The following is a 56,431-nucleotide window of genomic DNA, read 5'->3' as shown; positions in this document are numbered from 1 at the left end:
TGGATCAGCTCCGCCACCTTGATCTCGCCGCCGTCGGGGCGGGCCATGTAGTCGCTGACGAATCCGAACACAGGCGTGTCCACGCCCATCTGCTTCATCTTCGCGAACGAGGTCAGGCCGGCCTTGAGGCCTGCGGTGCGATGGCCGCGCGCCTCCTTGCGCCAGCGGATCTCGTCCTGGATCGCGTAGGCGTCGTCCCAGTCCATGTCCGGGTGTTCGTCGGTGATCTTGGTGACGTCGCGGGCGTTCAGCTCGGCGGACTCGAGGTGCTCGGCGAGGCCGGCGATGGTGTGCGGAGTGAGTTTCATCGGGGGGTGTCCTGTGCCGAAGGTTCAGACGAAGCGGACGCTGGTGCTGCCCAGCCCGCCGACGCTGCAGTGCAGGCTGTCGCCGGGCTTCACCGGCACCAGCGGCGACTGCGACCCGGACAGGATCACCTCGCCGGCCTTCAGCGGAATGCCCAGCCGCCCCAGCGTGTTGGCGAGCCAGGCCACCGCGTTGACCGGCGAACCCTGCACCGCCGCGCCGGTGGAGGTGCTGACCACCTCGCCGTTCTTCTCGAGCACCATGCCGGCCAGGGCCAGGTCGACCTCGCGCGGGTCGCGGCGCGTGCCGCCGAGCACCAGCACGCCGCAGGAGGCGTTGTCGGCGACCGTGTCCTGGATCCTGATCTTCCAGTCCCTGATGCGCGAGTCGACGATCTCGAAGCAGGGCATCACGAAGGCAGTGGCGCGCAGCACGTCGGCGGCGGTCACGCCCGGGCCCTGAAGGTCGCTCTTCAGCACGAAGGCGACCTCGGCCTCGGCCTTGGGCGCGATCATCGTGTCGACGCGGATCGCCTCGCCCTCGTGCACCACCATGCCCGACAGCAGCTGGCCGAAATCTGGTTGGTCGACCTTCAGCATGTCCATCACGACCTGGCTGGTCACGCCGATCTTCTTGCCGACCACCGTCTCGCCGGCATCGATGCGCCGCTGGATGAAGCGCAGCTGGATGCGGTAGGCGTCGTCGAGCGTGATCGTCGGCTCGCGGTCGGTCAGCGCAGCGACCGGCTGGCGCTCGAGCAGCGCCCGGTAGAGCTCATCACCGTACTGCTGGATCTGTCTGTCGTTCATCTCGGGGTCCTCACAGTTTCACCATCACGTTGCGCAGTTCCGTGTAGAACTCGAGCGAATGCACTCCGCCCTCGCGGCCGATGCCCGAGGCCTTGCTGCCGCCGAAAGCCGTGCGCAGGTCGCGCAGGAACCAGCTGTTGATCCAGCACAGGCCAACCTCGACCTCGCGCGCCATGCGGTGCGCGGTCGCCAGATCCTGCGTCCACACCGTGGTCGCCAGGCCGTAGTCGGTGTCGTTGGCGAGCGCGATCGCGTCGTCGAGGCTGTCGAACGGGGCGATGTGGCAGCAGGGGCCGAAGATCTCCTCGCGCACGATCGCCGAGCTCTCGGGCAGGCCGGTCCAGATCGTCGGCTGCACCCAGTGGCCTTCGGCGAGCGCGCCCTTCATCGCCGGTACGCCGCCACCGGTGACCAGCGTCGCGCCCTCGGCACGGGCGCGCTCGTAGTAGGACAAGACCTTCTGCTGGTGCTCGCGCGAGATCAGCGGCCCCAGTCCCACGCCCGGCTCCTCCGGCGGGCCGATCTTCAGTGCCTCGGCCCTGTCCTTGAGCGCCGCGACGAACTTGTCGAAGATCGGCCGCTGCACGTAGACCCGCTCGGTGCCCAGGCACACCTGGCCGCAGTTCTCGAACGCACTGCGTGCGATGCCGGCGACAGCCTTGTCGAAGTCGGCGTCGGCGAACACGATGCCGGCGTTCTTGCCGCCGAGCTCGAAGCTGACCGGGCGAACGCCCTTGGCCGCGGCGGCCATGATCGCCTCGCCGGTGCGTGTCTCGCCGGTGAAGGTGATCGCGTCGACGTCCGGATGCTGGGTCAGGAAGGCGCCGGCCGAGTTCGGACCGAAGCCATGCACGACGTTGTAGACGCCGTCGGGGATACCGACCGCCTTCATCACCTCGCCGAGCAGCGTCGCAGTGGCCGGTGTCTCCTCCGACGGCTTGACGATCACCGTGTTGCCGCAGGCCAGTGCCGGACCGACCTTCCAGGTCATCAGCAGCAGCGGCAGGTTCCAGGGGCAGACCACGCCGACCACGCCGACCGGCGAGCGCAAGGCGTAGCTCAGCGCCGTGCCGCCGTCGGGGGTGGTCATCTCGAAGCTCTCGGTCGGCACGTTCTTGACGATGTCGGCGAAGACCTTGAAGTTGGCCGCGCCGCGCGGGATGTCGATGTGCGAGGCCAGCGACTTCGGCTTGCCGGTGTCGGCCATCTCGGCGGCGAGAAAATCGTCGAAGCGGCGGTTGATCTCGTCGGCCACCGCGTACAGCAGTTCGATGCGCTTCGCCACGCTCATGCGCCCCCAGTCGCCCTTCAGCGCGGTGCGTGCGGCGCGCACCGCGGCGTCGACCTCGGGCTGGCCGGCCTCGTGCACCAGACCCAGCACGCGGTTGTCCACCGGTGCGCGGTTCTCGAAGGTCCTGCCGGTGGCGACGTACTGGCCGTCGATGAAGTTGAGAAACTGTTTCATGGTCATTTGTCGTTGTCTGCTTCGGCAAAGAAGTCACCGACCAGCCGGTTGAAGCGCGCCGCATGCTCGATCTGCGTCCAGTGGCCGCAATGGCCGAAGACGTGCAGCTGGCTGTTCGGAATCCATTGCGCCAGCGTCAGTGAATTGGCCAGCGGGATCACGCGGTCCTCGCGGCCATGCAGCACCAGCGTCTCGTGGGGCAGCGCGCGGATGTCAGCCTCGGCGCTGCACATCGCGTCGACCCAGCGTTGGCGCGGCGCCGGGAACATCGCCGCGAAGGACTCGTGGAATCCGGGGCGGATGCTGGCTTCGTAGCGCAGCTTCGCCAGCTCGTCGGTAGCGAGCTTGGTGTCGTAGGCGAAGATGTCGAGCAGCGAGCGCATCGTCGCCAGCGACGGCTCGTAACCCCACACCGCATCCAGCCCCGGCGTGATGGCAAACGGCACGCCGACCGATCCCATCAGCACCAGCCGTCGCACCCGCTGCGGGTGGCGGATCGCGAGGGCGAGGGCCAGCGCACCGCCGAAGGAGTTGCCGACGAGGTCGGCACGTTCGATGTCCAGCGCGTCGAGCACGCCGACCGCCTGCGCGACCCAGGCGTCCATCGTGTAGTGCTGGCCGGCGGGCCGGTCGCTGTAGCCGAAGCCGACCAGGTCGGGCGCGATCACCCGCGCACGCTGCGCCAGCACCGGAATGCTCAGCCGCCAGTTGGCCCAGGCCGAGACGCCCGGGCCCGAGCCATGGATCATCAGCACCGGCGAGCCGGCGCCGACATCGTGCAGATTGGTGCGGATGCCGGCCGCGCTCACGCTGCGGCCGAGTTCGGGGTTGTCCATCGTGTGCCCTTCTTCGTCTATCAGCTCGGCAGTCCGATTGCCGCGGCGCCTGCCACCGCGATCGCCGTGTCCTCGTCTTCGCTCGCGCCCGAGACGCCGATCGCGCCGATCAGCGCATCCGCGTCGCGCAGCGGCAACCCGCCGCCGAAGGCGACGAAGCGCGGCCGCTGCAGCAGTCCCTCGCGCACCGCGGGCGAGTGACCGGCGAGCACCTCGGTCCAGCGGGCGGTCGGCAGGCCGAAGCTGGCCGCGGTGTAGGCCTTGTCGATCGCGATCTCGACCGAATGCAGCGGCGCGCCCGGCATGCGCAGGAAGGCAGCGAGCGTGCCGGACGCATCGACGACCGCGACGTTGACGCGCCGGCCGAGCGCCTCGGCGTGCTCCACAGCCGCCTCGGCCGCGGCCGCGGCGGCGCGCCAGTCGATGCAGCGCGCGGCCACGCTGCAGGGAGAGTCGAACGCCATGTGCGTCTCCCGCCTCAAACCGACTCGATGCCGGGCAGGCGGCGGCCGCCGGCTGGGGCGGCCGGCAAAGCGCGGCCCATCACCGCGGCGCAGGCCGCGGGCATCAGCGTGTTCATGGCTGCCCTTCTTCGCTGCGGCCGCGTCAGGTGTAGACCTCGGTGAACGAAGGCACCAGATCGCCGGTGTGGAAGAAGATGCCGCTGCCCAGCCGCTCCTCGCTCCAGGTCGTCACCGGGCGGTCGCGCTGCGCCAGGTAGCCCAGGCCGGCGAAAGTCTCGTTGCGGTTGCCGCTCGGGTCGAAGAAATAGATCGTCTCGCCGCGCGTGATGCCGTGGCGGGTGGGCGCGACGTCGATGCGCGTCTTCGTCTTCGCCATCACGTCCGCGGCCTTCAACACGTCGTGCCACGAGTCGAGGAAGAAGGCGATGTGGTGCAGGCCGCTGGTCGGCCCGCCGACGAAGGCGATGTCGTGCGGCGTGGTCGTGCGGCTCATCCAGGTGGCGGCCTGGATGTTGCCCTCGGGCCCGACCATCACCTGCTCGGTGAGGAAGAAGTCCAGCGCCTCGGTCATGAAGCGGGTGTTGTCGGCGACCGTGTTGATGCCCTCGGCGGGGTTCATCGCGCACATCAGCAGGAGGTGGTCGAGCCAGTGCGCGCCGGCGCCCTTGATGTTGTCGGGCCAGGGGTCGGGGCTTTGCGTGCCGACCTCGGTGCCGATGTACTCCTTCATCGCGTAGAGGCGCATCTCGTGGCCGCTCGGCAGGTTGAACTGCAGCATGCGGCCGGTGGCGGGCAGCGTGCCCTCGGGCAGCATCGTCGTCCTGACGCCCCAGGCCTCGATGCTCTTCTGCAGCTGGTCCAGGTCGGCGTCCTTCTCGACCTTGTAGGCCACGTGGTTCAGGCCGGCGCGGTCCGACGGCGTCAGGACCAGCGAGTACTTGTCCCACTCGTCCCAGCACTTCAGGTAGACGTTGCCGGCCTTGTCGACCATCGTCGTCTTCAGCCCCAGCACGTTTTCGTAGTGCTTCACCGCCGCGGCGACGTCCATCACCCGCAGGCTGGCATGCCCGATTCGCATCACACCCATCATCTGTCTCCTGGTTGAATTACCGCGTGGATTGCGGACCCGCCGAGGCGGCGGGCCCTCTTGAAAAGGGTCGTTCCAGCTTGCCGGCGACCTCCAGCGTCACCGCGCAGGCCGGCGCAACGCGGCAGGCCAGCGTCATGCCGGCGTCTTCCTCGTCGGCGCTGACATGGGCGCGGCTCACCGGTCCGAGCACGGCGACCCGGCCTTCGACGATGCGCACCTTGCACACGCCGCAGCCACCGTTGACGCAGCCGACCGGGATGCCCCTGCGGCCCAGGCGCAACATGCCGCGCAACAGGCTCTCGTCGGTGGCACAGGCGTAGGTCTCGCCGGTCTGCGCGACGCAGACGATCACCTTGGGTCTCGTGTCGAAGATCATGGCCGGGCGTTGCTCACAGGCGCTGGAACAGCGGGCTGCGCGCGTCGTGCGCGTCGGCCGCAGAGAGGAACTTCTCGGTGAAGATGTCGCGCTCGAACAGGCGGCCCTGCATCAGCGTGGCGATGCAGGCCTCGACCATCGGAGGCGGACCGCACAGATAGGCCTGCTGGCCCGCGAACGTGCCGTCGAAGTGAGCCTTCGCCGCCTCGTGCACGAAGCCGCGCGCGCCGGCCCAGTCACTGTCTGCCGACTCGCCCGACAGCGCCGGCACGTAGGTGAAGTTGGCGTGCTTCCCGGCGAGTGCGCGGAACTCGGCGTCGTAATACAGCTCCTCGCGCACACGCTGGCCGTAGACCAGCGTGATCGGGCGCGTGCAGCCGCCGTCGAGCAAGTCGAGAATCATCGAACGCGGGCTCGACAGCCCCGATCCGCCGGCCATGAAGACCATCGGCCGCTGCGCAGAGCTGCGCACGAAGAAGCGGCCGTAGGGACCGACCAGGCGCAGCCTGTCGCCCTGCGCCAGGCGCTGGTGCAGGTAGCCGGTGCCCTTGCCGCCGGGAACGATGCGAACGTTCAGCTCGATCTCGCCGCTGCGCTCGACCTGTGCCGGTGAATTGGCGATCGAGAACGCGCGGCTCTCGCCCAGCCCCGGGATCTCGATCTGCACATACTGGCCGGCCTGGAAGCCGATCGGCTTGTCGATGGCGATGAAGATGGCCTTGATCGTCGGCGTCAGGTCGACGATGCGGCGCACCGCGCCGGCGAAGTCGCGCACCGGGATCACCTGCGCGTCGGGCTCGTCGTCGATGTCGGCCTCGATCGTCGCGTCGCAGTTCAGCGTCGCGCAGCAGGCCAGCGTCTTGCCCTCGTCGCGCTCGACCTCCATCAGGGCGAAGGGGTTGGCGTGACCATGGTCCACCTCGCCGTCGCAGACCTGCACCTTGCACGTGCCGCACAGGCCGTGGCCGCAGGCATGCGGGATGTAGATGCCCTGGCGCAGCGCGGCGTCGAGCATGGTCTGGCCTTCGGCCACCTCGATGGTGGCGCCCAGCGGTTCGATGGTGAGTTGGTGGCTCATGGCACACGCCCTGGCTTCAGCTGAACGAGCCCCGGATGCCGATCAGGCCCGGCGTGCGGAAGCGGATCACGTCCTTGTGCGTCAGGCCGTTGTCGGCCAGCGACTTCGCCGGGTCCGGCGTCCACGGCCGGCCGGACTTGAGCCACTGCACCTGCGCCCAGTCGATCTTCGCGAAGTCGGGGTGCTCGCCATAGATGCCGGGCAGCACCGCAGTGGCCAACGCGCCGAAGGGCATGTCGGGCGGCAGCGGCAGGCAGAACGGCGCGCAGAACATCAGGTGGTCCTCCCAGCCGATGTAGAGCAGCGGGGCGGGGAAGTTCTCGCGCAGGTCCCGCGCGGGAATGTCGTAAGGCGCGAGGGCGACGACGCTCATGGCTGATCTCCTTGGGGGGCATTGCCGCGCCAGGCGGCGAAGTTCTTCTGGTCTTCCGAGCCTTCGAAGTCGAAGTTGTCGCGTCCGATGTCCAGCCGGTAGTGCTGCAGCACCGCGAGCAGCGGATCGAAGCCCTTGGCCGTCGGGTCGGTGCCGGGGTCGAAGCAGTGACCCTGGTAGATCTGGTGCACCGGCAGCCAGCTCTGCGCGAACTTCTCGGGCTCGCGGTCGAAGATGTCCTTGCAGTGGTCGCTGCAGAAGTGGTGCTTGTTGCCGCGCCAGTCGCTCTCGCGGTAGCAGATCTTGCTGGCGTCGCCGGGCTCGGTGAACACCATCGGGATCTGGCAGGTGTTGCAAAGCATCGGCAGCGTCTTGTTGTAGAAGCGCTTGCCGGCCTGCTGCTGCTCCCGATAGAACTCGAGCCGCGGGCGGTAGAGCTGGTTGAAGGTGGTCGGGTACTTCTCGGCCAGCCAGTCCATCTCCTCGTCGGTCGGCACCCAGGTGTGGAAGGGCGCGGCCGCGTTGTAGTTGTAGAAGGTGTTCCAGGCCTGGTGGCTGATGTGGTCCTTGCCCTCGCAGGCGTCCTTCCAGCCCTTGGGCTCGCGGATGCCGTAGCGCGCCAGGTCCTTGAACAGTGCGCCGCCGTTGCCCTCGGCGTACATCTCCCAGGCTTCCTTCCAGCTCATCACGCGCTTGGGCAGCATGTAGTCCTGCATCATCGCGACCAGCGTCAGCAGCCGGTAGCCGCGCCAGAACCACTTGTCGATCCATCCCTGCACGATCGGCACGTTGGCCGGGTCCTGCTCGAGCAGGAACTTGATGCACTCGATGCCCAGCGTCATGTGGCGCGACTCGTCGCTCTGTGCGCTGAAGCCGAAGGTCACGGTCGACATGTCGCCGTTGTGCGCCGCACCGCTCATGAAGGGGACGAACAGCAGGTTGGTCAGCACGTATTCGAACGAGAAGCTGACCGCGACGAGGAACTCGAACGGCCCGCCGGTGATCGCGTCCTCGAAGAAGGACTTCGGCACCGACAGGTACCACACGCGGTCGAACCAGTGGTTCGAGTGGTGCATGCCGTTGAAGTACTTGTTGTAGTGCGAGATCGCGTGCGTCTCGGTCTGGTAATGGCGCAGTTCGTCGATCGACTGCATCTGCGCCGCCACGCGCGCGCCCTCGCCGGTGAACTGGCGGCCCACGTGTGCGAAGCCTCGATGTGCGTAGTACTCGAGCGGCGTCACGCCCTGGATGAACAGCTTCAGCGCGTTGACGTAGCGCGCATCGCTGACGCCGAGCTGGCCGTTGTTCTGCGCGAACGCCTCGATCACCGCATAAAGCTTCTTCTCCTTCTCGCCCTGGTACTTCCAGTAGGCGTCCATGGTCAGGCGGAACGGGTCCTGCCACTGGTCCCAGTCGTGGATCTGGATGCCCTCGTACTTGTCGTACGGGTAGACCTTGTCCATCGGCTGATAGCTGGTTTCCCAGCCGAGGCCGCGGGTCATCGCGGCATAGCGGTCCTTCAGACCGAGCTTCTTCTTGACGACACGGGTGTCCATGCGTTTGTCTCCTCGGGTTTGGATGGCAGTCAGTGCTTCCAGCTCAGGGTGAGCTGGTCGTCGTCCTCGTCGATGTGGCCCGACAACGTCACGAGGTTGACGTGCAGCTGCTGCAGGTCGTAGGGGCGGCCGGTCTGTTCCTCGATCGTGGAGCGGCGGATCTGCAGGGAGTTCGGTGCGTCGATCTTCACGAGGCCGGGCGAGTGCACGGCCACGGCCAGCGGGTTGTCGGCCAGGATCGCGTCGACGAGCGGGCGCGACTCCTCGTTGTGCTGGAAGGCGATGAATACGTTGGACATGAAGGGGTCTCCTGGTTCGTTCGAGGGCTCAGCCGCGCACGCCGGCCTTGCGGCAGCGGTCGTCCAGCAGCGCGGCGGCGTCGGCCAGCGCATCGCTGCCGGCTTCGCCCAGCGCCAGGCGGGCGATCGGCGCGAGCGCCTCCTGCGCACGTTCGCTCCAGGCCTGCACCCAGGCAGCGATCTGCACGCGATTGGCCTCTGATTCGGCGGCCGCGGTCTTGACCACCGCGTCGATCCAGCGCGCGCTCTCGTCGTGCCACTCGGGCATGAAGGCGGTCAGCATCGCCACCGCGGTGCCGCCCTGCAGCGCGACGTGGTCGTCGACGAAGCTGCCGTAGACCAGCGGATACAGCAGGCCGTCGATCGCGAGGTTCTGCGCGACGAACAGCTCGAACGGGTCGCCCACGACCAGCGTGTCCTCGACGAGGCGGCGCAGCGGCTGCCAGTGGGCATCGTCCAGCCAGGCGGTCTTGCCGTCGTCGAGTACCGCCGGGTCATCGAGCGCGAGACCCAGGCGCGTCAGGTACTGCGCCACACCCAGGTTGTCCATCGCGTGGAACATCGCCGGCGCGGTGAACGCGGTGCCGTAGCCGTAGGCGCAGATCGCCGCGTTGTTCATGTTCGCGCCCCAGGCCGCATGGCGCAGCGGCAGCAGCACCTGCAGCGACTTACGGCGCAGCGCGTCGGGGATCTTGTCGACCATGGCGCGCGACTCGACGAACTGGAAGTTCGCCTCCATCGTGTCCTGCTGGCGGGCACGCGCCATCGTCCAGCTCGCGTAGTAGAACTGGCGCGGATCCTTCAGCACGTACCAGTCGGCGAGCACGATCCGGCTGCGCGACGCGTCGAAGATCTGGTGCGCCGGGTCCCAGGTCGGGCGGTAGTGGAAGTTGGTCGACGGCTGCGCGCCGAAGGTCGCCTCCTGGTAGCGCGACGCGGGCTTGTCGTCGCCGACGTACCGGGCCACGTGCGCGTAAGTGTGGCGCAGCGGCTTGATCTCGCGCGCCTGCAGGTCGATGTTCATGGGGCGGGTCTCCTGTCGTTGTCGTGCGGGGGATGGGATCAGGCGTCGAGCCGCTGCACCCTGTTGGCGGTGCAGAAGGCGGCGAAGGCCGGCGCCGGCAGCAGCAGCTCGACCGCCAGCTCGGGCCAGCCGATCGCGAACTCGAAGGCGACCAGCCCGTCGGCGCGCTGCTCGAGCACACGCACGAAGCGCAGCGAGGTGTCGACCGCGGGCAGCGCGGGCGTGTGCGGCGGCGGGGCGAGTCGGGAGCGGCGTTCGGTGTGCATGGCCGCCACATCGCAGGCGGCGTGCCAGCAGAAGGTCGATTTCGCAAAACTATCGATAATCTTCGGGAAAACACCGAGACCGATCGCCGGGCTAGCGCCATCCCGGCCGGTCGTTGCCGATCTCGGAACCCGGCCAGAGCCCTCTTGTTGCCCTGCAGCATGACGTTTTCATCATTGCACCGGCTGGCGAATTGATGATTTGATGAACAACGCGCCGCCCTCCTGCGAAGGTCTCGATCGACAGATTCGACCTTGTTATCGATAATCTACCCATGCCCGGCCAAGCACCGCCGCCCCTGCCCCCCGACGCCGACCTGCGTCGCATGGTCCACTTCTCGGCAAGCGACGGCCGCATCTGGCTGGCCGGGCAGCGCATGCTGCTGGTCCACGCGGCCGCGTTCGGCGCGCTGCGCCGCGAACTGATGGGCACGATCGGCCGCGAACAGACGCGCCGGCTGCTGATGCGCGCCGGCTACGCATCGGGCGAACGCGACGCCGCGCTGGCGCGCCAGGTGCGTGGCGACGCATCAGTGCTCGACATGTTCGCGGTCGGCCCGCAGCTGCACATGCTGGAGGGCGCCGTCCAGGTCACGCCCGAGGAATGCGTGATCGACATGCCCGCCGGCCGCTTCCACGGCCGGTTCCGCTGGGACCATTCGTGGGAGGTCGAGACCCATGTGCGCGACTTCGGCCCGCAGGACGAACCGGTCTGCTGGATGCTGCTCGGCTACGCGTCGGGCTATACCAGCGCCTTCATGGGCCGGCCGACCCTGTTCAAGGAGGTCGCCTGCGCCGCCTGTGGGCAGCCGCATTGCCGCATCGAGGGCCGGGTGCTGAGCGAATGGCCGGACGCCGATGCGCTGGCGCGCGACTACGCCGCCGATTCGCTGATCGTGCGTCTCGAGGACCTGCAGTCGCAGGTCGACACCTTGCGCTCGACGCTGCAGCCGGCCGACGAGCTCGGCCCGCTGATCGGCCGGTCGAAGGCCTTCGACGCCGCCGCCCGCCTGCTGCGCAAGGCCGCCTCGACCCAGGTGACCGTGCTGCTGACCGGCGAGACCGGCGTCGGCAAGGAACGTTTCGCACGGGCGTTGCACGCGATGAGCCCGCGCGCCGGCAAGCCTTTCGTGGCGGTGAACTGCGCGGCGCTGCCGGCCGAGCTGATCGAGAGCGAGCTGTTCGGCGCCGAGAAGGGCGCGTTCACCGGCGCCGGATCGGCACGGCCCGGGCGCTTCGAGCGCGCCGACGGCGGCACGCTGCTGCTCGACGAACTGGGCGAGCTGCCGCTGACCGCGCAGGCCAAGCTGCTGCGCGTGCTGCAGCAGGGCGAGATCGAGCGCCTGGGTGGCACGCAGGTGCGCAAGGTCGACGTGCGCGTCGTCGCGGCGACCAACGTCGACCTGCAGGCCGCGGTCGCCAGCGGCCGCTTCCGCAGTGACCTGATGTACCGGCTCAACGTCTATCCGATCCGCATCCCGCCGCTGCGCGAACGCGTCGACGACATCGAGCCGCTCGCCGCCCATTTGCTGACCCGCTTCTGCGCGCTGCACGGCAAGCGCGTGCCGGGCTTCACCGACCGGGCGCTCGACGCGATGCGGGGCTACCCCTGGCCCGGCAACGTGCGCGAGCTCGAGAACCTGATCGAGCGCGGCGTGATCCTCGCGAGCCCCGACGAGCCGGTCGACGTGCACGAGCTGTTCCCGACCCTGCCCGGCCAGCCGTCGGTGACGGTCAATGCTGCCGGCCAGCTCGAGCGCGGTGCGCCCAGCGGCGGCCCGGCTCTGTACGACGAGCTCGTCGCGCGTGGCCTGAGCCTCGACGGGCTCGAGGACGCGCTGATCCAAGAGGCCGTGCACCGCGCCGGCGGCAACCTCGCCGCGGCGGCGCGGGCGCTTGGCCTGACGCGCCCCCAGCTCAGCTACCGGCTGCAGCGCGTGCGCGAGCGCGCGAAGGACTGAGCCGATGGCCAAGCGTGCCTTCCTCGCCCCGGCGGCCGGCGACGCCGCCGCCGGAGAGCCCGGCGGCAACGGCTCGCGCACGCTGATCGAGCGCAGCTACGAGCGTCTGCGCGACGACATCATCGAGGGACGCATCGGGCCCGGAGAGAAGCTGCGCGTCGAGCACCTGAAGGATCGCTACGAGGTCGGCGCCGGCACGCTGCGCGAGGCGATCACGCGGCTGGTCAGCGACGCGCTGGTGGTCGCCGAAGGCCAGCGCGGCTTCCGGGTCGCGCCGATGGCGCTGGCCGACCTGGAAGACCTGACGAGGCTGAGGCTGCACATCGAGATCGACGCGCTGCGCCAATCGATCCGCCGTGGCGATGCCGCCTGGCGGGCCCAGCTGCTGCAGGCGTACAACGAACTGACGGCCTTCGAGCAGCCGGTGCGGCCCGAGCAGCGCGTCAGCTGGGAACAGCGCAACACACGCTTCCACGAGGCGCTGATCGCCGCGTGTGACTCACCGTGGACCATGAAGGTGCTGCGCCTGCTCGGCCGGCACAGCGAACGTTACCGGCGCTGCGCGATAGGCCTGGCCGACGGCAGCCGCGACGTGCATGCCGAGCATCGCCAGATCTTCGAGATGGCCATGTCCGGGCAGGAGGCCCGCGCGGCCCTGGCGCTCGAGGCGCACATTCGCGCCACGCCCGATCTGCTCGCTCGTGTCGGCGTTGCCGGAGCCGGCGGCCTCTAGCGGGGGAGCAGGCGGCGCGCCCGTCGACGAACGCCGGCTTGCGTGCAGGAAAAGAATGAACTAGGCTTCATACCATCAGTGAACCAAAGTTCATTTCTTCGTGGCCTACCGTCAGACCCCCGCGGTCGAAGCCCGTCTCCAGGACAACCGCAGCCGCATCCTCCAAGCCGCCCGTGCGCTCGTCAGCGAGGGAGGCTGGGCCGAGGCGCAGGTCGCCAGCGTCGCGGCGGCTGCCGGAATGGCCACCGGCACGGTCTACCGCTACTTCCCGTCCAAGGCCGAGCTGTTCGCAGAAGTGTTGTCGGCCGTCTCCCAGCGTGAAGTCGACGTCCTGACCGACATCGGCAACGCGGGGGGGCCGGCGCTGGGTCGGCTGCACTCGGCGGTTGCGACATTCGTGCGGCGCGCCATGCGCAATCCGCGCCTCGCGTACGCGTTGATCGCCGAGCCCTGCGACAAGGAGATCGACGAGGCGCGACTGACCTACCGGGCGGCGATCAGCGAGGTCATCCGGTCGATCATCGAGTCGGGTCAGGCGACCCAGGAGGTCCGGCCCGACGTTCGCCCCGACATCGCGGCAACCGTGATCGTGGGCGGCTTCATGGAAGGCCTGATCGGCCCGCTGTCGCCGCTGAGCCGACAGCAGTACCCGGACACCGAGGCCTACCGGCGCCAGGTGGCCCAACTGGCCGACCAGATCGCCGCCCTGGCCTGCACCAGCGTGGCCGCCCCGACCGCCACGATCCGACAACTCAACCGGCGAGCGTCATGAACAAACCTCTGTCCGCAGGCCTCCTGGAAGGCGCTGCCGACCGCTACCGCACCCACCAGGTGCTCAACCAGGCCCAGCCGGCCAGCCACTTCAACGCATTCAGCGGTGACGTGGTGCTGCGAGCCGCCATCGAACGCGAAGCGCCATGGGCAGCCGACCGCTGCGCGGCGCTGGGCGCGCTCGCCGGCGACGAACAGGTGCAGGAACTCGCGCGACTGGCCAACCGCTACACCCCCGAACTGAAGACCCACGACCGGTTCGGCAACCGCATCGACTGGGTCGAATTCCATCCGAGCTGGCACGAACTGATGTCGCTGGCATGGCAGCACGAGGTCCCGAACCTGAACTGGCGCACGAGCGAGGCTGGGGGCCACTGCGCGCGCGCCGTGCTGTCGTACCTGTGGAACCAGGTCGAGCAAGGGACGGCGTGCCCCACGGGCATGGCCTACGCCTCACATGCCGGCTTCGAGGCTGAGCCGGCCTTGGCGATCTGGGCCGAGAAGAGCAAGGGGACGATCTACGAGTTCAGCCGCCGCGAGGTGGGTCACAAACCGTCCGTCGTCGTCGGCTATGCGATGACTGAGAAGCAAGGCGGCTCGGACCTGCGCGAGACGCAGACCACCGCGCGCTACGCGCAGTCGAGCGACTACCACGGCGCCACGGCGCATTGGTACGAGCTGACCGGCCACAAGTGGTTCTGCTCGGTGCCGCAGTCGGACGGCTTCTTCACCCTGGCCAAGGTCGATGGCGGCGTCACCTGCTTCTTCCTGCCTCGCACCTTGCCCGACGGCAGCTTCAATCGCTTCTTCGTGCAGCGCCTGAAGGACAAGGCCGGCAACAAGTCCAACGCGTCGAGCGAAGTCGAGTACGCCGGCACGCTGGCCATCCGCGTCGGCGAGGAGGGCCGCGGCATCCGCGAGATCCTGTCCCACGCGCACCTGACGCGTCTGGACTTCGCCGTCGGCTCGGCCGGACTGATGCGCCAGGCACTGACCCTGGCGCTGCGCCACACGACCACCCGCGAGGCCTTCGGCGCCTCGATCGCCGAGCGGCCGATGATGGCCAATGTGCTCGCCGACATGGCCGTGGAGGTGGAGGCTGCCACGCTGATGTCCCTGCGCGTGGCCAGGGCCACCGACCGCATGAGGACCGACGAGCACGAGCGCCTGCTCGCACGTGTCGCCACGCCGGCCGCGAAGTACTTCAACTGCTCGCGTGCGCCGGCCATCGCCAACGAGGCGCTGCAGTGCCACGGGGGCAACGGCTTCATCGAGGAGAACCCGATGGCGCGGGTGTACCGCGAAGCACCACTCAACAGCGTCTGGGAAGGCACGGCCAACATGATGTGCATGGACGTGCGTCGCGCCATGATCCGGGACCCGCGCACGATCGACGCCGTGTTTGACGAGGTGCGACCGCTGTCGAAGCAGGACGGCCGGTTCGATGCGCTGGTCAGGGCCACCGAGCGGCTGGTGAAGGAAGCGTTGAATGACGAGTTCCTGGCCCGCCCGATGACGGAATGTGTCGCGCGCGTGCTGCAGGCCGCGGAGCTGATGCGGTACAGCACCCCGGAAGTGGTGAGCACGTTCCTCGGCACGCGGTGCCCGGGCGTCACCGGCGTCTGGGGCACGATGTTCGGCACCATGGGCACGACCCTCGTCAAGCCGACAGCCGATCGCATCGTCGAACGAGCGAACGTGGCCGCGTGACCTCGGGGATGGCGGGATCGCGCGGCGTCGCGGCACGCACCCCGTCACACCCGTTGTGCCGCAGCGAGGGATGCGGCTACGCTCGCCAGACTCGTCAGCCGCCGCTCCGCATCCGCGCGGCGTGCAGGGGGCGACCGCCGCAACGGGGATCATCAGACGTGGCGATGGCAGAAGTCTTCCGCTTTGCAGCGGTCGAGGTCCGCGCGGACCAGCGGTAGGTGCTGGTCGACGGCCGCCCGGCGGCGATCGGCGCCCGGGCCTTCGACGTGCTGCTGGTGCTGCTGGAGCATCGCGACCGCGTGGTGTCCAAGGACGAGCTGATCGGCAAGGTCTGGGAAGGCCTAGTCGTCGAGGCGAACAACCTCCAGGTCCAGATCAGCGCGCTGCGCAAGCTGCTCGGCGTCGGCGCGATCGCCACCATCGCGGGGCGCGGGTACCGCTTCGTCGCGCCATCGGACCGGACCCCCTCGACGCCAACCGCATTGGCCGCGGCGGAGGCCGTGCGCGAGCCAGCCTCCTCCCTGCCGAAACCCCGCACGCCCTTCTTCGGGCGCTGGCGCTCGCCGCCGCGCAGGACGTGGCGGCGCTGCGCGACTGCGATGCCGTCAGGCTGTTCGCGGACCAGGCGCGCCTGGTGGCGCCCGACTTCGAGGTCGATCAGCGCAACGCGGCAGCGGTCCACGAGGTCTGCCGGCGCCTCGACGGCATCCCCCTGGCTCTCGAGCTGGCCGCCGCGCGGCTCAGCGTGCTGTCGGTGGACCAGCTGCGGGCGCGGCTCGACGACCGCTTCCGGCTGCTGACCGGAGGGCGCCGCGCGCTGCCTCGGCAGCAGACGCTCGATGCGGTGGTGCGCTGGAGCTACGAGCATCTGTCCGCCGACGAGCAGCGGCTGCTGCAGCGGCTCGCCGTGTTCAGCGGCGGCTCGACGATCGAGGCGGCGGTCTTCGTCTCGGCGGCTGATGCGCCGGAGCACCAGGTCATCGAACAACTCTCGAGCCTGGCCGCGAAGTCGCTGATCGGTCTGGACTCGACCGGACCGGAGCCGCGCCATCGGTTGCTGGAGACAGTGCGCCTCTTCGCGCTGGAGCGGCTGGACGACGGTGGCCGGGCCGGCGACGCGCGCGATCGGCACCTGGCGTTCTTCGAGAAGCGGGCCGCCGAGTTGACCCACCATCCCGACCCGGGGATCCGTTCTCGCTCGTCAGCGCTTCTCGATGCAGACCGCGAAAACCTGATCGCGGCCCTTCGTCATGGCGGCGGTTCGGAGACTGCCTGGCGCCTGGCGCGCTCGCTGGGAAGGTACTGGGAAGGGCGCGGCATGCTCGAGGTCGGCTACTCGCTGCTCGAAGCGATGTTCTCGGCGACCGGGCCCGGCATTCAGGGCGCGACGCGGATCATGGCGCTTCAGGACTTGCGCATCGTCGCGAGCGCGACCGGCCGTTTCCGACGCAGCCTGGAACTGGCGGAAGAGCAGTTGCGGCTCTCGCGGGTCCTGGGCGATCAGGAGGGCGAGTTCAGCGCGCTGCTGGGCATGGCGGCCCCGGCCCTGGCGCTGGACGACGCGCCGCAGGCTTGGCGGCATCTCGAGTCGATGGAGGCGCTGGCCGCGCAGCGGCCGGACAGTGCTCTGCAACTTCGGCATTACAGGGCGGAGACCTTGCGCGCGCTGGGTCGCCTCGACGAGGCCGAGGACCTTTACCGGCATAACCTGGATGAAGCCGCCACGCACGCCTGGGCCAGCCAGGTCATCAACGAAGCCATCAACCTGGCGCTGCTCTCGCTCGCAAGGCCGGATCTCGATGCCGCCCGCGCGTGGATCGAGCGCGTCATCGAGGCTCGCGGGCAAGGTGATCAGGGGTCTACGGCGTTTCCCACCTCCTGCTCGTCGCCGCGGCCCTGCATGCCGCGAACCAGGACGGCGAGGCGGCAGCGCGCCTGCACGGAGCGGCCGAGGCGCACCTGCAGCGCACCGGCCAGAGACTCGAGCCGGTCGACATGGCGCCCCTGGCGCCCTTCCTGTCGCAGGCGCGCTCGGCCATTCCCGCCGACGCGTACGCGAAGGCCTTCGACGAAGGCCGCGCGCTCGATCCACGGTCGGTCTTGTCGCTGGCGGCCGACTGTCTTCCTCGCCGGGTGGATCGAGCGGCTGGGTCCTGACCCTGGACGACTCCGACAGCCGGCTTCCGGGCTCCCGCGAGGCACGTTCAAGTCGCGACGTCAGGCATCGACTGCCGCCACGACGCTGCCGACGGCCATCTCGTGCCACAGCCGGCGCGCGCGCTCGGACCAGCACGCGACCGGCTCGACGGTTGCCAAGGCCTCGCAGCTGCGAGCCAACTCCACCCGCAGGCCCTGGGCCTCGGCGTCGCAAACGGCTTGCCGCAGCCAGCGGCTGGCATCGGCCGTGCGGCCGGCCGCGTGCGCCGCCTGGCCGCCGATTGCAGCCCCCGGCGTGCCAGCCCGGCGTGGCCAGTGCTGAGCATCCCTTAGGCCGACATGACCCAAGTCGCCTGGCACTCTTGCTGGCGGCCGTGCCTCAGCAGCCATGCGCTCGTCAGAAGATTGGCATGGATCGACCGGTCCAGCGACACCGGGTCGGCCACGGCTTCCAGGTTGTCCGGCACGAGCAGCAGCGCGCCCGGCCCGGCCGACGAGTCGCAGCGCCACGGCGGCCGTTACCTCAGCGCCTGCGAGCGCAGCAAGGCCGAGGCGCACCAGCGAGCGCTGCAATGGCCTGCGCGCGGGTTGCCGCTGGTCATCGCGATGCCCAGCGCCGAGGTCGGCGCGAACGACCACTCGCTGTTCGGCTACTTCCTGCGGCTGCATCTGCTGGGCCGTCTGCCGCCCATGGCGTGGGGCCGAACCATGGTGTGCGCGATGGTCGACGTGCAGGCGCTTGCCGAGGGCATCGCGCTGGCGGCCGAGCGGGCGCCGGTCGGCGAGGACTGCCTGTTCTGCGGGCTGCCGCAGACGATCGGCGCCATGTTCGGCCATTGGGGGCGCCACACCGCGGGGGCATGGCACCGCGGCTGCGGTTGCCGCGCTGGTTGATGCGCGCGCAGTTCATGTTCGTCGCGCCGATCCTGCGCGCACTGGGACTGCCGGCCTTCATGTCGCCCGACGTGGCGGACGTGACGCGGGTGGATCTCAACTATTCATCGGCCAAGGCGCGGCGGGACCTCGGCTGGCGACACCCGGACGCGGCCACGATGTGGGGCCGCATCCTCGCGGAGGAACGTGCATTGGTGGAACAGAGGCACGGCCTGCGGGCACGACGGCGACACCTGGCTGTCCTGCCCTGAGCCAGTGCTCTCGGGGCAGCGGCTCACGGTCTCCACGGTCTGCGCCGCGTCGAGTCGGGACGGCGGGCTGCGCAGGACCTCTGCCGTCGGTCGCGCGAGCAGACCGCACCCGCTCCTATTCCAGCACGCCGAGGTCCACCACCTCGAAGGCCCAGAAGCCCAGCAGCACGTGCGACACCGAGACTCCCGCCAAGCCGCGCTGGCGTGCGTACAGCCAGCCCCAGAACAGGCCCGCCGCGAAGGCCGTCACCGCCAGCCCGACGGAGACGTACAAGTGGGCGGCCGAGAAGATGATGTTGGCGCCGACGATGGCGAGCGTGTCGCGCCGGCGGCCGGTGAGGAAGTGCGACAGTGAACCCTGCACGCCACCGCGGTAGATCAGCTCCTGGAACGGCGCAAAGACGACGTAGGCCAGCGCCAGCCAAGGGTTGAAGCCACCTGCAGGCGCGTTCGCCGGTGCCGGCGCGAACATCTGGAACAGTGACAGCCCCTCCATGCCGGGCACCCACTTCAACAGCGCCAGCTTCAGCAGCACGGTCAGGGCCATCAACGGCAACGTCAGCAGCACCGCCTCGCGGATGTGGCGGCCGGCGTTCTGCCATGTCAACCCGAAGAAGCTCGCCGGATAGCCCGACACGCGCACGAACGCGATCAGGATGGCGACGCAGACGATGATCGCGGGCACGGTGATGAACTCGCTGTGGCCCAGCGCCACCTTCATCTGCGCGGCCGTGCCCAGCACCCACGTGTAGAGCGTGTAGGCCATGATCAGCAGCAGCGTGAAGCGTCCCATCACGGCGCGCATCCGCTCTTCGGCGAGCGCCCGGTCGGCAGCAGCCACGGCGCTGTTGCTCGACGCGCGCAGCCGCTCGGCCACCAGCGCGCCGATGTCCACCAGCACCGGCACCAGCGTCGGCCGCGCCTCGGCCAACGCGACGATCGCCTGCAGCGGCAGCACCAGCGTGCGCACCGGCCCGGCGGCACGCACCGTGGCCGAACGCGGCACGCGGTCGAACAACGCCATCTCGCCGAAAGAGTCGCCGGCGACGAGGCGGTTGATCGTGTGCTCCTGTCCCGAGTCGCCGCGCTTGAGCACCAGGGCCTCGCCGCTTTCGATGAGCATCAAGTCGTGCGCCGGGTCGCCTTCGCACACGATGTCGGTGCCGGCTGCATGGTCGACGTGGCGTGCGCTGCCGGCCAGCGCGGCCAGGTCTTCGTTGCTGCAGCGCTGGAAGAGCGTGCTGCGCCCGAGCATCGCCATCACGGTGGCGAGATCGCTAGGCGCTGCGCGCGGTGCCTCACATTCGGCTTCGGTCATGCTGGGTTGGTGGCAGGACAACGGCGCTCCGTGTGCTGTGCAAAAGCGACGAGCTTAGCCGCTCTCAGGTCGCCGCCGAAGCCGTGCGGTGTCTTGGCAAGGTGAGCGCCGCCAGGAACGCGACGGCCATCAGAGCGCAGGCGGTCAGCAGCGCCTGCACCGTGGCGGCAACCGCCGTGCCGGCTTGACCGCGTGCGGCCAGCGCGCCCAGCAGCACGCTTCCGCCGAGCACGCCGAGGTTGGTCAGCCAGGCCACCGCGCCCTGCGCCAGCCCTTGTTCACCGAGCGGCAACGCGCGCGCCGCGGCATAGCGCAGCGGGCCACCGCACAGGCCGGTGACACCGAGCCCGAGCGCGGCGGCGCCGGCCATGAAGGCAGCGGGAGACGGTGGCGCCCCCGCAGCCAGCAGCACGCCCGCGACGCTGAGCGCGGCGCCGCCGAGCACCAGGGGCCGTGCGCCGACGCGGTCGAGCAGCGCGATCACCAGTCCGGTGGCAATCAGCCCGCCGGCCACCAGCGGCAGCATCAGCAGCGAGGTCTCGGTCATGGCCGCGCCCAGTCGCGCCACAGCCAGGCTGGGCAGCCACAACAGCACCGCCTGCCCGATGCCGGTGCCCACCGCCAGCAGCGCGACCGCAGGCATCGGTCGCACCCACAGCGCGCGCCAGGTGCGTGTCGGCGTCGCGGCCACCACCGGCGATCCGGCGCCCCTGGCCTGTCCGGCCGGCGTCAGCGTCAGCGCCAGAAGGGCCAGCCCCGCCGACAGCGCGAAGCCGCTGCGCCAGCCGAACTGCAGCAGCCAGGGCGTGCCGACCATCGCCACCAGGAAGGCCAGGCCGTAGCCGAGCGAGATCACCCCCATCAGCCGGCCCTGCACCTGCACGGGCCAGTGCACCACGACGATGGCCGCACCCAGCGGCAGCAGCGGTCCGTGCGCCAGCCCCTGCAGCGCGCGCGCGGCGAGCACGGCACCGGTGGCGGGCGCCAGCGCCGCCAGCGCGGCGGCCAGCGCCGCCAGTGCCAGGCAGGCTTGCAGCAGGCGTGGCGCGCCGAAGCGCCGCACCGCGAAGGCGCAGGCCGGCACCGCCACCAGCGTGGCGGCGACGAACACCGACAGCAGCCATGAGGCCGTCTGCGCGTCGGCCCCGGTGGCGCCGCGCATCGCCGGCAGCACGAAGCCGATCGCGCCGGCGTCGAAGCCGGCCAGCACGGCGGCAGCGACGAGCGCGAGCGCGCGGCGGCTGCCGCCGCCGCTACTGGAAGTCGCGGAAGACAAGGTCGTAGAGCCGGCGCGCGCGATGCCCGGCCAGCCATTGCCGCGCCGCCGCCAGCGTCAGTGGCTCGGCCGAGGCGACGCCGGTGTCGAAGAAGTCGGACAGGCGTTCGGCCAGCGCCGGTGCGTCGACGACGAGGTTGTTTTCGCAGACGAAGCGCGGCGAGTAGTAGTCCAGGTTGTGGCTGCCGAAGCTGATCCAGCGTCGGTCGACGAGCACGTACTTGCAGTGCAGGGTGCGGCCGGCACCGGGACGCAGGTGCACCTCGCAGCCGGCCTCGAGCAGCCGGCGCGCGCCTTCGTAGGCCGTCCACACCGCATAGGGCAGGTCGTTCGAAGCCGCCGAGTTGGTGAGAAGGCGCACGCGCACGCCGCGGCGCGCGGCATCGGCCAGTGCGGTGCACAGCGTGTCGTGCGCGACGAAGTAGGCCAGCTCGAGATCCACCGACTCACGCGCCGCGCCCACCGCGGCGAGCACGAAGCCCATCACCGGGTCGGTCAGGATGTCGGCCGGCACGTGGTCGACCCAGGGCCGCGCCGGCGGCAGCGGCCGATGCAGGCCTGACCACCAGGCCTCGAAGCTGGTCGCCAGCGGCGCCACCGACGGGCCTTCGAGAACGAGGTCGAGGTCGCGCCAGGCGGTGCCGCGGTAGTGGTCGGCGAAGTTGCGTCCGCCAACCAGCGCCGTGCGGCCGTCGACGACGATCGCCTTGCGGTGCGTGCTGTCGTGCGGTCGCTCGGGGTCGTGCCATTCACGCAGCTGCACGCCGGCCTGTGCCAGTGCGGCATGCAGCGCCTCCATGCCGGCGACCTCGATGGACTTTTTCGCCATGGCGTAGCGGTCGACCAGCAGTCGCACGCGCACGCCGCGCGCGACGCAGTCGGCCCAGGCCCGGATCGTCGCCAGGCCCGTCTCGTCGGGCTGGATGTAGTAGGTGGCGACGTCGATGCTGCGGCTGGCGCCGGCGTACAGCGCGGCGCGGCGCTCGAAGCCGGCCGGACCGTCGGCGATGAGTTCGAAGCGGTCGTCGGCGTGCAGCGTGCCGGCGAGACGGTCGCGCAGCGCGGTGTCGCCGACGGCGCGGGCCCAGCGTGCCTGGATCGCCGGCCACGAGGGCTCACCGCGCCGGTGCTTCCAGGCCGTGGCCTTCAGCATGTAGTCGAAGGCCAGCGCGTAGCCGCGCAGTTCGCCGGCGTCGATGCGCGCCAGCGCTGCGGGCCAGCCGCGGCGTTGCAGAGCCGCCAGCCCGCGCGCCAGGCCGCGATAGACCGGTCCGCCGGGCGGCGCCGCGGCGGCCGGGCCGTGCGCTGCCTCGGCGATGGGGGGGGCGGGCACCTCAGGGGGCATGTTCGGGGGCTCGGGAAGTGGCCGGTGCAGTGTACGGGCCGAAGGCCATGCGCAGCGCTTATGCTTGCCTCCATGCCGGTCACGATCTTCGACACTCCGCTGCTCGTGCCGCTGCTGCGCACCGTGTCAAGGCTCGGGCTGAGGCTCGCCGGTTGGCGCGTCGAAGGCGCGCCGGCGCCGCACGCGCCGCGCTGCGTCGTCATCGCCGCTCCGCACACCAGCAACTGGGACCTGCCGTTCACGCTCATGGGTGCCTTCGCGCTGGGCATGAACATCCGCTGGCTCGGCAAGGCCTCGCTCTTCCGGCCGCCGTTCGGAACGCTGATGCGCTGGCTGGGGGGCATCCCGGTGCAGCGGGACCGCGCGAACCAGCTCGTGGCCTCCTCGATCACGGCGCTGAAGGCCGCGCCGGGGCCGTTGCAGCTGGTGCTGTCCCCGGAAGGCACGCGCAGCCGACGTTCACAGTGGAAGACCGGCTTCCACCATATCGCGCGCGGTGCCGGTCTGCCGATCCAGCTCGCCTACCTCGACTACGGCCAGCGCCGCCTCGGCCTCGGGCCGCTCATCGAGCCGGGCGACGACCTCGATGCCGACCTGGTGCGCATCCGTGCCTTCTACGCGCCGATGCGCGGCCTGAACGCGGGCCAGTTCGACGCTGGCTGAAGCCAATCCGCCTGCCATGCCGGATGCATTGAGCGGCTGCGGCCGGCGCACCGGCTCATTACACTCCATCAGCAACCTGTCGCGCCGCCACGCGACCGCCGCATCCGTGACCGCATACGCCAGCAACGGTCCCCCTGCGCCCGACGACGCTGGCGTCGGTGCGGTGCCCCATCGGCACGTGGTGACCCTGCTGTTCGCGGACCTGTCGCGCTCCACCGAGCTGGCCGGCGCGATGGAAGGTGAGCATTACGCCGCCCTGCTGGCCGAACTGCGCGCCGCCTACAACGACGAGATCGTGCGGCACGGCGGCCTGGTGGTGCGCGTGCAGGGTGACGGCCTGCTGGCCATGTTCGGCTATCCCGACACCCGCGAGGACGATGCGCGACGCGCCGTGGGGGCGGCGCTGGCGCTGCACGCGCGGGTGCGCTCGCTGCGCGTCCGGCTGCCGCCGGGGCATGCGCTCACGCTGCACTCCGGCATCCACGGCGGGCTTGTGCTCGTCGGTCAGGGCGACATCGAACGCGGCCGCTTCGAGCTGATGGGCCCCGTGCCCAACATCGCCGCGCGTCTGGCCGAAGCGGCGCGTGCCGACGAAGTGCTGGTCAGTGTCGCCACGCTGGGGCGCTGGGCGCGCCACTTCTCATGCAACGGCGAGCGCGAGCTGCGCGTCAGGGGCCACGACGAGCCGGTGCGCGTGCTGCAGGTGCTGGCTGCGCGCCATCCCGGCCGGACGGACAGCGCCGCCGCGAGCGCTGGGCCGCGCGATGCGCAGGGCGAGGCGGGCTGGGTGGGCCGCACCGGCGAGCTCGTGCGGCTGCAGGAGGACCTGCTGCGGGCACGTGCCGGCCATGCACGGGTGGCTGCGCTGGCAGGGCCGCCGGGCATGGGCAAGACGGCGCTCGCCCAGGTGCTCGCGCAGCAGGCGGCCCAGCGCGGCTGGCGCGTGCTGCACGCCTACTGCGACGACCACCTCGGCGCCGAGCCGATGCAGCCCTTTGCGCAGGTGCTGCGCGAGCTGGGGCAGGCCGTGCCCGACAGGGCCGGCGCCGTGCTCGCCGCGGTGCGCGCCGCGCTGTCGCCCTGGCTGCTGCAGGGCCCGGTGCTGCTGTTCATCGACGATTGGCAGTGGGCCGACGACGCCTCGCACCAGGTCCTGCAGGCGCTGCGCCGGCAGGTCGAGATGCCGCTGATGGTGCTGCTCACGACTCGCGCGGTCGATCATCCCCGGGGACTGGAGCTGGCCGACACCACACTGGTGCTGGCGCCGCTGTCCGAGGACGAGGCGATGCAGCTGGCGCGGGGGCGGCTGCCCGCCGTGGACCCCTTCGTGCTCGGCGAGGTGTGCCGGCACGCCGGCGGCAACCCGCTGTTCCTCGGCGAGCTGTGCCACTCGGTGCAGCGCGCCAGCCGGCGCGACGTGCTGCTCAGCCAGGGGTCGGACCAGGCCGGCCTGGCCGGACTGAACCGCCTGCAGGGTGCGGCGGGCTGGCTGGCACACCTGGTGGAGTCGCGCCTGCGCGCGCTGCCTGCGGTGCAGGCCGAGCTGTTGCGCGCCGCGGCCGTGATCGGCAACGTGGTGCCGGCATGGCTGCTGCAGCATTTGTACGGCCGCGGCGCCGACGACCCCGACGTGCGCGCACTGGCCGAACAGGACTTCCTCTATCCGGCCGAGCGCAGCGGCACGCTGCGTTTCAAGCACGGCCTCACGCGCGATGTGGTGTACGAGCGCGTCGGCCTGCACCAGCGACAGTGGCTGCACCTGCGCGTGGCCTCGGCGCTGCTGCAGCGCTGCGCCGACCAGCCCGAGACCGATGTGCTGGAGGCCCTCGCCTACCACTTCGATGCCGGCGGCGAGCCGACGCTGGCCGCGCGCTACGCCGAACGGGCCGGCGACCGCGCCCTGGGCGCGTCCGCGCTGGACCGCGCGCGGGCCCACTACCGCGTGGCACTGGCCGCGCTGGATCGGCTCGGGCTGGACGAAGAGCGCTCGCTGCGCTGGATCGCCATCGTGCAGCGGCTGGGCCTGGTGTCGCTGTACGACCCGACGCGAGCCGACCTGGCCCTGGTGCAGCGGGCGCTGGCCCTGGCCGAGCGCCAGTCCGACCTGGCCGTGCGCGCCCGCGCCCGCTACTGGCTGAGCTACATCCACTACGGCCTGGGCGATGCGCTCGAGGCTGTGCGGCACGGCGAGCAAGCCCTGCAGCTGGCGCGCCAGGCCACCGACGACCCACTGGCGGTGCAGGTGGTGGCCACGCTGGGCGAGGCCCACACGGCCGCCGGCCAGTATGCGCAGGCCTTGGCGCTGCTCGACGAGGCCATCGCGGTGAAGCGGCGTCACCGCAGCGGGCGCCGCACCAACGTCGGCCTGGCCTTCTCGCTGGTCTGCCGAGCCTGCGTGCTGGGCGACCGTGGCCGGTTTGCCGACGCCGAGGAGAGCTTCGCCGAGGCGCTCACCTGCGTGATGGGCGAGGAACACGAGATCGGCGCGACCATCCACGGCTGGCGCGCGGCCGTGCTGCTGTGGCAGGGCGCGTGGGAGCAGGCCATCCCGGCAGCCGCGGAGTCGGCGCGCATCGCACGCGCCACGCGCAGCCTGGCGCAGTACTCCATCGCCTGCGCCATCGAGCACTACGCGCACTGGATGCTGCACGGGCAGCCACAGTCGATGCTGGCCATCCAGGAGGCCACTGCGTGGCTGGCGCCGCGCGAGACCGGCATCTTTCGCTCGCTCAACCACGGCTGGCTGACCGAGGGACTGCTGGCGCTGGGCCAGCGCGAGACGGCGCGCCGGCATGCTGCGCTGGCCCTGCGGCGGGCGCGCCACAGCGATCGTCTCGGCCTGGCGATGAGCCAGCGCGCGCTGGCGCTGGATGCCGCCGCGTGCGGCAAGGCGACCCGGGCGGCCCGCCACCTGGCGCGCGCCTACGACACGGCGCGGCGGCGCGAGTCGGACCATGAGCGGGCTGCCACGCAGTTGTGCGAAGCGCGCATCGAGGCGGCGCAGGGGCGCGTCGCGGCGGCGCAGGCGCTGGCTGCGCGCGCCGGCCAGGCTTTCGAGCGCATGGCGATGCCCTGGCACCTGGCGCAGGCGCGCCTGCTCGCCGACGGTGGCCGCCAGCTGTCTCCGGCGGTGCTTCTGTGCCCCCGGCCGCTGCCGGCCGCGCTCACGGGCGACGCGGCCGCGGCGTGAGCATCAGCTGTACCGGCGAGCCGGTGGGCTGTAGCGTCCCGGCCGACAGCAGCCCCGCCAGCAATGCCAGCAGCACGCCCACGCCCAGCTTGTAGCCGGGGCAGGCATGCACGCCGTGCAGGGGCGAGCGCGCGCTGCGGCTGCCGCCGAACATGAGTTCGTTAAAGTCGTCGGGGTCGAGCACGGCGTCGGCTTCCACCTCTGCCAGCGCGGAGCGCACGCCCACGATCACGCGCTTGTCCGGGTCCAGCGTGTCCACGTCACCGCCAGTCACGACCGGGCTGCGCCACAGCGTTTCGGGCACGGGACGGCGGCGCATGGTGGCCATGAGGCGCCTGCGCAGCACCGGCTCGACCGCCCGGAACACCGCGCCGGCGTCGACGTCGTCCAGCGCGATGTGCTTGAACGCCTCGGCAATCGCTTGCTGGTGCTGCCACAGCGTGCCTTCTTCGATCCAGTACTTCATGACCTGCAGGAAGTTGCCCTGCACCGTGGGCGGGAAGCCGAGCAGCATGCCGGCCAGATTGCGCTCGAAGACGTCCTGCAGGTGGGGGTGGTCCCCGCCCAGCGTCCCGATCAACGCCTCCTCGATGGCGACGGCCAGTGACGGACGTGGCGCTGCCGACCGCAGGTAGCCGGCCACCGCGGTCTGCACGTTCCTGCCCTCGACCCTGGCCCGGTTCACCACGGCCCGGGGCGGATGAGGCGCGAAGATGGTGCGCGAGGAGCTGAACAGGTCGCCCGGGCAACGCGGCGTGGCACCGATCTCGGGAGCCTCCGGGCGGCGGCCGCCGACGACCATCCGGGTGCCGTCCGGCAGCCCGAACCACAGCTTGCACAGCCCCGCCAGCACCCGCTCGCCCAAGGTGACGAGGTCCACCGGCCGCCGCACCCGCGGGTCGCCGGGCGGCAGGCCGGGGGGCCGGTCGAGCAGCGCGAAGCCTGCGATGGTCGCCTGAACCATCGGCCACGCAGCTTCGAAGGCCTGCTGCTCGTCGACGCCGTCGATGACACCGTTCACCGCATCGGCCTGCGCCTGGCGCTGCGGGTCGTTGGCGTCCAGGCCGAGCAGGTTCACGCCGATGGTCTGGCCCATGCGCGTGGCGTAGCCCGCCACCGAATACCGCGAGCCGTCGTCGCGCAGCACCTGCAGCACGGCGTCCAGGCTGCCGAACAGTTCGCCGTAGCCGTCGGCATGCGCGCAGCCGCCGGACTGCCGGCGGACTTCGGCCCACGTGGCCGGTGACGGCTCGGGCGACTCCAGCCTCATCCGCCAGCTCTCCAGGTTGCCCGAGGGGTCCCAGGAAGGCACGGGGCCCGGTGTGCGCGAAGTCGTTGCCGGCTCCGGCGCGGCGGCCAGGGCGCGCAGGCCGTCGAGGCTCGGGACGAACAGGTACAGCCCCCACTGCAGCTCGACCAGCGGCTGATCGCCCAGCTCGACGTGCTGCATCTCGCCCTTCGAATCGACGTAGCGGAAGACGCGTCGCTCGCCCGCCTGCGGCACGCCCAGAAACGGATCCGACTGCGGCGATGACAGCCCCGAGCTGTTGCCGCCGGCCACCCAGTGCTGCAGCACTTCGAACTGCTCCGCGATGCTGGCGCAGTAGGCCATGAACATCAGGCCGCGATCGGTCTGCAGGTCGGCCTGGTCCATCGCGGGACCATAGGACATGCCTCGGCGCAGGATGCGCGGCATGTGGCTGCGGCCATCGCGCGGGTTGGTGCGCCGCACATGCGACTGCAATGGGCAGTGGCGACCCTGCGCATCCATGCCATAGGAGAAGTCGTTGGAAGCCGGGTCCGCGGGCAGGGTCGGGTGCAGCAGCGGCCGTCCGTCTTGCCAGCGGCCCATCATCTTGGCGCGGGCCTCGTCGGACAGTTTCGCCGCTTCCAGCCGGTCGACACGCTGGCGCAGCTTGCGCACGACGAGGAAGCTGCCGTCGCGCAGCAGCGGGTCGTCGCGGTGGATGGACCAGGGCTCGTCGCCGCGGTCGTTGGCATGGCCCAGCAGCAGTTCGCCCGCGCGCAACTGGTCGGGCGGGCGCGGCGCAGCCGGCGGCTCGGCGAAGCTGGGCTGGCTGATGCCGTCGGCGAAGCCGAAGTGCCCCGTCGAGGCACCCCCGTCCGAGCGGCGCCAGCTGCGCGTGGGCTCCACCGCGAGCACCCGCCAGCCGTTGTCCGCGCCGGTGACGCCGGCCACCTCGGCCGCGAGGTCGGGGTGCAGGTCGGACGACGCATCGCGCGGATCCACCTTGCGCAGCACCAGCACGGCATGCACCGCGCTCAGGTCGATGCGGTCGTCCCATTCGGGTGGCGCGCCCAGGCGCAGGGGGCGGCGCCAGCGGCTGGGGTGGTTGGCGCGCAGGTCGCCGAGGATGCCGCAACGGGCCTCCATGCCCTGTGCGAACTCGGCGGGCAGGTGGTCCAGCGTCGTCGCCGACGCGCCCAGCACCCGCAGTCCGGCGTGGGTGAAGCCGATGTGCCAGCGCACCGCGGCCGCATCGGCGGGCGGACCGCAGCGCTTCAGCCAGGCGGCCAGGGCCGCGCGCGCATCGGCCGCTCCCGTCACGCCCAGCAGCACCAGGCAGCCATGCGTGACCGGGTCGGTGCGCTGCAGGATGCTGTCCTGCAGTCGTGTCGGGTCATAGGGGTACGGTGAACGGTCCACGCCCGGCACCGCCGGCGCCTCGGCAGGCTCCGCCTCGCACAGCCACTGCAGTTCGTCCTCGAACGCCATCAGGAACGGGCGCAGCCGGTCCGCCAGCGCTTTCGCCTCCGGCGGCGGTAGGTGGGGATGGTGATCGCCGGACAGCAGCGTCCTGACCAAGGCGCGGAACTCCTTCAGCACCAGTTGGGCGAAGCGCCTGAGCACCAGGTCCTCGCGCTCGAGGGTGAGCCCCTGCCGGCCGAAGAAGGGCACCAGCCGGTACAGACCCTTCAGCGTGCGCAGCGGCAGCGCCAGGGCGCGGCCGGGGTCGGCCTTGACCTGCGCGATCGCCTCCTGCTGCTGTCGGGCCAGCGAAGGCAGTGCGAAGCCGGCCGCCTTCGACTGCGCCGCCACCGGGTCGCGTTCTTCGCGCTGGATGCGCTCCAGTCCGGACAGATAGCGCGCGTCCGCCGCCGTGGCCGGACTGTCGGTGTAGAAGATGCCAGCGTCCATCTCGTGATCGCGCACCCAGCGGCAATAGGCGTCGAAGGTCGCTTGGCGCGAGCCGGGATAGCCCGGGCAATGGCACAACAGCGCGTCCAGCAGCTCGCCGATGTCACGCTGGATCACGCGCATGTAGGGTTCCCAGCCCCCATCGAAGCTGACGTTCAGCGTGAGGTAGCTGGTGCGCTGGCCCGAGCCGTCCGCCGGGGCGGTCCAGATCGCATAGCGGAACTGCTGGATGATGTCGAAGCGACCGATGCTGTCCGGGAACACGGGGGCATCCAGCTCGGCCTCGCGCAGGTTGCGGCGCGAGGCATGCAGGGCATCCAGCAGCCGTCGCAGGCGCTCCAGGTAGGTGATGGTCTCCTCGCCCGGCACCATGTGCTCGTGCACGGGCGCCATCAGGGCGAGGTTGGTGGCACCGGCCAGCGACTGGCCCTTGACCATCGAACGCATGTGCTTGTCCTCCCCTTGCCGCTGCGACGCTCCGCGAGCGTGCGTCAGCCGGCCAGGAGGGCCACCTTAGCCGCCTGCCCGGGCGCGGGCATCCGGAAATGTGGGGAGCGGCCGGTTGCACGGCGGACACCCCCGGCGGCGCGTGCCGGGGTCCGCGCTCACGCTGCGGCGCCCGTGCCCCAGCGGAACACGGCCCGGGCGCGCGGCCGCGTTGCCTCGATGCGCCGTGCGTTCGCTTCATCGATGCGCCCCACCCAGTCGGTGGCGGCCTCGGCGCTGCGGCCGAACTGCATGTGCCGTGCGACCAGGCGCCCGTGGCGCAGGGCCGGCTCGATGTGCACGTACCAGCTGTCGTCGAGCAGCGCGGCGACCTCCGCCCACGGCCCCTCGTCCAGCAGCAGGTAGTTGCCCTCGGTGATGACCAGCCGCGTGCTCGGCCGCACGGCGATGGCGCCGGCGATCGGTTCCTCGATCTCGCGGCGGAACTCGGGCGCGTAGACCGTCTCGTCGCCGCGTTGCGCGCGCAGGCGGCGCAGCAGCGCGACATAGCCGGCGGCGTCGAAGGTGTCGGGCGCGCCCTTGCGGCCGCGCCGGCCGAGGCGGTCGAGCTCGGCGTTGGCCAGGTGGAAGCCGTCCATCGGCACCACCTGCACCGTCGCGGGGAAGGCCTCGAGCAGAGTCTGCGCGAGCGTGGACTTGCCCGCGCCCGGCGGCCCCACCAGGCCGAGCAGGCGGCGGCCGCCGGCCGACAGCAAGGCGTCGACGCGGTCGATGAATTCGGCAGGAATGCGGGACATCACGGCCCGCACTGTAGGGCCTCACAATGGTCGATCCATCGCACGGCGCCGTGACCATGAACGCAGCATCGCTCCTCGAGACCCTGGAAGGCCAAACCGGCGAGCATCCGAACGCCGCGATCATCGTGCTGCACGGCCTCGGCGCCGACGGCGGCGACTTCGTGCCGGTGTGCGAGGAGCTTGACCTGGACGCCGTCGGTGCGGTGCGCTTCGTCTTCCCGCATGCGCCAGTGCGTCCGGTGACGATCAATGGCGGCTACCGCATGCGCGCCTGGTACGACATCCTCGGCGCCGACCTGCAGCGCCGCGAGGACGAAGCCGGCCTGCGCGCCTCGCAGGCGGCGATCGCTGCGTTGATCGAGCGCGAGCGCGAGCGCGGCATCCCGGCGCACCGCATCGTGCTCGCCGGCTTCTCGCAGGGCTGCGCGATGACGCTGATGACGGGGCTGCGATACCCCGAGCGGCTCGCCGGGCTGGCCGGCATGTCGGGCTACCTGCCGCTGGCGGCGACGACCGCTGCCGAACGCAGCGACGCCAACCGCGAGGTGCCGGTCTTTCTCGCCCACGGCACGCAGGACCCGGTGGTGGCCGTCGAGCGCGGCCGTGCGTCGCGCGATGCGCTGGGTGCGCTCGGCCAGGCCGTGGAGTGGCACGAATACCCGATGGAGCATGCGGTGTGCGGCGAGGAGATCGCCGATCTCAACCGCTGGCTGCTGCACGTGCTGGCCGACGGCTGAGCGCTTCGGCGCCGTGCGCCGCCGCGCGCTTGCCATCGCCGCCATCCGGGCCCTACGGCGCTCGCGCCTTCGCGGGCTGTCCGAGCGACAACGCGACGAAGTCGACGAAGGCGCGCACGCGGGCAGCGAGCTGGTGTCGCTGCGGATAGACCGCATGGATGTCGGCGTCGGGCGTGTGGAACTGCGGCAGTACCTGCACCAGCCGCCCGTTCTTCAAGTAGCGCTCGATGTCCCATTCGGCGCGCATCAGGATGCCGTGGCCGTCGAGAGCCCAGTTGACGGCGATTTCGCCATCGTTCGTGGCCAGGTTCCCACGGGTCTTGACGGCCTCGGTCGTCGCGCTCCTGCCGCGACCGCTGGTCAATCGCCAGACCCCGTAGGCCTCTTCACCCTGACGAATGCCGATGCAGTTGTGCTTGGTCAGGTCGTTCGGCACCTTCGGCATGCCGTGCTTGGCGAGATAGGCCGGCGCCGCGCACAGCAGGCGGCGATTCGGCGCGATGTACCTGGCGATGACCCGGGCGTCCGGCGGTGCGCCGAAGCGGATGCACACGTCAAAGGAGTCGTCGGTCAGCGGCGGCGGGTTCACCGACAGCTGCAGCTGCACCTCCACCTGCGGGTGCTTGCGCACGAAGCGCGAGATCAGCGGCGCGACATGGCTGCGTCCGAAGCCCAGCGTCGCGTTGACCCGCAACAGGCCCTTCGGCGTCGCCTTCGACACGCCGAGCAACTGCTCCATGTCGTCGATCTCGCCGAGGATGCGGCGTGCGTGCTCCAGATACAGCTCACCCTCGGGCGGCAGGCTCATGCGCCGCGTGGTGCGGTTCACCAGCGACAGGCCCACTCTCGACTCCATCAATGCCAGGTGCTTGCTGACCGCAGGCGTGGTGACGCCGAGCTCGCGCGCCGCGGCGCTCAGGCTGCCGGCGCTGGCCAGCACGGAGAAGAAGCCCAGGTCGGCCGGCTGAATGCCACTGGTCATGGAGGCTGCCTTCGGGATCGATTGTTAGATGCAGGTAAACAATGGATTCACTCTAGCCGCGAGCGCGGGGCCCGTCCAATTCCTACAGTCGCCCCAACGCCTGCCCATAGCCACGGAGACCCGCCATGAAGACCTATTCCATCGCCACCATTGCCGGTGACGGCATCGGCAAGGAAGTGGTTCCCGCCGGCCAGCAGGTGCTGGAGGCGCTCGCCAGGACGAGCAGCGCCTTCCGCTTCGAGTTCGAGGACTTCGACTGGGGCGGCGACCACTACCGCCGGCACGGCGTCATGATGCCGGCCGACGGCCTCGATGCGATCCGCCACAAGGACGCGATCCTGTTCGGCTCGGCCGGCGACCCGCACATTGCCGACCACATCACGCTGTGGGGCCTGCGCCTGAAGATCTGCCAGGGCTTCGACCAGTATGCGAACGTGCGCCCGACGCGCATCCTGCCCGGCATCGACGCGCCGCTGAAGCGCTGCAAGCCCGAGGACCTGAACTGGGTCATCGTGCGCGAGAACTCGGAAGGCGAGTACGCCGGCGTCGGCGGCCGCGTGCACCAGGGCCACCCGATCGAGGCCGCCACCGACGTGTCGATGATGACCCGCGCCGGCGTCGAGCGCATCATGCGCTTCGCCTTCAGGCTGGCTCGGTCGCGCCCGCGCAAGCTGCTGACCGTCATCACGAAGAGCAACGCGCAGCGCCACGCGATGGTGATGTGGGACGAGATCGCGCTGCAGATCTCCAAGGAGTTTCCCGACGTCACCTGGGACAAGGAACTGGTCGACGCGTCGACGGCGCGCATGATCAACCGCCCGGCCTCGCTGGACACGATCGTCGCGACCAACCTGCATGCCGACATCCTCAGCGACCTGGCGGCCGCGCTGGCCGGCAGCCTGGGCATCGCGCCGACCGGCAACATCGACCCGGAGCGCCGCTACCCGTCGATGTTCGAGCCCATTCACGGCTCGGCCTTCGACATCATGGGCAAGGGGCTGGCCAACCCGGTCGGCACCTTCTGGTCCGTCGTGATGCTGCTGGAACACCTGGGCGAGTTCGAGGCTGCCCAGCAGGTCATGAGCGCCATCGAGCAGGTCACTGCGGACCCCAGGCTGCACACTGGCGACCTCGGCGGCAAGGCCACGACGGCCCAGGTCACGCAAGCGGTGTGCGAACGGTTGAGCGCCGGCACGCGGCGCATGGCCACGTGACCCCGCGCTGACGGCCAGCCACTTGGCCGGGCGACCCGCGCCGCCGGACGCGCTCGCTCGCGACCCCGACGGCCTGGACGGCCAGGAAGAGATTGCCGGCGTCACGCTCCGGGCCGACACTGGCCGACGTGAACGAATTTCGGGACATCGTCGTCCACGTCTGTGCCGCCGGAGCCCACTCATGAACCGTCCTTGCAACGCCAAGATCGTCGCCACGCTGGGGCCCGCGAGCGCCGACCGCGCCACCATCGAGGCGCTGGTGAAAGCCGGCGCCGACGTGTTCCGGCTGAACTTCAGCCACGGCACGCATGCCGACCACCAGCTGCGTCTGGGCCTGATCCGCTCGATCGAGGCAGACATCGGCCGACCGATCGGCGTGCTGCTCGACCTGCAGGGGCCCAAGCTGCGCGTCGGCACGTTCGCGCATGGACCGGTGAAGCTCGTCGAGGGCGCCGCGTTCGGGCTCGACCTGGACGCAAGCAAGCCCGGTGATGCAAGCAGGGCGCCGCTGCTGCATCCGGAGATCTTCGCGGCGCTGAAGCCCGGTGCCGACCTGCTGCTCGACGACGGGCGGCTGCGTCTGAGGGTCGAGGCGTCGGGCGCGGACTTCGCCAAGACGCGGGTCGTCAACGGCGGCATGCTGTCGGATCGCAAGGGCGTGAACGTGCCCGGCGTCGTGCTGCCGCTGTCGGCGATGACGGACAAGGATCGCGCCGACCTGGAGTTCGGCCTGTCGCTGGGCATCGACTGGGTAGCGCTGTCGTTCGTGCAACGCGCTGCCGACATCGTCGAGGCCCGCGCCGTGATCCAGGGCCGCGCCGGCATCGTCGCCAAGCTGGAGAAGCCGGCGGCGATCGACTGCCTGGACGAGATCCTCGCCGTGACCGATGCGGTGATGGTGGCGCGGGGTGACCTGGGTGTGGAGATGCCAGCCGAGCAGGTGCCCGCGATCCAGAAGCGCATCGTCCGCGCGTGCCGCCGGCTCGGCAAGCCGGTGATCGTGGCGACGCAGATGCTGGAGTCGATGGTCGGCGCACCCGTGCCGACGCGTGCCGAGGCCTCCGACGTCGCGACCGCGATCTACGACGGGGCCGATGCGGTGATGCTGTCGGCCGAGTCGGCCTCGGGCAGGTTCCCGGTCGAGGCGGTGACGATGATGGACCGCATCATTGCGCAGACCGAGGCCGATCCGCAGTACCGCGACGCAATCGACGCTTCGCACACGCAACCGACCGCCAACACGGCCGACGCGATCGGCTGGGCGGCACGGTCGGTGGCCGGGCTGCTCGACGTGGCGGCCATGGTGGCTTACACGAGCTCGGGCTCGTCGGCACTTCGGATGGCCCGCGAACGCCCACGGGCGCCCATCATCGGGATGACGCCGATGCGCGAAACGGCAAGGCGCCTCTCGCTCGTGTGGGGCGTCAATCCCTTCGTCTGTGACGACGTGCTCAACGTGGACGACATGACCGCCCGCGCGGTCGAGACCGCCAGGACGCTGCGCTTCGCGCAGCCGGGCCAGACCATCGTCATTGCCGCTGGCATGCCCTTCGGGACACCCGGCTCCACCAACCTGCTGCGCATCGCGCAGATCGACTGAGGCCTGCCTGGCACGCATGTGTCGCGCCATTGGCGCCGACGCCGCGCCACAGGTCGGCATCGAGGACGGCATGGCCGGGGCGCCGTCAGGGCACTTCAAGTATTGATTTCAGGTTAATGCCGGATTCACTTTGGCGGTGATTCAGCGCCACGCGTGATTCGTAGAGTCGAAACACTGAAGCTCAATCAAGCCCTGCTGGAGACAAGCATGCACCCCTCGCACCCGCTCTATCGCCGTCCTCTGATCCGGGCCGTCGCGTTCGCCGCAGCGATGGCCGGCGGCAGCGCCATGGCTCAGGCGTGGCCGAGCAAGCCGGTCAGCCTGATCGTGCCGTTTCCGGCCGGCGGCACGACCGACGTGCTGGCGCGCGCGCTCGCGGAGAAGCTGACGCTGAGCCTCGGCCAGACCGTGATCGTCGAGAGCAAGCCCGGCGCTGGCGCGACGCTGGGCGCGGACCACGTGGCCAAGGCCAAGCCGGACGGCTACACGCTGCTGGTGGGCGCGGTTCACCACACCATCGCCACGAGCGTGTACCGAAAGCTCCCCTACGACTTCCAGAAGGACCTGGCGCCGGTCACGACGATCGCCATGGTGCCCAACGTGCTGGTCGTCAACGCGGCCATCACGCCGGCGAAGAGCGTGACGGAGCTGGTCGCGATGCTCAAGGCCAAGCCGGGGGGCTACAACTACGGCTCCAACGGCAACGGCACGGCTCAGCACCTGATCGGCACGCAGTTCCAGAATCTCACGGGCACCGACGTGGTCCATATCCCGTACAAGGGCAGTGGTCTGCTGGCCACCGACCTGCTCGGCGGACAGGTGACGATGTCGTTCGACACCGTGACGCCGGTGCTGCAGCACATCAGGGCCGGCAAGCTCAGGGCCCTCGCCGTCACCACGGCCAGGCGTTCGTCCGCGATGCCGGACGTGCCGACGCTCGACGAAGCCGGCTTGAAAGGATTCAACATCGGCACCTGGTTCGGCGTGCTCGCGCCGGCCGCGACGCCGAGGGACATCGTGGCTCGGCTGAACGCCGAGATGGTGAAGGTCATCCAGTCGCCCGAATTCCGCAAGCGCATGGACGAGATCGGCGCCGAGCCGATCGGCGACGGCGCCGATCAGATGGCGCAGCAGATCAGGAGCGAAACCGAGAAGTTCGCCAAGCTGGTCAAGGATGCGAAGGTGACGATCGAATAAGAGCTGCCGCGCAAGACGCGGCGTTGCCGACACGGTCGGCACCTGCGCCTGAGATCCGACGGGATGTTCCTGCCGCGCGCCCAGTTCGCCGAGCAGGGGCGGGAGCAGTTCCTGGCAGTGGCGCTTCGACCGGCGAGGGGCTGCGTCGGCGGCTTTCCCCTCTGCCGTTGCGCGGTTCGGGCTTCTCCGTCTCGACGCCTGGCCCCAGTTCGGGGTACACCGCCGCAAGCCGACTGCGGAGCTTCAGGCCGCGGCGCCACCGCCCACCCAGTTGTACGGGAGCTCCCGCATGCAGCGACGCCGTTCGCTCGTCCTGGCCGCAGGCGCTGCGGTCGTGTGGCCCCCGCTGGCGGCGGCTGCCGACGACGCCCCTGCGGGCGAGCGAGTGCTCCGCCTGGCCATCACCGACATCGAGCGCAGCCTCGACCCGACGCAGATCACCGGCAGTTCGCGCGACATCACCGCGCTCATCTTCGAGGCGCTCTACACCTACGACCACCTCGCCCGACCACCGCGGATCGTGCCGCTGGTGGCCGACGGCATGCCGCAGCACAGCGACGACTTCACCGTCTGGACCTTCAAGCTTCGCCACGGCATCCACTTCGCAGACGATCCTGCGTTCCAGGGCCGCCGGCGCGAGCTGGTGGCGGCAGACTTCGTCTTCGCCATCAGCCGCTTCGCGGACCCGGCGCTGCGCGCCCCGGCATGGGCCTTCTTCGAGGACTGGAACATCCTCGGCCTCTCGGCCCTGCGCCAGGCCGCGATCGAGCGCAAGGGCGCGCTCGACTACGAGCACCCGATCGAGGGCCTGCGGCTGCTGGACAGCCACCGCTTCCAGGTCCGCCTGGGCAGGCCCAACCCGCGCTTCATCGAGGCGATGGCCAGTTCCGACCTGGTGGGCGCCGTGGCGCGCGAGGTGGTCGACGCCTACGGCGAGCGCATCGGCGAGCACCCGGTGGGCACGGGGCCGTTCCGGTTGAAGCAATGGCGCCGGTCATCGGCCGTCGTGCTGGAGCGCAACCCGGGCTACCGCGAGCGGCCATGGTCCGCCGAGCCCGCGGCCGACGACGCCGAGGGCCAGTCCATCGCCGAGCGCCTGCGCGGTCGGCGCGTCCCCCTGGTCGACCGCGTGGAGCTGTCGATCATCGACGCGGCACAGCCGCGCTGGCTGGCGTTCCTCGGTGGCGCGCAGGACCTGATCCAGGACGTCCCGGCGGAGTTCCTCGCGGTCGCGATGCCGGCCGGCAAGGTGGCGCCCTACCTGTCACGGCAGGGCATCACCGGCGCGATGGCGCTGCAACCGACCATGGCGCTGACGATGTTCAACATGGAGGATCCGGTGGTCGGGGGCTACGCGCCGCACCAGGTGGCCCTGCGCCGCGCCATCGGCCTGGCGCTGGACGTGCCGCGCGAGATCAGTGTCCAGCGGCACGGGCTGGCCATCCCCGCGCAGAGCCCGATCGTGCCGCACACCTCGGGATTCGAGGCCACGTTCAAGAGCGAGATGGGCGACTTCAGCCCGATCCGGGCGCGGGCGCTGCTGGACACGTACGGGTATGTCGACCAGGACGGCGACGGCTGGCGCGAGGGACGCGATGGACAGCCGCTGCAGCTGACGGTGGCCGAGGCGCCCGACCAGCGCGGTCGACTGCGCGGCGAACTGTGGCAGGAGAGCATGAAGGCCGTCGGCCTCCGCGTCGGGATCAAGGTGCAGGAGCAGTACGAGAACCAGAGGTTGGCGCGCGCCGGAAAGCTGCAGATCTGGAGCTTCAGCAGCGGCGCCGCCAGCGGGGACGGGCAGCCGTTGCTGTCGTATTACGCGGGCGGGCAGGTGGGCGGCTGGAACCTGTCGCGCTTTCGCCTGCCGGCGCTGGACGCGATCTACGACCGCCTGGCCGTGATGCCGGACGGCCCGGAGCGCGGCATGCTGTTCGAGCAGGCCAAGAAGCTGGCGGTGGCCTACATGCCCTACAAAGTGCGCTGGCATGGGGTGGCGGTCGACCTGATCCGCCGCCAGGTGACGGGATACCGGCGCCCGGCCTTCTGGCCCGACCAGTGGCACATGGTGGACGTGGCGCCGGGTCCGCCGCCTGCGTGAACCGTGCCGACGTGAGCGGGGCGGGACCTCAGAGCTTGAAGTCGTAGTCGATCACCAGCGGCGCGTGGTCCGAGAAGCGCTGCTCGAGGTAGATGTGCTCGTGCCGAGCCTTCTTCGCGATTGCCGGCGTGGCCAGGTGGTAGTCGAGCCGCCAGCCCACGTTCTTGGCCCAGGCCTGGCCGCGGTTGCTCCACCATGTGTACTGCTCGGGGTGCGGGTTGAGCGTGCGGAACACGTCGACCAGGCCGATGGTGTCGAGCAACTCGGTCATCCAGGCGCGCTCCTCGGGCAGGAAGCCGCTGTTCTTCTGGTTGCTCTTCCAGTTCTTGAGGTCGATCTCCTTGTGGGCGATGTTGACGTCGCCCACAAGGATGAACTCGCGCTCGGCCTTGAGCCTCGTGAGGTGCGGCGCCATCAGCGCCAGGAAGCGGAACTTGGCCTGCTGGCGCTCCTCGCCGCTGGAACCGCTGGGAAAGTAGCAGCTGATGACGGAGAGCCTGCGCTTCGGAGTGTCGAAACGCGCCTCGACATAGCGCCCCTCGGCGTCGAACTCCGGGTGGCCGATGCCGGTGATCACCGCGCTGGGCGTCTGGCGGGTGTACAGGCCAACGCCGGAGTAGCCCTTCTTGTCGGCGAAGTGGAAGTGTCCCTTCAGTCCTGCCACGACATCGAAGCGACCCCTCACATCGACCTCCTGGGCCTTGATTTCCTGCACCCCCATACAATCGGCCGCCACGCCTTCGGCCCAGGCCTCGAAGCCCTTGGTCGCCGCCGAGCGGATGCCGTTCAGATTGAGCGTGACGAGACGGAACACGAGAGAGCCTCCGATGACGACGAGCCCCGCCACCGACCCCCTGGCCCAGGACTTCGTGAGGTTTGCGGTCGACGCCGGCGTGTTGCGCTTCGGCGAGTTCAAGACCAAGGCGGGCCGACTGTCACCCTACTTCTTCAATGCCGGCCTGTTCGACGACGGCGCCAAGCTCGGCCGCCTGGCGGAATTCTATGCACGCCGCCTGATGGCGTCCGGACTTCAGTTCGACATGCTCTTCGGCCCTGCTTACAAGGGCATCACCCTGGCGGCCGCGGTGGCCATCGAGCTGGCGCGGCTGGGGCGCAACGTGCCCTTCGCCTACAACCGCAAGGAAGCAAAAGATCACGGCGAGGGTGGTACGCTGGTCGGCGCGAAGGTGGTCGGCCGCGTTCTCATCATCGACGACGTGATTTCCGCAGGAACCTCGGTGCGCGAATCCATCTCCATCATCCAGGCCGTGGGGGCGGTGCCCTGCGGCGTGGCCATCGCGCTGGATCGGCAGGAAAAGGCCACCGAGGGAGGCGTCGACGCATCCTGGTCGGCTGTGCAGTATGTCCAGCAACAGCTCGGTCTGGAAGTGGCGGCGATTGCGACGCTTTCAGACTTGCTGCAATACTTGAAGTCGACGGCCGACACTGGCTTGGCAGCCCATTTCGGCGCCGTGGCGGCCTACCGCGAACGATACGGAGTCTGAATGCAACCCTCGGCCATGGCCCGTCTGATCACCACCGCCGGCGTGCTGGCGGCGGCGGCCATGTCGGCCCCTGCCGCGGGGCTGCCGCCTTCGGGCAAAGCGGGGGCGATCTACAGCTGCATCGACGCGAACGGCAAGCGGCTCACCTCGGACCGACCGATTGCCGAATGTGCCAGCCGCAACCAGCGCCTGCTCAATGCCGACGGTTCGGTGCGCCAGATCGTGCCGCCGGTGCCGACCGCCGACGAGCGCGCCGCGATCGAGGCGCGCCAGCAGGAAGAGGCACTGGCACGCGCGATGCAGCGCGAGGCCAGCCGGCGTGACCGCAACCTGCTGCAGCGCTTCCCGAACGAAGCGGCGCACAACAAGGCGCGCCAAGCCGCGCTGGAAGACACGCGCAAGGGCCTGCGCGTCTCTGAGTCGCGACTCGAGACGCTGGAGAAGGAGCGCAAGCCGCTGATGGACGAGCAGGAGTTCTACATCGGCAAGCAACTGCCGCTCAAGCTCAGACAGGCGATCGACGCCAACGATGCAGCCACCGAAGCGCAGAGCAGCCTGATCCAGAACCAGAAGGCCGAGATCGTTCGCATCAACAAGCTCTATGACGACGAGCTCGAGCGGCTGCGCAAGCTCTGGGGCGGTGCTCAGCCCGGCTCGATGGGCGTGATCGCCTCCAGCGAGGCGGCCTCGGCGCCGGGCAAGACCGCCAGGCCTTGATCGCCTGCCGGCTCAGGACAACTTCTTCTTCAGCAGCTCGTTGACCTGGGCCGGGTTGGCCTTGCCCTTGGTCGCCTTCATCGCCTGGCCGACCAGCGCGTTGAAGGCCTTGTCCTTGCCGGCACGGTATTCCTCCACCGATCTGGTGTTTGCCGCCAGCACCTCGTCGAGAATGCGCTCGAGTTCGCCGCTGTCGGACATCTGCTTCAGTCCCTTGGCCTCGATGATCGCGTCGACCTCGCTGCCGGCACCGGTCCACAGCGCGTCGAACACCTGCCGGGCGCCGTTGTTGGAGATCGTGCCGTCGACGATGCGGCCGACCATCGCCGCGAGCTGCACCGCAGTCACCGGGCTGGATTCGATGCCGCGGTCCTCGGCATTGAGCCGCCGCGACACCTCGCCCATCAGCCAGTTGGCCACCAGCTTGGGCTGGCCGCAGGCCTTCGCGGCGGTCTCGAAGAAGGCCCCCATCGCCTTGCCCTGCGTCATCATCGCTGCGTCGTAGGCGGGCAGGCCGTAGTCGCTCTGGAAACGCTGCGCCATCAGACGCGGCAGTTCGGGCATCTCCGACTTCACGCGCTCGATCCACTGCGGCGCGATCACCAGCGGCGGCAGGTCGGGGTCGGGGAAGTAGCGGTAGTCATGCGCGTCTTCCTTGGTGCGCATCGCCCGCGTCTCGCCGCTGTCGGGGTCGAACAGCACGGTAGCCTGCTGCACCTGGCCGCCGTCCTCGATCAGGTCGATCTGCCACTGCACCTCGAAGTCGATGGCCTGCTGCAGGAATTTGAAGCTGTTCAGGTTCTTGATCTCGCGGCGCGTGCCGAAGGGCGCGCCGGGCCGGCGCACCGAGACGTTGGCATCGCAGCGGAACGAGCCCTCCTGCATGTTGCCGTCGCAGATGTCGAGCCACACCACGAGGGCATGCAGCGCGCGCGCGTAGGCAGCGGCCTCGGCGCTGCTGCGCATATCGGGCTCGGTGACGATCTCCAGCAGCGGCGTGCCGGCGCGGTTCAGGTCGATGCCGGTCTGCCCGTGGTAGTCCTCGTGCAGCGACTTGCCGGCGTCCTCCTCGAGGTGGGCGCGCGTCAGGTGCACGACATGGCGGGTCTCGCCGATGAAGAACTCGACCTCGCCGCCCTGCACGACCGGAATCTCGTACTGGCTGATCTGGTAACCCTTGGGCAGGTCGGGATAGAAGTAGTTCTTGCGCGCGAAGATCGACAGCGGTGCCACCTTGGCGCCGACGGCCAGGCCGAAGCGGATGGCGCGCTCGACCGCGCCGCGGTTCATCACTGGCAGCGTGCCGGGCAGCGCCAGGTCGACGGGTGAGGCCTGCGTGTTCGGCGCGGCGCCGAACTGCGTGCTCGAGCCGCTGAAGATCTTCGAGCGCGTGGACAGCTGGGCGTGGGTCTCCAGTCCGATGACGACCTCGTAGCCGCGGATGAGTTTGGAGCTGCTCATGGGGTTCAGAATCCGCTGGGCACGCGCGCGTGCCAGTCGGTCGCCTGCTGGAAGGCGTGCGCGGCGTGCAGCAGCGTGCCTTCCTGGAAGTAGTTGCCGATCAGTTGCAGGCCGACAGGCATGCCGGCTTCGCCGAATCCCGCGGGCACGCTCATGCCCGGCAGGCCGGCCAGGCTGGCCGGCAGCGTGAAGATGTCGGCGAGGTAGGCCGCCACCGGGTCGTCGCCCTGCGCGCCGATCTTCCAGGCCACGCTGGGCGCCACCGGTCCGGCAATCACGTCGCATTGCGTGAAGCAGCGCTGGAAGTCGTCGGCGATCATGCGGCGCAGCTTCTGCGCCTGCAGGTAGTAGGCGTCGTAGTAGCCATGGCTGAGCACGTAGGTGCCGATCATGATGCGGCGCTTCACCTCGGGGCCGAAGCCTTCGCTGCGGCTCTTCTTGTACATGTCCAGCAGGTCGGTGTACTTCGCGGCGCGATGACCGTAGCGCACGCCGTCGAAGCGCGACAGGTTCGAGCTGGCCTCGGCCGGCGCGATGATGTAGTAGACGGGGATCGAGAGCTCGGTGCGCGGCAGGCTGACGTCGACCAGCGTCCCTCCGAGCTGCTCGAGTTCGGCCAGTGCGGCACGCACCGCGCCGTTCACGTCGGCAGCCAGCGCGGCAGGGAAGAACTCCTTCGGCAGGCCGATGCGAAGCCCGGCCAGCGGCTTGGCCGCGCTCGCGCCCTCGCGCGAGGCGAGCATCTGGGCGTGGAAGTCCTGTGGCGGGCGCGGCGCGCTGGTCGAGTCGCGCTCGTCGAAGCCGCTCATCGCCGCGAGCAGCAGTGCGCAGTCGGCCGCCGAGCGCGCCATCGGCCCGGCCTGGTCGAGGCTGGAGGCGAAGGCCACCATGCCGTAGCGCGAGCACACGCCGTAGGTCGGCTTGATGCCGGTGATGCCGGAGAAGCTTGCAGGCTGGCGGATCGAGCCGCCAGTGTCGGTGCCGGTGGCGGCGGGCAGCAGGCGCGCCGCCACCGCCGCGGCCGAGCCGCCCGAAGAGCCGCCCGGCACGCGGCTCGTGTCCCAGGGATTGCGCACCGGACCGAAGGCCGAGTTCTCGTTGGCCGAGCCCATCGCGAATTCGTCGCAGTTGAGCTTGGCCAGCGTCACCGCACCGGCCTGTGCCAGGCGAGCCACGACCGTGGCATCGAAGGGGCTGCGGTAGCCCTCCAGCATCTTCGAGCCGGCCGTGGTGGGCAGCTCGGCGCTGACGAAGATGTCCTTGTGCGCGATCGGCACGCCCAGCAGCGGGCCTGATTCGCCCGCGGCGCGGCGCGCGTCGGCCGTTGCAGCTTGTTTCAACGCACCGTCGCTGTCGCTGGCGAGCACGGCGCCCAGCGACGCGTGGGCCGCCATGCGCTCGAGCAACGCGGTGCAGGCCTCGACGCTGGAGACCTCGCGCGACGCCAGCGCTTGGCCCAGTTCGGCCACGCCCATCTCGTGCAGGGCCTTCATTCGATCACCTTCGGCACGAGGAACAGGCCGTCCTCCACTGCGGGCGCGCTGCGCTGGTTGAGTGCGCGCTGGTCCGTCTCGGTGACGATATCGTCGCGCAGCCGCAGGATGACTTCCTGCACCGCCGACAGCGGCGTGTACAGCGGCTCGACGCCGGTGGTGTCGACCGCGCTCATCTGCTCGACGATGGAGAAGAAGCCATTCAGCTGGGTGAGCAGCGATGCCTGCTCGCCGGCGGAGAGTTCCAGTCGGGCGAGGTGGGCGATGCGGCTCACGTCTTGCGGGGTGAGGGCCATGGACGCTCAGGCGGAAACAGGGTGAAAACACGCGGCCTGCACCCCGGTGGAGGCAGGCCGATCAGTTATTATCCCCGGTTATCCACAAGCCCTTGCGCAGCCCATCCCGCCTTGGTTTGCGGGGACTTCAGGAACGACACCGACAACCCCAATCGACCGCAGCGCCGCGCCCAGACCCAATGGTCGGGCGGTATGCCGGCCGAGATCTCCCCATACCATGTTCGGATCTTTTCGTCGCTACTTCTCGACGGACCTGGCCATCGACCTGGGCACGGCCAACACGCTGATCTATGTGCGTGGCAAGGGCATCGTGCTCGACGAGCCGTCCGTTGTCGCCATCCGCCACGAAGGCGGGCCCAACGGCAAGAAGACCATCCAGGCGGTCGGCGCCGAGGCCAAGGCCATGCTCGGCAAGGTGCCCGGCAACATCGAGGCGATTCGCCCGATGAAGGACGGCGTGATCGCCGACTTCACCGTCACCGAGCAGATGCTCAAGCAGTTCATCAAGATGGTCCATCCGCGCTCCGTCCTGAGGCCGAGCCCGCGCATCATCATCTGCGTGCCCTGCGGATCCACCCAGGTGGAGCGGCGTGCGATTCGCGAATCGGCGCTGGGTGCCGGCGCGAGCGAGGTCTACCTGATCGAGGAGCCGATGGCCGCGGCGATCGGCGCGGGATTGCCGGTGTCCGAGGCATCCGGTTCGATGGTGGTCGACATCGGCGGCGGCACCACCGAGGTCGGCGTGATCTCGCTGGGCGGCATGGTCTACAAGGGTTCGGTGCGCGTCGGCGGCGACAAGTTCGACGAGGCGATCATCAACTACATCCGCCGCAACTACGGCATGCTGATCGGCGAGCCGACGGCGGAGGCGATCAAGAAGCAGATCGGTTCCGCCTTCCCCGGCTCCGAGGTCAAGGAGATGGAAGTCAAGGGGCGCAACCTCTCCGAGGGCGTGCCGCGCAGCTTCACCATCTCTTCCAACGAGATCCTCGAAGCGCTGACCGATCCGCTGAACCAGATCGTCTCCAGCGTGAAGAACGCACTGGAGCAGACGCCGCCGGAGCTCGGTGCCGACATCGCCGAGCGCGGCATGATGCTCACCGGTGGCGGTGCGCTGCTGCGCGACCTTGACCGCCTGCTCGCCGAGGAGACCGGCCTGCCGGTGCTCGTCGCCGAGGATCCGCTGACCTGCGTGGTGCGCGGCTGCGGCATGGCGCTGGAGCGCATGGAGCGGCTCGGCGCGATCTTCACCTCCGAGTGAACGGCATGACCCTCGCCGAGCCGGCACGTGCCCCACGTGGCCGGCTTCGTCGCTTCTGAAGACCGCTTGCGCAGTACCCGGCCATGCCCCTTGGCACCCTCGACCGGACCCCGCCGCCCTTTTTCCGCCAGGGCACGTCGGCCCTCACCAAGCTGACCATCTTCTCGGCGTTGGCGCTGTTCCTGATGGTGGCCGACACGCGCTTCCAGCTCACCCGGACGCTGCGGGCCGTGATCGCGACCGTCCTGCACCCCGTCGAGCGCGCATTGCTGGTGCCGGTGGCGGCGTGGCAGGGCGGCAGCGACTACCTGCTCGGCTTGCAGCGCGCGCTGGCCAACGAGGAGGTAGCGCGGCGCGACCTCGCGCGACAGGCCGAGCGCGCGTCGCGTGTCGAGCAGCTGCAGGCGGAGAACCAGCGGTTGCGTGCGCTGCTCGAACTGCGCCCCGCGCTCGCCGTGCGCTCGATGGCCGCCGAGGTGCTCTACGATGCGCCCGACCCGTTCTCGCGCAAGGTGGTCATCGACCGCGGCGCGACGCACGGCGTGGCGATCGCCTCGCCCGTCATCAACGATGCCGGCGTGCTGGGCCAGGTGACGCGTGTCTACCCGCTGTCGTCCGAGGTGACGCTGCTGGCCGACAAGGACGCCGCCATCCCCGTGCTGAACACGCGCAACCAGCTGCGCAGCGCCGCCTTCGGCGTGCGCAACGGCATGGAGCTGCGCTTCATGGCGGGCAATGCCGACGTGCAGGTGGGTGACCTGCTGAGCACATCGGGCGTCGACGGGGTCTACCCGCCGGGCCTTCCGGTGGCCAAGGTGACGCTGGTCGATCGCAAGATCGACACCAGCTTCGCGCGCATCCTGCTCGAGCCGGTGGCCTCGCCCGACGCGGTGCGCCATGTGCTGGTGCTCGAGCCCGTCGGCCTGCAGATGCCGCCCAAGCCGGAGGCGGAGCCCGACGAGGCGTCCAAACCGGCGCCGAAGAAGGGGGCGCGCCGATGATCACGCCCGCGACACGGGAGCGCGCGTCATGATCATGCCGCGTGGGGACACCCTGCTGCTGCCGGCGAACCCGCTGTTCGTCTGGCTGACGCTGGTGGTCGCCTTCCTGCTCAACCTGGTGCCGCTGGGCCGCGTGCCGGCGATGCCGGACTTCCTGGCCGTGGTGCTGGTGTTCTGGAACGTGCACCAGACGCGCCGCGTCGGGGTCGGCGCGGCCTTCCTGTTCGGCCTGCTGATGGACGTTCACGACGGCGCGGTGCTCGGCCAGCACGCCCTGTCCTACACGCTGCTGAGCTACTTCGCGACCACCATCCACCGGCGGCTGCTGTGGTTTGCCGTGCCGTCGCAGGCGGTGCAGATCCTGCCGTTGTTCTTCGCGGCGCACCTCGTGGCGCTGGTCGTGCGCATGCTCGCTGGCGGCATGTTCCCCGGATGGGAGCTGCTGCTGGCGCCGGTGTTCGAGGCGCTCTTGTGGCCTTTGGTCACATGGGTGCTGCTCGCACCGCAGCGCCGACCGCCCGATCCGGACGAAAATCGTCCACTGTGATGACGACCCACCGCTTCCCGAGTGCGGCAGGCCACTCCCGCGATGGGGAGCGGCGCGGCGCCCGGCCTGCGCGCTGTCACGCTGACCATGACTGAAATCAGGAACGTCGAGCAGGAGCTGGCGCGGTTCAACCTGCGCCTGCTGGCCGCAGCCGTCTTCGTGCTGTTCGGCTTCGTGCTGCTGGCCGCCCGTCTGGTGCACCTGCAGGTGTTCAAGCACGAGGAATTGTCGACGCAGGCCGAAAACAACCGCATCGCGGTGGTGCCGATCGTCCCCAATCGCGGCCTCATCGTCGACCGCAACGGCATCGTGCTCGCCAACAACTACTCGGCCTACACGCTGGAGATCACGCCGTCCAAGGCCGGCGAACTCGAGCCGCTGATCGACAGCCTCGCCCAGGTGGTCGAGATCCAGTCGCGCGACCGCAAGCGCTTCAAGAGGCTGATGGAGGAGAGCAAGAGCTTCGAGTCGCTGCCGATCCGCACCAAGCTCAGCGACGACGAGGTGGCGCGCTTCACCGCGCAGCGCTTCCGCTTCCCGGGCGTCGACATCAAGGCGCGGCTGTTTCGCAACTACCCCCTCGGCGAGACCGGCAGCCACCTGCTGGGCTACATCGGCCGCATCAACCAGGCGGAAAAGGAAGTCATCGACGATGCCGAGGATGCCGCCAACTACCGCGGCACCGAATACATCGGCAAGCTCGGCGTCGAGCAGAGCTACGAGGCCGAGCTGCACGGCACCACCGGCTTCGAGGAGGTCGAAACCAGTGCCGGCGGGCGTCCGGTGCGGCGCCTGAAGAGCAACCCGGCCACGCCGGGCAACAAGCTGGTGCTGTCGATCGACATCCGCCTGCAGGCGCTGGTCGAGGAACTGTTCGGTGACCGCCGCGGCGCGCTGGTCGCGCTCGACCCGCGCAACGGCGAGGTGCTCGCCTTCGTCAGCAAGCCGACCTTCGACCCCAACCTCTTCGTCGACGGCATCGACCACGAGAGCTGGAAGGAGCTCAACGAGTCGATCGACAAGCCGCTGCTGAACCGGGCGCTGCGTGGCACCTATCCGCCGGGATCGACCTTCAAGCCCTTCATGGCGATCGCCGCGCTGAACACCGGCAAGCGCAGCCCGAACCAGGTGATCTTCGACGGCGGCACCTTCCAGTTCGGCAATCACACCTTCCGCAGCCACGGCGACCACGGCCTCGGGCCCGTCGACATGGTGCGCAGCATCGTCAAGTCGAGCAACGTCTACTACTACTCGCTGGCCAACGAGATGGGCGTGGACCTGATGCACGATCAGCTCGAACCGTTCGGCTTCGGGCGCAAGACCGGCATCGACGTGGAAGGCGAGGTCACCGGGCTGCTGCCGTCCACCGAATGGAAGCGCAAGGCCTACAAGAAGCCCGAGCAGCAGAAGTGGTACGCCGGGGAAACCATCTCGCTGGGCATCGGCCAGGGCTACAACAACTTCACCATGCTGCAGTTGGCCAGCGCCACGGCCACGCTGGTTTCCGGCGGACAGCGCTACATGCCGCGCCTGGTGCGCGAGATCGAGGACGTGACCACCGGCGCGCGCCGCGTGATGGCCAACGAAGCGCTTCCGCCGCTGCCGCTCAAGCCCGAGCATGTCGAGCTGATCAACCGCGCGCTGCACGGCGTGACGCAGGAGGGCACCTCGGTGCGTTCCTTCATGGGCGCGCCCTACAAGAGCGGCGGCAAGACCGGCACCGCGCAGGCGGTGGGCATCAGGCAGAACGAGAAGTACAACGCCTCCAAGCTCGAGGAGCACAAGCGCGACCACTCGCTGTACATGGCGTTTGCGCCGCTGGAGGCTCCGACCATCGCGATGGCCATCGTGGTCGAGAACGCCGGTTTCGGCTCGGAGGCCGCGGCGCCGATCACGCGCCGCGTGTTCGACTATGTGCTCACCGGCGTGCTGCCGAGCCCGGAAGACATCGCGCTGACGCGGGAGGGCAAGTCCGGCGCTCCGATCGGCAAGCCGCGGCCGGTCAACGAGGTGCCGCTGCCTGGCGCTGCAGCGGTGGCGCCGATGGCCGCCTCGAACCAGCAGGTGGCGCAGCGGTCGGCCGCGGACGAGGAGGCGGCCCGATGAGCGCGACCAGCCGGCCGGCACCGATGAACGTCGCCTTCGAGCAGCCCTCGCTCTGGCAGCGCATCGCGCCGGTGTTCACCGGCTTCGACGGACCCCTGTCCCTGGCGATCCTGCTCCTTGCCGGTGCCGGGCTGCTGACCATGTACTCGGTCGGCTTCGACCACGGCACGCGCTTCGTCGACCACGGCCGCAACATGCTGATCGCCTTCGCGATCCTCTTCATCGTCGCCCAGGTGCCGCCGCAGCGGCTGATGTCGCTGGCCGTGCCGCTGTACGTGCTCGGTGTGGCCCTGCTGGTGGCCGTGGCGCTGTTCGGCATCACCAAGAAGGGCGCGACGCGCTGGCTCAACATCGGCGTCGTCGTCCAGCCCAGCGAGATGCTGAAGATCGCCGTGCCGCTGATGCTCGCCTGGTGGTTCCAGCGCCGCGAAGGCCAGTTGCGCGCGCCCGACTTCCTCGTCGCGGGCGTGCTGCTGGCGCTGCCGGTGGGGCTGATCATGAAGCAGCCCGACCTGGGAACCGCCATCCTGGTGCTTTCCGCCGGCCTGTACGTGATCTTCTTCGCCGGCCTGTCGTGGCGGCTGATCATCCCGGTCCTGATGCTGGGCGCAGTGGCCGTCACGGCGCTGGTGCTGTCGGGTGACCGCATCTGCGAGTCCGACGTGAAGTGGCCGGTGCTGCGCGACTACCAGAAGCATCGCGTCTGCACGCTGCTCGACCCTTCCAAGGATCCGCTCGGCAAGGGCTTCCACACGCTGCAGGGCATGATCGCCATCGGTTCCGGCGGTATCGAGGGCAAGGGCTTCATGAAGGGCACGCAGACGCACCTGGAATTCATCCCGGAGCGCACCACCGACTTCATCTTCGCGGGCTTCTCGGAAGAGTTCGGTCTGGTCGGCTGCATCGGCCTGCTGATCGGCTTCACCTTCCTGATCTTCCGCGGCCTGATGATCGCCGCCGGCGCGCCGACCCTGTTCGGCCGGCTGCTGGCTGGCGCGATCACGCTGAGCTTCTTCACCTACGCATTCGTGAACATGGGCATGGTCAGCGGCATCCTGCCGGTGGTGGGCGTGCCCCTGCCCTTCATCAGCTATGGCGGCACGGCGATGGTGACGCTGGGGCTGGGACTGGGCATTCTGATGTCGATCGCGAAGAGCCGGCGGCTCGTCCAGACATGACGGCGCGCGTCGCCGTCATCGGCATCGGCAACATGGGCCTGGGGATGGCGCTGCGGCTGCGCGACCGCGGCTTCGGCGTGGCCGTGCGCGACATCGACGCGGCGCGCGAGGCGCTGGCGCGGGCCGAGGGCCTGGCGGTGCACGACTCGCCGGCCGCAACGGCCGAAGGGGCGCGCTGCGCGATCGTCGCCGTGGTCGACGCGGTGCAGTCCGAGGCGGTGCTGTTCGGTGAGCGCGGTCTGTCCGATGCGCTGCCTCACGGTGCCGCCGTGCTGCTGTGCCCGACGATCGCGCCGCGCGACACCGAGGCGATCGCCGAGCGGTTGCTCGCGCGGGGGCTTGTGCCCGTCGATGCGCCGATGTCCGGCGGACCGGCCCGCGCGCGCGACGGCACGATGAGCCTGATGGTCGCCTGTGCCGACGCGGTGTTCGAGCAGCAGCGCGACGTGATCGAGTCGCTGTCGAGCGCCGTCTTCCGGCTCGGCACGCGTCTCGGCGACGGTGCGCGCACCAAGCTCGTCAACAACCTGCTCGCCGGCATCAACCTCGCCGGCGCGGCCGAGGTGCTGGCGCTGGCCGAACGCGCCGGTCTCGACCCGGCGCGTACTCTGGACGTGATCGAGCGCTCCAGCGGACAGAGTTGGATCGGCTCCGACCGGCTGCGCCGCGCTATCGCCGGCGATCTCGCGCCGCGCGCCCACACCACGCTGCTGAACAAGGACACGCACCTGGCGCTGGCCATGGCGGCGCAACTGCAAATGGCCACGCCGGTCGGCGAGCAGGCGGCGGCGCTGTTCGCGCGCGCCTGCGACAGCGGCTTCGGGTCGCTCGACGACGCCAGCCTGTTCGAGCTGCTACGCCGCCGCTGAATCGGGCGATGTCGCCGCGCCGGCATTCGCGGCTGGGAAGCGCAGCGTGAAGCGCGCACCCGGGCCGAAGGCAGCGCCGCCCTGATCGCTCAGCCCCGGGCGATGACGCAGGTTGGCATCTTCCAGCTGGATCTGCGCGCCATGCTGGGAGGCGATCTCACGCACGATGGCCAGGCCCAGTCCGCTGCCGTCGACGTCGGTGCCCAGCGTGCGGTAGAAGGGCCTGAACACCTTCTCGCGCTCGGCCGGCGGAATGCCGGGACCGGAGTCCTCGACCTGCAGCACGACGACCTGGCCGAACGGATCGTCGACGATGCGCACCGTCACCGTGCCGCCAGCCGGCGTGTACTGCAGCGCGTTGTCCACGAGGTTGCGGATCAGCTCGCGCAGCAGCAGTGCGTGACCGCTGACCAGCGCGCCCTTGCCCGATGCCGCGCCCCGGCCGGTCTCCGGGCCTTCGTAGCCGAGGTCGATGCGCTTCTCCAGGGCGCGCGGCACGAAGTCGCGCACCGTCTCGGTGGCCAGGCGGGCGAGGTTGACGGTCTGGCGCGGCATCTGCTGGCCCTGGTCCTCGGCACGTGCCATCGCCAGCAGCTGGTTGACCATGTGCGCGGCGCTCTGGCTGGAGTGGGCGATCTGCTGCAGCGACTTCTTCAGCGCCTGCGGGTCACGCTCGCCGGCATCGATCTCCCGCTGCGCCAGCTCGGCCTGCGTGCGCAGTCCGGCCAGCGGCGTCTTCAGCTGGTGCGCTGCGTCGGCGAGGAAGTGCTTCTGCGCGCCGATCGACTGGTCCAGCCGTGCCAGGAGGTCGTTGATCGCACGCACCAGCGGCGACACCTCCTCGGGCGCGTCGCGCTCGTCGATCGGCGACAGGTCGCTGCTGTCGCGACGGCGGATGCGCTGCTGCAGTTCGTTGAGCGGCGAGATGCCGCGAACCAGCGCCAGCCAGACCAGCAGCACGGCCATCGGCAGGATGACGAACTGCGGCAGGATCACGCCCTTGATGATCTCGGTGGCCAGCCGCGATCGCTTGCCGAGCGTCTCGGCCACCTGCACCAGGGCCATCGGCGGCTCGCCGGAGCGGCCGGGCAGGGCGATCCACACGTAGGCGATGCGCAGGTTGTCGCTGTCCATTTCGCCGTCGCGAAAGCGCACCTCGTCGGGAACGACAGGTTCGTCCTCCGGTGGCAGCGGCAGGCTGCGCTCGCCGCTGAGCAGTTCGCCGCGCAGGCCCAGCACCTGGTAGTAGATGTCGTCCGCCTCGTCGGTGTGCAGCAGTTCGGAGGCGCCAGCGGGCAGCGTGAACTCGGCCGTGCGCGTGCCGTCGCCGGCCTGGCGCAGCTCCACCTGCTTGGCCAAGGTGCGCGTCATCTCGCCGAGCTCGCGGTCGAAGGGCTTGTGGGCGATGCCTTGCGCCACCAGCCAGGTCAGTGCCACGCTCATCGGCCACAGCAGCAGCAGCGGCGCGAGCATCCAGTCGAGGATCTCGCCAAAGAGGGAGCGCTGTTCCTTCTTGGTCGCGGGCATGGGCGCTCAGGATAGCGCCGCATCGCGCGGGCTCTGACGGCTCAAGCGGAGATCTTTTCCAGGCAGTAGCCCAGTCCGCGTACCGTCGCGATGCGCACCGGACCTTGCTCGATCTTCTTGCGCAGGCGGTGGATGTAGACCTCGATGGCGTTGTTGCTGACCTCTTCGCCCCACTCGCAAAGCCGCTCGACGAGCTGGTCCTTGCTGACGAGCCGGCCGGAGCGCTGCAGCAGCACCTCGAGCAGCGACAGTTCGCGTGCCGACAACTCGATCATCTGGTCGTTGATGTAGGCCACCCGACCGGTGGCATCGAAGGTCAGCGGGCCATGCTTGATCACGGTGGAAGCCGTTCCCAGGCCGCGGCGCGTCAGGGCGCGTACGCGCGCCTCCAGCTCCTGCAGCGAGAAAGGCTTGGCCATGTAGTCGTCGGCGCCCAGATCCAGACCCTTGACGCGCTGCTCGACGCTGTCGGCCGCGGTGAGGATCAGCACCGGCACCGAGGAGCCGCGGGCGCGCAGCTTGCGCAACACCTCCAGGCCATGCAGCTTGGGCAGGCCGAGGTCGAGGATGAGCAGGTCGAACTCGTGGGAGGCGAGCGCAGCGTCGGCCTCGGTACCGCTGCTCACCCGGTCCACCGCATAGCCACCGTTGCGCAGGGAGCGCAGCAGCCCGTCGGCCAGAACTTGATCGTCTTCGGCGACCAGGATGCGCATGAAGTGTCTCCTCGCCGGATCGCGTCCGGCTGTGACCTGCATTGTAGGGATGGGCACACCGGCCGGACACAGGCACTGTACAAACATCCAGCTTTTGCGATAATCACCGTCACTTCCCAGGAGAACGCCGAATGGACGCACCCGTCAAAGCCCTCAATACCGAAAAAGCCAAGGCCCTGCAGGCGGCACTGGCCCAGATCGAGAAGCAGTTCGGCAAGGGCTCGATCATGCGCCTGGGCGAAGGCGAGAAGATCGAGGACATCGAGGTCGTCTCCACAGGCTCGCTCGGGCTGGACATCGCGCTGGGTGTCGGCGGCCTGCCGCGCGGCCGGGTGGTGGAGATCTACGGCCCGGAATCCTCCGGCAAGACCACGCTCACCCTGCAGGTCATCGCCGAGATGCAGAAGCAGGGCGGCACCTGCGCCTTCATCGATGCCGAGCACGCGCTGGACACCGCCTACGCACAAAAGCTCGGCGTGAACCTGCAGGAACTGCTCATTTCGCAACCCGACACCGGCGAGCAGGCGCTCGAGATCGTCGATGCGCTGGTGCGCTCCGGCTCGGTCGACCTGGTCGTCGTCGACTCGGTGGCTGCGCTCACGCCCAAGGCCGAGATCGAGGGCGAGATGGGCGACTCGTTGCCCGGCCTGCAGGCCCGCCTGATGAGCCAGGCGCTGCGCAAGCTGACCGCCACGATCAAGAAGACCAACACCATGGTCATCTTCATCAACCAGATCCGCATGAAGATCGGCGTGATGTTCGGCAGCCCTGAAACCACCACCGGTGGCAATGCGCTGAAGTTCTATGCCTCCGTGCGCCTCGACATCCGCCGCATCGGCTCGATCAAGAAGGGCGAGGAGGTCATCGGCAACGAGACCAAGGTCAAGGTCGTCAAGAACAAGGTCTCGCCGCCGTTCAAGACGGCCGAGTTCGACATCCTCTACGGTCAGGGCATCAGCCGCGAAGGCGAGATCATCGACATGGGCGTCACCAACAGGATCCTCGAGAAGAGCGGCGCCTGGTACGCCTACAACGGCGAGAAGATCGGCCAGGGCAAGGACAACGCCCGCGAGTTCCTGCGCGAGAACCCTGAGATCGCCCACGAGATCGAGAACAAGGTGCGCGAGGCGGTGGGCATTCCGCTGCTGCCGGGCAGCGACGCCGCAGAGTGAAACCGGCGCCGCGCTCGCTGAAGGCGCGGGCGCTGCAGTGGCTGGCCCAGCGCGAGCACAGCCGTGCGGAGATGCAGCGTAAATTGCTGCCGCACGCACGCGCCTTGGCGGCGCAGGCGCGAGCCGGGGGGGAAGGCCGTGCCGCGATCGAGGCGCCAGATCCCCATGAGGTGATGACCCGCGTGACCGAGGTGCTCGACTGGCTGGAAGCCAACCGCTACCTTTCGCAGCAGCGCTTCGCCGAGTCGCGCATCCACGCCCGCGCGGCACGCCACGGCAACCTGCGCATCCAGCAGGAACTCGCCCAGCACGGCATTGCGCTCGACGCGACATCGGCCCAGGCCCTTCAGGCCAGCGAGTTCGGGCGTGCCCGCGAGGTCTGGGGCCGCAAGTACGACGCGCCTGCGGCCGATGCCGCCGGGCGCGCACGGCAGGCACGTTTCCTTTCCAGCCGCGGCTTCTCGGCCGAGACGGTGCGTCGCGTGCTGCGTGCCGCCGGCGCGCCGCTCGACGAAGACTGATCCTGCCGGCTGCGGCGGCTGCCAGCCAGCCGTCAGCTTTGGTGCAACGCAGCATGCTACATTCCGCGGCGTTTGCGCTGGTTACGGTGGAGTGACAGCCCCGCTTGGAGCAGCGCCCGACAGCCACTGCACCCACCGTTTCTCCTCCCATGGCTCTGCCGCCCGCCGCGCCCGAGCGACAGCTCAAGCACCGCCGCAGCATCGACGTTCACGTCTATGCGCGCGGCAATGGCCTGTGGGAGGTCGATGCCGAGATCCGAGACGTCAAGACGCGCGACGCCCAGCTCGCCGGCGGCATCCGCAAGGCAGGCGATCCCATCCACGACATGCTGCTGCGCCTCGTCGTCGACGAGCGGCTCAACATCGTCGAGGCCGGTTCCGAAACGCGCTGGATGCCCTACCCCGGACACTGCGACGACCATGGGGACGCCTACCAGGCCCTTGCGGGACTGAACCTGCTGAAGGGCTTCCGGGCCGCCGTCAAGGAGCGACTGGGCGGCAGCATCGGCTGCACCCACCTTACCGAGCTGACGCAGGTGCTGCCCACCGCGGTGATCCAGGCCTTCGCCGGCGAAGTCATCGACACCCGCGAAGACAGCGAGCACCAGCCCTTCCAGATCGACCGCTGCCACGCCTTGCGCTCCGACGGTGCGGCCGTGAAACTCTTCTACCCGCGCTGGTACCGGGGGGCCGTCGACCCCGCAGCCGTTCCCACCCCTCTAGAAACCTAGGCAAGCGAGACCCTCATGAAGATCCACGAGTACCAGGGCAAGGAAATCCTGCGCCAGTTCGGCGTTCCGGTGCCGCGCGGCTATCCGGCCTTCAGCGTGCACGAAGCGACGGAAGCCGCGCAGAAGCTGGGCGGTCCGGTCTGGGTGGTGAAGGCGCAGATCCACGCCGGCGGCCGCGGCAAGGGCGGCGGCGTGAAGCTGGCCAAGTCGCTGGACGACGTGAAGGCGTTGGCCGGTCAGATCCTCGGCATGCAGCTCAAGACGCACCAGACCGGCCCCGAGGGCCAGAAGGTGCGCCGCCTGTACATCGAGGAAGGCGCCGACATCAAGAAGGAGTACTACGTCTCGCTGGTCACCGACCGCGCATCGCAGAAGGTCGCCTTCATCGCCTCCAGCGAAGGCGGCATGGACATCGAGGAAGTCGCGCACAGCACCCCCGAGAAGATCATCACCGAGACGATCGATCCGCTGACCGGCCTCGGCGACGCGCAGGCCAAGCAGATTGCCGCGGCCATCGGCCTGCCTGCGGGCTCGCACGCCCAGGCGGTGTCGCTGTTCCAGAACTTGTACCGCTGCTACATGGAGACGGACGCCTCGCTGGTCGAGATCAATCCGCTGAACTGCGACAGCCAGGGCAACCTGATCGCGCTGGACGCCAAGTTCAACTTCGACGCCAACGCACTGTTCCGCCACCCCGAGATCGTCGCCTACCGCGACCTCGACGAAGAGGATCCGGCGGAGATCGAGGCGAGCAAGTTCGACCTCGCCTACATCCAGCTCGACGGCAACATCGGCTGCCTGGTCAACGGTGCCGGCCTCGCGATGGCGACCATGGACACCATCAAGCTGTTCGGCGGCGAGCCGGCCAACTTCCTCGACGTCGGCGGCGGCGC

Annotated in this window: 51 protein-coding genes and 1 pseudogene (1 of these 52 cut by a window edge); 27 read left to right on the top strand and 25 right to left on the bottom strand. The window is 69.7% G+C overall.

The annotated features are described in order from the left end of the window. The 13 genes from dmpH to Q0599_RS05775 form a co-directional block, all read right to left on the bottom strand. Positions 1–308, bottom strand: the 5' portion of a protein-coding gene (dmpH, locus tag Q0599_RS05835) for a 2-oxo-3-hexenedioate decarboxylase (RefSeq protein ID WP_298826981.1). The gene continues 481 nt to the left of window position 1, outside the view; the window shows 308 of its 789 coding nt (coding positions 1–308); it begins with the start codon at positions 306–308; the stop codon falls past the left edge of the window. Between the two features lie 24 nt (positions 309–332). Further along, positions 333–1,115 carry a 2-oxopent-4-enoate hydratase gene (dmpE, locus tag Q0599_RS05830; RefSeq protein ID WP_298826978.1) on the bottom strand — a complete coding sequence of 261 codons (783 nt, stop codon included), beginning with the start codon at positions 1,113–1,115 and terminating at the stop codon, positions 333–335. A 10-nt stretch (positions 1,116–1,125) separates the two neighbouring features. Continuing rightward, complete coding sequence (locus Q0599_RS05825) at positions 1,126–2,580, bottom strand: 2-hydroxymuconic semialdehyde dehydrogenase (protein WP_298826977.1); 1,455 nt, start codon at positions 2,578–2,580, stop codon at positions 1,126–1,128. Between the two features lie 2 nt (positions 2,581–2,582). Further along, positions 2,583–3,416 (bottom strand): alpha/beta fold hydrolase, encoded by an 834-nt coding sequence (locus Q0599_RS05820; protein ID WP_298826975.1) that lies wholly within the window; start codon positions 3,414–3,416, stop codon positions 2,583–2,585. A gap of 20 nt (positions 3,417–3,436) precedes the next feature. Then, positions 3,437–3,880 (bottom strand): heme-binding protein, encoded by a 444-nt coding sequence (locus Q0599_RS05815; RefSeq protein ID WP_298826972.1) that lies wholly within the window; start codon positions 3,878–3,880, stop codon positions 3,437–3,439. A gap of 142 nt (positions 3,881–4,022) precedes the next feature. Next, positions 4,023–4,967 carry a catechol 2,3-dioxygenase gene (locus Q0599_RS05810; protein ID WP_298826969.1) on the bottom strand — a complete coding sequence of 315 codons (945 nt, stop codon included), beginning with the start codon at positions 4,965–4,967 and terminating at the stop codon, positions 4,023–4,025. Positions 4,968–4,986: 19 nt separating this feature from the next. Beyond that, positions 4,987–5,346 (bottom strand): 2Fe-2S iron-sulfur cluster-binding protein, encoded by a 360-nt coding sequence (locus tag Q0599_RS05805; RefSeq protein ID WP_298826966.1) that lies wholly within the window; start codon positions 5,344–5,346, stop codon positions 4,987–4,989. 13 nt (positions 5,347–5,359) lie between these two features. Then, positions 5,360–6,424, bottom strand: coding sequence for an NADH:ubiquinone reductase (Na(+)-transporting) subunit F (locus tag Q0599_RS05800; protein ID WP_298826963.1), 1,065 nt, complete (start codon positions 6,422–6,424; stop codon positions 5,360–5,362). Positions 6,425–6,440: 16 nt separating this feature from the next. Then, positions 6,441–6,797, bottom strand: coding sequence for a phenol hydroxylase subunit P4 (locus tag Q0599_RS05795; protein ID WP_298826960.1), 357 nt, complete (start codon positions 6,795–6,797; stop codon positions 6,441–6,443). Then, positions 6,794–8,353 (bottom strand): aromatic/alkene/methane monooxygenase hydroxylase/oxygenase subunit alpha, encoded by a 1,560-nt coding sequence (locus Q0599_RS05790; RefSeq protein ID WP_298826958.1) that lies wholly within the window; start codon positions 8,351–8,353, stop codon positions 6,794–6,796. The genes Q0599_RS05795 and Q0599_RS05790 overlap by 4 nt, the downstream gene beginning before the upstream one ends. A 29-nt stretch (positions 8,354–8,382) precedes the next feature. Continuing rightward, on the bottom strand, positions 8,383–8,652 hold the full coding sequence (locus Q0599_RS05785; RefSeq protein ID WP_298826955.1) for an MmoB/DmpM family protein: 270 nt from the start codon (positions 8,650–8,652) through the stop codon (positions 8,383–8,385). Between the two features lie 28 nt (positions 8,653–8,680). Continuing rightward, entirely contained in the window at positions 8,681–9,676 is a 996-nt protein-coding gene (locus Q0599_RS05780; RefSeq protein ID WP_298826951.1) for an aromatic/alkene monooxygenase hydroxylase subunit beta, read from the bottom strand. A gap of 38 nt (positions 9,677–9,714) precedes the next feature. Further along, on the bottom strand, positions 9,715–9,942 hold the full coding sequence (locus Q0599_RS05775) for a phenol hydroxylase subunit (RefSeq protein ID WP_298826947.1): 228 nt from the start codon (positions 9,940–9,942) through the stop codon (positions 9,715–9,717). A gap of 272 nt (positions 9,943–10,214) precedes the next feature. Between Q0599_RS05775 and Q0599_RS05770 the strand changes: the two genes are divergently transcribed. The 8 genes and pseudogenes from Q0599_RS05770 to Q0599_RS05735 all read left to right on the top strand — a co-directional run bounded on the left by Q0599_RS05770 (position 10,215) and on the right by Q0599_RS05735 (position 18,416). After that, entirely contained in the window at positions 10,215–11,900 is a 1,686-nt protein-coding gene (locus tag Q0599_RS05770) for a sigma-54-dependent Fis family transcriptional regulator (protein ID WP_298826944.1), read from the top strand. 4 nt (positions 11,901–11,904) lie between these two features. Then, positions 11,905–12,633 (top strand): GntR family transcriptional regulator, encoded by a 729-nt coding sequence (locus tag Q0599_RS05765; protein WP_298826941.1) that lies wholly within the window; start codon positions 11,905–11,907, stop codon positions 12,631–12,633. Between the two features lie 100 nt (positions 12,634–12,733). Beyond that, entirely contained in the window at positions 12,734–13,405 is a 672-nt protein-coding gene (locus Q0599_RS05760) for a TetR/AcrR family transcriptional regulator (RefSeq protein ID WP_298826938.1), read from the top strand. Then, positions 13,402–15,114 (top strand): acyl-CoA dehydrogenase family protein, encoded by a 1,713-nt coding sequence (locus tag Q0599_RS05755; RefSeq protein WP_298826936.1) that lies wholly within the window; start codon positions 13,402–13,404, stop codon positions 15,112–15,114. Before Q0599_RS05760 ends, Q0599_RS05755 begins: the two co-directional genes overlap by 4 nt. A gap of 218 nt (positions 15,115–15,332) precedes the next feature. Further along, positions 15,333–15,497 (top strand): annotated as a pseudogene (locus Q0599_RS05750) (transcriptional regulator); the annotation flags it as partial. A 251-nt stretch (positions 15,498–15,748) separates the two neighbouring features. After that, positions 15,749–17,593 carry a hypothetical protein gene (locus tag Q0599_RS05745; RefSeq protein ID WP_298826933.1) on the top strand — a complete coding sequence of 615 codons (1,845 nt, stop codon included), beginning with the start codon at positions 15,749–15,751 and terminating at the stop codon, positions 17,591–17,593. A gap of 83 nt (positions 17,594–17,676) precedes the next feature. Then, entirely contained in the window at positions 17,677–18,165 is a 489-nt protein-coding gene (locus Q0599_RS05740) for a hypothetical protein (protein ID WP_298826930.1), read from the top strand. Beyond that, positions 18,132–18,416: a hypothetical protein gene (locus Q0599_RS05735; protein WP_298826928.1), complete on the top strand. Its 285-nt coding sequence runs from the start codon at positions 18,132–18,134 to the stop codon at positions 18,414–18,416. Before Q0599_RS05740 ends, Q0599_RS05735 begins: the two co-directional genes overlap by 34 nt. 115 nt (positions 18,417–18,531) lie before the next feature. On the opposite strand, the gene Q0599_RS05730 is transcribed toward Q0599_RS05735, so the two are convergent. The 3 genes from Q0599_RS05730 to Q0599_RS05720 all read right to left on the bottom strand — a co-directional run bounded on the left by Q0599_RS05730 (position 18,532) and on the right by Q0599_RS05720 (position 22,343). Further along, positions 18,532–19,734, bottom strand: a complete 1,203-nt coding sequence (locus Q0599_RS05730; protein ID WP_298826925.1) for a cyclic nucleotide-binding domain-containing protein — start codon at positions 19,732–19,734, stop codon at positions 18,532–18,534. 64 nt (positions 19,735–19,798) lie between these two features. After that, entirely contained in the window at positions 19,799–21,010 is a 1,212-nt protein-coding gene (locus tag Q0599_RS05725; protein ID WP_298826922.1) for an MFS transporter, read from the bottom strand. Then, positions 20,988–22,343 carry a phosphatidylserine/phosphatidylglycerophosphate/cardiolipin synthase family protein gene (locus tag Q0599_RS05720; protein ID WP_298826919.1) on the bottom strand — a complete coding sequence of 452 codons (1,356 nt, stop codon included), beginning with the start codon at positions 22,341–22,343 and terminating at the stop codon, positions 20,988–20,990. The genes Q0599_RS05725 and Q0599_RS05720 overlap by 23 nt, the downstream gene beginning before the upstream one ends. An 84-nt stretch (positions 22,344–22,427) precedes the next feature. Between Q0599_RS05720 and Q0599_RS05715 the strand changes: the two genes are divergently transcribed. Together Q0599_RS05715 and Q0599_RS05710 are read left to right on the top strand one after the other, a co-directional pair. Then, a complete protein-coding gene (locus Q0599_RS05715) occupies positions 22,428–23,018 on the top strand; it encodes a lysophospholipid acyltransferase family protein (protein ID WP_298826916.1) in 591 nt (196 codons plus the stop codon). A gap of 106 nt (positions 23,019–23,124) precedes the next feature. Then, positions 23,125–26,208, top strand: a complete 3,084-nt coding sequence (locus Q0599_RS05710; protein ID WP_298826912.1) for an adenylate/guanylate cyclase domain-containing protein — start codon at positions 23,125–23,127, stop codon at positions 26,206–26,208. Here Q0599_RS05710 and Q0599_RS05705 read toward each other — a convergent pair. Both Q0599_RS05705 and Q0599_RS05700 read right to left on the bottom strand, forming a co-directional pair. Further along, a complete protein-coding gene (locus Q0599_RS05705) occupies positions 26,183–29,815 on the bottom strand; it encodes a Dyp-type peroxidase (protein ID WP_298826910.1) in 3,633 nt (1,210 codons plus the stop codon). The two genes, Q0599_RS05710 and Q0599_RS05705, sit on opposite strands and share 26 nt — an antisense overlap. A 158-nt stretch (positions 29,816–29,973) precedes the next feature. Then, complete coding sequence (locus Q0599_RS05700; protein WP_298826907.1) at positions 29,974–30,612, bottom strand: nucleoside/nucleotide kinase family protein; 639 nt, start codon at positions 30,610–30,612, stop codon at positions 29,974–29,976. A 56-nt stretch (positions 30,613–30,668) separates the two neighbouring features. Here Q0599_RS05700 and Q0599_RS05695 point away from each other — a divergent pair, with 56 nt between their 5' ends. Beyond that, entirely contained in the window at positions 30,669–31,349 is a 681-nt protein-coding gene (locus Q0599_RS05695; RefSeq protein ID WP_298826904.1) for a dienelactone hydrolase family protein, read from the top strand. 52 nt (positions 31,350–31,401) lie between these two features. Here Q0599_RS05695 and Q0599_RS05690 read toward each other — a convergent pair whose 3' ends face one another. Next, positions 31,402–32,331 carry a LysR substrate-binding domain-containing protein gene (locus Q0599_RS05690; protein WP_298826901.1) on the bottom strand — a complete coding sequence of 310 codons (930 nt, stop codon included), beginning with the start codon at positions 32,329–32,331 and terminating at the stop codon, positions 31,402–31,404. A 125-nt stretch (positions 32,332–32,456) separates the two neighbouring features. On the opposite strand from Q0599_RS05690, the gene Q0599_RS05685 reads away from it, so the two are divergent. From Q0599_RS05685 to Q0599_RS05670, 4 genes are all read left to right on the top strand, one after another. After that, positions 32,457–33,545 (top strand): tartrate dehydrogenase, encoded by a 1,089-nt coding sequence (locus tag Q0599_RS05685; RefSeq protein WP_298826899.1) that lies wholly within the window; start codon positions 32,457–32,459, stop codon positions 33,543–33,545. A gap of 181 nt (positions 33,546–33,726) precedes the next feature. After that, the gene (gene pyk / locus Q0599_RS05680) at positions 33,727–35,145 is read left to right on the top strand and encodes a pyruvate kinase (RefSeq protein ID WP_298826897.1); all 1,419 of its coding nucleotides are present in this window, start codon (positions 33,727–33,729) and stop codon (positions 35,143–35,145) included. Positions 35,146–35,352: 207 nt separating this feature from the next. Then, positions 35,353–36,342 carry a tripartite tricarboxylate transporter substrate binding protein gene (locus tag Q0599_RS05675; protein WP_298826895.1) on the top strand — a complete coding sequence of 330 codons (990 nt, stop codon included), beginning with the start codon at positions 35,353–35,355 and terminating at the stop codon, positions 36,340–36,342. Positions 36,343–36,631: 289 nt separating this feature from the next. Beyond that, positions 36,632–38,440, top strand: coding sequence for an ABC transporter substrate-binding protein (locus Q0599_RS05670; RefSeq protein ID WP_298826892.1), 1,809 nt, complete (start codon positions 36,632–36,634; stop codon positions 38,438–38,440). A 28-nt stretch (positions 38,441–38,468) separates the two neighbouring features. Here Q0599_RS05670 and Q0599_RS05665 read toward each other — a convergent pair whose 3' ends face one another. After that, on the bottom strand, positions 38,469–39,254 hold the full coding sequence (locus Q0599_RS05665; RefSeq protein ID WP_298826889.1) for an exodeoxyribonuclease III: 786 nt from the start codon (positions 39,252–39,254) through the stop codon (positions 38,469–38,471). A gap of 13 nt (positions 39,255–39,267) precedes the next feature. On the opposite strand from Q0599_RS05665, the gene pyrE reads away from it, so the two are divergent. Next, a complete protein-coding gene (gene pyrE, locus Q0599_RS05660; protein WP_298826886.1) occupies positions 39,268–39,945 on the top strand; it encodes an orotate phosphoribosyltransferase in 678 nt (225 codons plus the stop codon). Beyond that, positions 39,946–40,662 carry a DUF4124 domain-containing protein gene (locus Q0599_RS05655; RefSeq protein ID WP_298826883.1) on the top strand — a complete coding sequence of 239 codons (717 nt, stop codon included), beginning with the start codon at positions 39,946–39,948 and terminating at the stop codon, positions 40,660–40,662. A gap of 12 nt (positions 40,663–40,674) precedes the next feature. On the opposite strand, the gene gatB is transcribed toward Q0599_RS05655, so the two are convergent. From gatB to gatC, 3 genes are read right to left on the bottom strand one after another with little or no spacing between them, the layout of a single operon-like run. Continuing rightward, positions 40,675–42,123, bottom strand: coding sequence for an Asp-tRNA(Asn)/Glu-tRNA(Gln) amidotransferase subunit GatB (gene gatB / locus Q0599_RS05650; RefSeq protein WP_298826880.1), 1,449 nt, complete (start codon positions 42,121–42,123; stop codon positions 40,675–40,677). Positions 42,124–42,128: 5 nt separating this feature from the next. Further along, a complete protein-coding gene (gene gatA / locus Q0599_RS05645) occupies positions 42,129–43,616 on the bottom strand; it encodes an Asp-tRNA(Asn)/Glu-tRNA(Gln) amidotransferase subunit GatA (protein WP_298826877.1) in 1,488 nt (495 codons plus the stop codon). Then, positions 43,613–43,912, bottom strand: coding sequence for an Asp-tRNA(Asn)/Glu-tRNA(Gln) amidotransferase subunit GatC (gene gatC / locus Q0599_RS05640; RefSeq protein WP_298826874.1), 300 nt, complete (start codon positions 43,910–43,912; stop codon positions 43,613–43,615). The genes gatA and gatC overlap by 4 nt, the downstream gene beginning before the upstream one ends. A 217-nt stretch (positions 43,913–44,129) precedes the next feature. Between gatC and Q0599_RS05635 the strand changes: the two genes are divergently transcribed. The 6 genes from Q0599_RS05635 to Q0599_RS05610 all read left to right on the top strand — a co-directional run bounded on the left by Q0599_RS05635 (position 44,130) and on the right by Q0599_RS05610 (position 50,874). Beyond that, positions 44,130–45,173 (top strand): rod shape-determining protein, encoded by a 1,044-nt coding sequence (locus Q0599_RS05635; protein ID WP_298826871.1) that lies wholly within the window; start codon positions 44,130–44,132, stop codon positions 45,171–45,173. An 83-nt stretch (positions 45,174–45,256) separates the two neighbouring features. Continuing rightward, positions 45,257–46,174 (top strand): rod shape-determining protein MreC, encoded by a 918-nt coding sequence (gene mreC / locus Q0599_RS05630; RefSeq protein WP_298826868.1) that lies wholly within the window; start codon positions 45,257–45,259, stop codon positions 46,172–46,174. Between the two features lie 28 nt (positions 46,175–46,202). Then, on the top strand, positions 46,203–46,721 hold the full coding sequence (gene mreD / locus Q0599_RS05625) for a rod shape-determining protein MreD (RefSeq protein ID WP_298826863.1): 519 nt from the start codon (positions 46,203–46,205) through the stop codon (positions 46,719–46,721). 87 nt (positions 46,722–46,808) lie between these two features. Beyond that, entirely contained in the window at positions 46,809–48,827 is a 2,019-nt protein-coding gene (mrdA, locus tag Q0599_RS05620; RefSeq protein WP_298826860.1) for a penicillin-binding protein 2, read from the top strand. A gap of 23 nt (positions 48,828–48,850) precedes the next feature. Further along, a complete protein-coding gene (gene rodA / locus Q0599_RS05615; RefSeq protein ID WP_298827030.1) occupies positions 48,851–50,005 on the top strand; it encodes a rod shape-determining protein RodA in 1,155 nt (384 codons plus the stop codon). Further along, positions 50,002–50,874: an NAD(P)-dependent oxidoreductase gene (locus Q0599_RS05610; protein ID WP_298826857.1), complete on the top strand. Its 873-nt coding sequence runs from the start codon at positions 50,002–50,004 to the stop codon at positions 50,872–50,874. The genes rodA and Q0599_RS05610 overlap by 4 nt, the downstream gene beginning before the upstream one ends. On the opposite strand, the gene Q0599_RS05605 is transcribed toward Q0599_RS05610, so the two are convergent. Both Q0599_RS05605 and Q0599_RS05600 read right to left on the bottom strand, forming a co-directional pair. Then, positions 50,860–52,401 carry a sensor histidine kinase gene (locus Q0599_RS05605; protein WP_298826854.1) on the bottom strand — a complete coding sequence of 514 codons (1,542 nt, stop codon included), beginning with the start codon at positions 52,399–52,401 and terminating at the stop codon, positions 50,860–50,862. The genes Q0599_RS05610 and Q0599_RS05605 overlap by 15 nt on opposite strands. Before the next feature lie 41 nt (positions 52,402–52,442). Then, positions 52,443–53,114, bottom strand: a complete 672-nt coding sequence (locus tag Q0599_RS05600) for a response regulator transcription factor (RefSeq protein ID WP_298826851.1) — start codon at positions 53,112–53,114, stop codon at positions 52,443–52,445. Between the two features lie 131 nt (positions 53,115–53,245). Here Q0599_RS05600 and recA point away from each other — a divergent pair, with 131 nt between their 5' ends. The 4 genes from recA to sucC form a co-directional block, all read left to right on the top strand. Beyond that, complete coding sequence (gene recA, locus Q0599_RS05595; protein ID WP_298826848.1) at positions 53,246–54,286, top strand: recombinase RecA; 1,041 nt, start codon at positions 53,246–53,248, stop codon at positions 54,284–54,286. Then, positions 54,283–54,807 carry a RecX family transcriptional regulator gene (locus Q0599_RS05590; RefSeq protein ID WP_298826843.1) on the top strand — a complete coding sequence of 175 codons (525 nt, stop codon included), beginning with the start codon at positions 54,283–54,285 and terminating at the stop codon, positions 54,805–54,807. Before recA ends, Q0599_RS05590 begins: the two co-directional genes overlap by 4 nt. Positions 54,808–54,956: 149 nt before the next feature. Next, the gene (locus tag Q0599_RS05585) at positions 54,957–55,538 is read left to right on the top strand and encodes a DUF2889 domain-containing protein (RefSeq protein WP_298826840.1); all 582 of its coding nucleotides are present in this window, start codon (positions 54,957–54,959) and stop codon (positions 55,536–55,538) included. Positions 55,539–55,553: 15 nt separating this feature from the next. Then, on the top strand, positions 55,554–56,431 hold an 878-nt coding region (gene sucC, locus Q0599_RS05580; protein WP_298826837.1), incomplete at its 3' end, for an ADP-forming succinate--CoA ligase subunit beta.

Source organism: uncultured Piscinibacter sp. (assembly GCF_937952055.1).
Lineage (GTDB): Bacteria > Pseudomonadota > Gammaproteobacteria > Burkholderiales > Burkholderiaceae_C > Piscinibacter.
This window is presented reverse-complemented; position numbering and strand designations above follow the sequence as displayed.

Bases quoted from the DNA above. Each gene is read 5' to 3' on its own strand.
- mrdA (WP_298826860.1), top strand. From the start codon at position 46,809: ATGACTGAAATCAGGAACGTCGAGCAGGAGCTGGCGCGGTTCAACCTG.
- Q0599_RS05815 (WP_298826972.1), bottom strand. From the start codon at position 3,880: ATGGCGTTCGACTCTCCCTGCAGCGTGGCCGCGCGCTGCATCGACTGG.
- Q0599_RS05610 (WP_298826857.1), top strand. From the start codon at position 50,002: ATGACGGCGCGCGTCGCCGTCATCGGCATCGGCAACATGGGCCTGGGG.
- gatC (WP_298826874.1), bottom strand. From the start codon at position 43,912: ATGGCCCTCACCCCGCAAGACGTGAGCCGCATCGCCCACCTCGCCCGA.
- Q0599_RS05715 (WP_298826916.1), top strand. From the start codon at position 22,428: ATGCCGGTCACGATCTTCGACACTCCGCTGCTCGTGCCGCTGCTGCGC.
- Q0599_RS05675 (WP_298826895.1), top strand. From the start codon at position 35,353: ATGCACCCCTCGCACCCGCTCTATCGCCGTCCTCTGATCCGGGCCGTC.
- dmpE (WP_298826978.1), bottom strand. From the start codon at position 1,115: ATGAACGACAGACAGATCCAGCAGTACGGTGATGAGCTCTACCGGGCG.
- Q0599_RS05705 (WP_298826910.1), bottom strand. From the start codon at position 29,815: ATGCGTTCGATGGTCAAGGGCCAGTCGCTGGCCGGTGCCACCAACCTC.
- Q0599_RS05790 (WP_298826958.1), bottom strand. From the start codon at position 8,353: ATGGACACCCGTGTCGTCAAGAAGAAGCTCGGTCTGAAGGACCGCTAT.
- Q0599_RS05655 (WP_298826883.1), top strand. From the start codon at position 39,946: ATGCAACCCTCGGCCATGGCCCGTCTGATCACCACCGCCGGCGTGCTG.
- Q0599_RS05635 (WP_298826871.1), top strand. From the start codon at position 44,130: ATGTTCGGATCTTTTCGTCGCTACTTCTCGACGGACCTGGCCATCGAC.
- Q0599_RS05795 (WP_298826960.1), bottom strand. From the start codon at position 6,797: ATGAGCGTCGTCGCCCTCGCGCCTTACGACATTCCCGCGCGGGACCTG.
- mreC (WP_298826868.1), top strand. From the start codon at position 45,257: ATGCCCCTTGGCACCCTCGACCGGACCCCGCCGCCCTTTTTCCGCCAG.
- Q0599_RS05695 (WP_298826904.1), top strand. From the start codon at position 30,669: ATGAACGCAGCATCGCTCCTCGAGACCCTGGAAGGCCAAACCGGCGAG.
- Q0599_RS05670 (WP_298826892.1), top strand. From the start codon at position 36,632: ATGCAGCGACGCCGTTCGCTCGTCCTGGCCGCAGGCGCTGCGGTCGTG.
- Q0599_RS05685 (WP_298826899.1), top strand. From the start codon at position 32,457: ATGAAGACCTATTCCATCGCCACCATTGCCGGTGACGGCATCGGCAAG.
- Q0599_RS05820 (WP_298826975.1), bottom strand. From the start codon at position 3,416: ATGGACAACCCCGAACTCGGCCGCAGCGTGAGCGCGGCCGGCATCCGC.
- recA (WP_298826848.1), top strand. From the start codon at position 53,246: ATGGACGCACCCGTCAAAGCCCTCAATACCGAAAAAGCCAAGGCCCTG.
- Q0599_RS05730 (WP_298826925.1), bottom strand. From the start codon at position 19,734: ATGACCGAAGCCGAATGTGAGGCACCGCGCGCAGCGCCTAGCGATCTC.
- mreD (WP_298826863.1), top strand. From the start codon at position 46,203: ATGATCATGCCGCGTGGGGACACCCTGCTGCTGCCGGCGAACCCGCTG.
- Q0599_RS05755 (WP_298826936.1), top strand. From the start codon at position 13,402: ATGAACAAACCTCTGTCCGCAGGCCTCCTGGAAGGCGCTGCCGACCGC.
- Q0599_RS05825 (WP_298826977.1), bottom strand. From the start codon at position 2,580: ATGAAACAGTTTCTCAACTTCATCGACGGCCAGTACGTCGCCACCGGC.
- Q0599_RS05700 (WP_298826907.1), bottom strand. From the start codon at position 30,612: ATGTCCCGCATTCCTGCCGAATTCATCGACCGCGTCGACGCCTTGCTG.
- Q0599_RS05810 (WP_298826969.1), bottom strand. From the start codon at position 4,967: ATGGGTGTGATGCGAATCGGGCATGCCAGCCTGCGGGTGATGGACGTC.
- Q0599_RS05735 (WP_298826928.1), top strand. From the start codon at position 18,132: ATGGCACCGCGGCTGCGGTTGCCGCGCTGGTTGATGCGCGCGCAGTTC.
- Q0599_RS05765 (WP_298826941.1), top strand. From the start codon at position 11,905: ATGGCCAAGCGTGCCTTCCTCGCCCCGGCGGCCGGCGACGCCGCCGCC.
- pyk (WP_298826897.1), top strand. From the start codon at position 33,727: ATGAACCGTCCTTGCAACGCCAAGATCGTCGCCACGCTGGGGCCCGCG.
- Q0599_RS05770 (WP_298826944.1), top strand. From the start codon at position 10,215: ATGCCCGGCCAAGCACCGCCGCCCCTGCCCCCCGACGCCGACCTGCGT.
- gatA (WP_298826877.1), bottom strand. From the start codon at position 43,616: ATGAAGGCCCTGCACGAGATGGGCGTGGCCGAACTGGGCCAAGCGCTG.
- Q0599_RS05785 (WP_298826955.1), bottom strand. From the start codon at position 8,652: ATGTCCAACGTATTCATCGCCTTCCAGCACAACGAGGAGTCGCGCCCG.
- gatB (WP_298826880.1), bottom strand. From the start codon at position 42,123: ATGAGCAGCTCCAAACTCATCCGCGGCTACGAGGTCGTCATCGGACTG.
- Q0599_RS05805 (WP_298826966.1), bottom strand. From the start codon at position 5,346: ATGATCTTCGACACGAGACCCAAGGTGATCGTCTGCGTCGCGCAGACC.
- pyrE (WP_298826886.1), top strand. From the start codon at position 39,268: ATGACGACGAGCCCCGCCACCGACCCCCTGGCCCAGGACTTCGTGAGG.
- Q0599_RS05775 (WP_298826947.1), bottom strand. From the start codon at position 9,942: ATGCACACCGAACGCCGCTCCCGACTCGCCCCGCCGCCGCACACGCCC.
- Q0599_RS05600 (WP_298826851.1), bottom strand. From the start codon at position 53,114: ATGCGCATCCTGGTCGCCGAAGACGATCAAGTTCTGGCCGACGGGCTG.
- Q0599_RS05800 (WP_298826963.1), bottom strand. From the start codon at position 6,424: ATGAGCCACCAACTCACCATCGAACCGCTGGGCGCCACCATCGAGGTG.
- Q0599_RS05585 (WP_298826840.1), top strand. From the start codon at position 54,957: ATGGCTCTGCCGCCCGCCGCGCCCGAGCGACAGCTCAAGCACCGCCGC.
- rodA (WP_298827030.1), top strand. From the start codon at position 48,851: ATGAACGTCGCCTTCGAGCAGCCCTCGCTCTGGCAGCGCATCGCGCCG.
- Q0599_RS05690 (WP_298826901.1), bottom strand. From the start codon at position 32,331: ATGACCAGTGGCATTCAGCCGGCCGACCTGGGCTTCTTCTCCGTGCTG.
- Q0599_RS05780 (WP_298826951.1), bottom strand. From the start codon at position 9,676: ATGAACATCGACCTGCAGGCGCGCGAGATCAAGCCGCTGCGCCACACT.
- Q0599_RS05605 (WP_298826854.1), bottom strand. From the start codon at position 52,401: ATGCCCGCGACCAAGAAGGAACAGCGCTCCCTCTTTGGCGAGATCCTC.